Raw genomic sequence first — 57,671 nt, 5'->3', positions numbered from 1 at the left:
GCAACTCGCGGCCGAGAGCGTTCTTCTTCTCGACATCGGTCATGACCGACAGCTTGTCCTCGGCGAACAAGCCGGCCTCGATGCGCATGGCCAGTTCTACCTCTTCGGCAGCGTTCAGCAGGGCGACCTTACCGATTTGCTTGAGGTAGTCCTTGACCGGGTCGGCCGTCGCGCCGGTGATGGCACTCGAGTAGACCGGAACCTCATCGTCGTCGTCAACCAGCGACAGCACGAGAGCGCCGCTCGGCAGCGGCTCGTTCGAGGCTTGGCGCTTGGTGCCTTCGTCGTCTGAGTCGTCTTCCTCGCCGTCCGGCGCGGTGTCGACGTCGGCTTCATCGTCTTTCTTGACGACCTTGGACTTGGTGACGCGCTTCTTGGGAGCAGGCTTGTCGACGCCAGCTGCGGTGGCTGCGGACTTCTTCGTCGCGGCGGCCTTGGCTGCTGCAGCCTTGGTGACGGTCTTCTTGACCGCCGTCGTGGGCGTCTCGTCGGACGCCTCGGTCTTTACGGTGGTTGCCATTAGAGCACCTCTCATGCGGAGTCGTACCTGCTTCTGTGCGACCGGTGACGGTGCCAGATGCGTTTTTGGGCAGAACTTGGACCCATGTCAAGCCCAGGGATGCTCATATCAACACTGTAAGTTCCACACGGTGTAGACATACCCCGGACCAGAACGGGTCCTAGAAATAAGTATTGCACGGTTTATCTGGACGACAAGCCACACCACACACTATGATCGACCGTTACGTCGTTTCCAAGCCCGTGATAGTGCAACCCAGATAGGCGCCACTTCTATTCCCTCATCGCGGGAGAGCTGGCGACGGGTACGGCGGCGGGCGTGCAGCAGAAATCCGACGCCGACGCCGATCACGAGGTATTGCACCGAGAACGCCACCCGGAAGGCATCGAGGGCGTACAGGTCGCTGGCCGCTCCTCCGGCGACCTTCCATCCGTTCTGCAGGTCGAGCAGCAGCCCCACCAGGTACATCGTGACGAAACTCGCGGTGAACCCGCCGACGTTGACCACACCGTTGGCCGAACCGAGACTGCGTTGCGGGTTAAAGGTGCGGGCAAAATCAAAGCCGATAAGCGAACCGGGACCGCCAATGCCGAGGACCACGAGCAAAAGCACAATGGTCCAGAGTGGCGGAACACCGGGCCAGAGCAGAACGAGCGCCCAGGCGGCAGCGATACCCGCGACTATTCCCAGCACGATATTGCTGCGACGCAGGGGGTGGCGTGCCGTCAGCAGGCCGAGAATTGGTCCGAACACGAGCCCGGCCCCGACCAGCACGGTCAGCATGGCGGCAGCGAAAGCTGGCTCGTAGCCGAGGCCGAAGACCATGAACGGATAGCCCCAGAGCAGGCTGAACACGGTGCCGGCGGACTGCGTCACATAGTGCGACCAGAACCCGAGCTGGGTGCCTGGACGTTTGAAACTGTGTCGAAGCTGGGTCAACGCGATGGCCAGGCTGTTCGCCCTGACCTGCTCGGTCATGTCGCTGGGGCGGTCCCTCACGAAGATGATGACCACTATCAGGGCGACGACGGCGACGGAGGCGGCCGAGAGAAAGGCCGGCACCCATCCACTCGTGTGCAGCAGCCAGGCCAAGGGGACCGCGGACAGAACCTGCCCGAGCTGGCCGATGTTGCCCATCCACTGGGACAGCAGCGGAACGATGTGGCCGCTGAACCACGAGCTGATCAGGCGGATCATGGAGATGAAGATGGTCGCATCGCCAGCACCCACGAGAATACGGCCCACGACGGCAAGAGTAATGTCCGGTGCGAGCGCGAGGGTGACCTGCCCGATCACCATGAGTGCGGTGCCGGTGATCATGAGCACGCGCGGCCCAAAACGATCGATCAGAACGCCGACCGGAATCTGCGCCGCGGCATAGACCAGGAGCTGCACAACCGCGAGGCTCGAGAGCACGGCAGCCGAGCCGCCGAAACGCTCGGTAGCTGCCACCCCCGCAATTCCCATCGAGGTGCGCTGGAGCACGGCAGACAGGTACGCGAACGATCCTATGACAAAGATCAGGGTGGATCGACGGGAGTTCACTCGTCCCAACTTACCGCGCTCAAGCCTGCCCCAGTTTGGGAATGCCCCCGTCGGTACCCGTCGTTAGGCCGACGGGCCGTCGTCGCGGCTGCGACGCAGAGCCAGGAAATTCTCCAGTTCAGCAGCGATTTCGTCGGCCGAGGGCAGTTCGCCGTCTTCGTCTGTCAGCGGTGACCGTAATGGGCTGCCTTCCATGTACGCGTCATAGCGCTGCTCAAGGGTGCCAACGAGCTTGGACAGTTCGGGGTTGTCCCGCACTTGGTCGTTGATCCGTGCGACGAACTCACGGTTGGCTTCGCGCAGGCGATCGGTGGGAAAGATCAACCCGGTCGACGCGCTTGTGCTTTCCAGCGCGCTCAACGCCGCCGCGGGAAATTCGGTATCGCCCAGGTAGTGCGGGACCAGCAAAACGTAGCCGACCGTTGAAGCGCCACGCTCCTGCAGACGAAATTCGAGCAGGTGAAGCACGTTGGCCGCAACCTGGGTGTGTGGGCGCCACACCGAACGGTTCTCGATCAGGTCGGAGCGATTGCCGCTGACGGTCACACCGATCGGGCGGGTGTGTGGAACGGGCATCGGAATGGCATGCACCCAGGTGGTCGAAGCAACGGTGAACCGATCCACCAGTTGCATCACAGCGGCCGTGAATTGCTCCCAGCGAAAGTCGGGCTCGAACCCGGCCAGGAACAAGAACGGCTGTCCGATCTCGTCACGAGCCAGATAAAGGCGCAGTGACGGCGGCTGATAGTCGGTCAAGTGGTCCTGATCAAAGTAAATGATCGGGCGCCTCGCTCGGTAGTCAAGCAGAGCGTCCGTATCGAAGGACGCGACGACGGTGTGCTCGAGATTGGTGAGGAGATAGTCAGTGAATTGCGCGACCGCTCCACCGGCATCCGCAAAGCCGGTCAGGCCCGCGACCAGGTGTAATCCCTCCGAAACGCCATCGGCGTCCGAGGTCAGTTCGTACAGCTCAGCAGGGTCTAACATGCTTTAACTCTAATCCGCACTGCCGGTTTTAGGTGGCTTCTGACGGAGTGCCGAGAGCGAACACCTCGCCCACTCGCACTGCCGGCCACCGGCGATCCTTCTCCCGGTGGCTACCATCGAAGTATGACCGTTCCTACCCTGTCCCTGTCCACCGAGTCCGCCATCGACTCTCCCGCCGCGATTGTCATTGTCGCTGCCCAACAAACGGATGACGGTGCGCGCCTCATCGCGACCGGAAGCGACACACTGATCGCCGCCATCACATCCCAGCTTCCGCTCCTCGGCGTGACCGGCGCCCGCGATGAGGTCGTACGGCTGGTCACCAACGACGATTCACCGCGCGCGATCGCGATCGTAGGACTTGGACGGACCGTCGACACCGACGCTTTGCGGCACGCTGCCGGTTCCGCTGTACGCCAGCTGACCGGCGTCGCCGCGTTAGCCTTCGCCATTTCGCTGACCGATGCCGATCAGGTCGAGGCCGTGCTCGAGGGCGCAGCTCTCGGCGGCTACTCCTACACCGCGTACCGACACAGCTCGCTCGCCGCGGCCAAGCTGCCGGCGTCGAGTGTCATCGTGCACACCTCGATCATGGCGCCCAACGCTATTGCGCGGTCCAGCGCAAACGCCGAGGCGATCCGCCTGGTCAAGGACCTCGTGAACATGCCCCCGCTTGATCTGTACCCCGAGTCGCTCGCCGCGGCCGCGGTCGAAGCAGCCACCGGCCTCCCGATCGCCGTCACAGTCTGGGACGAGCAGCCGCTGGTCGCCGATGGTTTCGGCGGCATCGCTGGAGTCGGTGCAGGCTCGACCCGCCCGCCACGCCTGGTCAAGCTCAGCTACACGCCGAGTGGAGCCGACAAGCACCTGGCGCTCGTCGGCAAGGGCATCACCTTTGACACCGGCGGACTCTCGCTCAAGCCGCCGGCATCCATGGTGGGGATGAAATACGACATGACCGGCGCAGCCACGGTGCTCGCAGTCGTGCTCGCCGCGGCGCGGCTGGAACTGCCCGTGCGAATCACTGCCTGGATGTGCATTGCCGAAAACATGCCCTCCGGTTCGGCCATCCGTCCCAACGATGTGCTGCGCATGCGCGGCGGACGCACCGTCGAGGTGCTCAACACGGATGCCGAGGGCCGCCTCGTACTCGCCGACGGTCTCGTCGCAGCAGCAGAGGAACAGCCCGACGCCATCATCGACGTCGCCACCCTGACCGGAGCCGCCGTGGTCGCCCTCGGCACCCGGTATTTCGGCATCATGGGCGACGATACCCTGGTGCAACGGGTCCTCGCAGCCAGCGCTGCCGTTGGCGAGGCAGCCTGGCCGATGCCGTTCCCCGATGAGCTGCGCGCCACCCTCAACTCCGATGTGGCCGACATCGCCAACGCCAAGATCGGCAGCACTGCCGGCGGCATGCTGCTCGCGGGGGTGTTTCTGAGGGAATTCATCGGAACGGATGCCGTCGGAACGACGATCCCGTGGGCTCACCTCGACATTGCCGGGCCGGCCCAGAACTCGGGAACGGGGTGGGGATTCACCGCCGCCGGACCGACCGGGGTAGCTGTCCGGGCCCTGCTTCGACTGGCCGAGGACTTTTCACGCCCGTAGTACAGTCGTAGGGGCAAGAAAAAGCTTGTCAAACCACGTGGCCGTTCAGCACAATTTCATCGGCCGTCGTGACAAAGCGTTAAGCGCGAGGGAGTAGCTGAGTGTCGGAACAGAACTTTGACATTGTCGTTCTCGGTGGCGGAAGCGGTGGATACGCAGCAGCGCTGCGGGCCGTGCAGCTGGGATTCACCGTTGGTCTGATCGAGAAGGGCAAACTTGGCGGCACCTGCCTGCACGTCGGCTGCATTCCGACCAAGGCTCTCCTGCACTCGGCCGAGGTCGCCGATGTTAGCCGCGAGTCGGCCAAATACGGTGTCAAGACCTCGTTTGAGGGCATTGACATCGCTGCGGTCACCGCGTTTCGCGAGGGCATCGTCGCGAGCAAGTACAAGGGGCTGCAGGGCCTGGTCAAGGCTCGCGGCATCACCGTGATCGAGGGCGAAGGCCATCTCGTCTCCCCCACGACCGTTCAGGTCGGCGAGGATACGATCGTCGGCAAGAACGTCATCCTCGCGACCGGCTCCTACTCCCGTTCGCTGCCGGGCCTCGAGATCGGCGGCCGCGTCATCACGAGCGAGACCGCTCTGGCCCTGGACTACGTGCCCAAGAAGGTTGCCGTGCTCGGCGGCGGCGTGATTGGTGTCGAGTTCGCGAGTGTCTGGAAGTCCTTTGGCGCCGACGTAACGATCATCGAAGCCCTCCCGCACCTCGTTCCCAACGAAGAAGAGTCGATCTCGAAGCAGCTGGAACGCGCGTTCCGCAAGCGCGGGATCGAATATTCCCTCGGCATCCGTTTTCAGAGTGTCACGCAGTCGGACGCTGGCGTCGTCGTTACCTTAGAAAACGGTGCGACCGTCGAGGCCGACCTGCTGCTCGTCGCCGTCGGCCGCGGCCCGGTCACGGCCGGACTCGGCTTCGATGAAGTCGGCGTCACCATGGATCGCGGCTTCGTCATTACTGACAAGCGTCTCGCCACGAACATCCCCGGCGTCTACGCCGTCGGCGACATCGTTCCCGGCCTGCAGCTGGCCCACCGTGGTTTTCAGCAGGGAATCTTCGTCGCAGAAGAAATCGCCGGCCTGAACCCGATCCTCGTCGAGGACATCAACATTCCCAAGGTCACCTACTGCGACCCTGAAGTTGCCTCCGTCGGCTACAGCGAAGCGAAGGCTGCGGACAAGTTCGGTGCCGAGCAGATCTCGACCTATGAGTACAACCTCGGTGGCAACGGCAAGAGTTCGATTCTCGGTACCGCCGGGTCGGTCAAGCTCGTTCGGGTGAAGGACGGTCCCATCGTGGGCATCCACATGATCGGTGCCCGTGTCGGCGAACTCATCGGCGAAGGCCAGCTCGTTGTGAACTGGGAAGCGTACCCGGAGGACATTGCCCCGTTCCTGCACGCCCACCCGACGCAGAATGAAGCGATGGGTGAGGCCTTCCTGGCTCTCGCCGGCAAACCGCTTCACGCGATGTAGTCGGATACCTGTTCTTATCCCATTTTCAGACATACAAACGGTTTTGAAGGAGACATGCGCATGAGCGAATCCGTCAGCCTCCCGGCACTCGGAGAGAGTGTCACAGAGGGCACGGTCACCCGCTGGCTCAAGAACGTGGGCGACCGCGTGGAGGTCGACGAGCCGCTGCTCGAGGTATCGACCGACAAGGTGGACACGGAAATTCCGTCCCCGGTCGCCGGCATCATTGAAGCCATCCTGGTGCAGGAAGACGAGACCGTCGAGGTCGGAACGCCGCTCGTGACAATCGGCGACGGGTCCGGCGCAGCTGCTCCAGCANGCTCGTGACAATCGGCGACGGGTCCGGCGCAGCTGCTCCAGCAGTCGAGGTACCCGTCGAGGCACCCGTCGAGGCTCCCGCAGCCCCCGTGGCAGAGGTGGTTGCCGCACCGGTCGGCGCACCCGCACCCGCACCGGTCGCCGCACCCGCACCCGCACCGGTCGCAGCACCCGCACCGGTCGCAGCACCGGTCGCCGCACCGGTAGTCGCATCCGCTCCGACCCCCATTGCCGCAGCGCCCGCTGCGGTTGTGGAGGCTCCGGTCGCCCGCGGTTCGCACGCCGGGACCAGCGGGTACGTCACCCCGATCGTGCGCAAGCTCGCCAACGAGGCCGGTGTCGACCTGTCGACCATCAGCGGCACCGGAGTGGGCGGACGCATCCGCAAGGAAGACATCGTGCAGGCTTCGTCAGCGCGGCCAGCCACGGCCGCGCCGGTCGTTGAGGTCTCGCCGCTGCGCGGAACCACCCAGCCGATGTCGCGCCTGCGCAAGGTCGTCGCCGAGCGTGCTGTCATCTCGATGCAATCATCCGCTCAGCTCACGACTGTGGTCGAGGTCGATGTCACCCGTGTCGCCATGCTGCGTGACCAGGTCAAGGATGCGTTCGCCGAGAAGACCGGCAACAAGCTCTCGTTCCTGCCGTTCTTCGCCCTGGCCGCGGCCGAGGCACTTCGTGCCATCCCGATCGTGAACGCCACGATCGAGGGCGACACGATCGTCTATCCGGCCCAGGAAAACATTAGCATCGCGGTCGATACCGAACGTGGTCTGCTGACTCCGGTTGTGCGTAACGCCGGCGAACTCGATCTGGCCGGTTTTGCCGCCCAGATCGCGGATCTCGCTGCCCGCACCCGGGACAATAAACTTAAGCCCGACGAGCTCAGCGGCGGAACATTCACCCTGACCAACACCGGTTCGCGTGGCGCCCTGTTTGACACTCCCGTGGTGTTCCTGCCGCAGAGCGCCATCCTGGGCACCGGCATCGTGTATAAGAAGCCGCTCGTCGTCACTACCGACGGCCTCGACGCGATCGCGATTCGTTCGAGCGTGTACCTCGCGCTGTCCTACGATCACCGCATTGTCGACGGAGCGGATGCTGCCCGCTTCCTCACCACGATGAAGGCACGTCTGGAAGCTGGAGCGTTCGAGGGCAACCTCGGTATCTAAACTCCAGGATCTGTCGACGCTGAACAATTCAGTAGTCGAAAATCTCACGAAGACGCCAGCCGCCCTCGCCCTTGACTGCAAGGACCGAGGCCGGCTGGCCTTTTTTGTTCCCGGCGACAGGGGCCAGTGCGACAACGGCCAGGTTGCCGGTTCGTTCCGCGAGGGTCGGCAGAAAGCCCACGTAGTCTGGCAGTTGCAGCCCTGACCCGCCCTGTTGCTGCTGACGCGTGTCGTAGCTGTCCAGAGCCAGCACGGCCGAGCCGGTCTGGTCGACGTCCACCAGGCAGACGAGGGACGCCGCAGCGAGGCAAGCGGCGCGGCCGGCCAACAGCGCCATCACGGCCGCGACCGGATCATCCCCCGCAATCGCAGCTGCATCCGGCGTTTGAAGGCCCGACGGGGCACCACTGGGCTGGCTCTGGTCTGAAGAATGGTCGCTATTCTCCGGTGTCGCGGCCGTTGCGGGCGGGCCGGCAGCCACCGCGTCGGCGACCGGACCGGGTCGCCCGGAGTGCCCGGTTAGCGGAAACAACGTCAGTGCCAGCACGAGCACACTGACTCCGCCCAGACCCGCCACCAGGATAGGTCGCCGACGACCATGCAGTCGTTTACGCAGGCCATGCTTCAGGGCCTCGACCGGGCGCGCGTCAACCAAGCTGTTGAGCAGCCGGCTGAGGCGCTGCCGAGACCCGGCGGCCCGCGCCACAAAGTTGCTGAGGGCCCAGGAAGGCGATCTCACGCACGCATTCAAAGCGGAAGGATACGGGTCGGGCTCGTGCAAAACGGTTTCGTCGTCTTCTGGGGCGTACCGGCCCGGCGCAGTCCGTTCGGTGGCATGGCCGCGTTCGCTGAACGCGGCTCGGACCTGCACTTTTCCGATCCGCCGGGCTGGCTCCGCAATCTCCCGGCCACCGATCGACGGGCCAGCCGACCAGGCGTTGCCGGGATTCGGTTCGGTGGCGGGTCGAAAACCCCGCAGCGGTTCCGCCTCGGCCCAGTCGAACAGGGCACGTTCCAGATCCACCAGGACCGCTTCCGTCGGTTCCGATGCGAGGAACGCTCCCGCTTCTGCTCCGGACCGACCAGCACTATCGCTTGGATTCACGGCATCGTGGAGCCGACGGATCAGTTCTGCCGCGCCGCGGCTGCGCGCGTCAGTCTCGGCGAGCCCATCACAGACGCACTGCCCGATGGTCGCCAGTCGGGTGTAATCGGCGCGGAGGAGCGGCATCCGTTCTCGTAGGGCGTCGCTGAACTGTCGGATCGCGCCGAACCCGGTTAGCACGGGCCGGCCGGTCGCGTCGAGCAGTATGGTGGCCTGGCTGAGACTGCCGTGCGCGAACTCAGCAGAATGCAGCGCATTCAAGGCCACCACGACGGGGGCGAGGAGGGTGACCACTTCGCCCGGCGACAGCACTGGGTGTTCGATCAAATAACGGGCCAACGACCCCCCGGCGAGCCGTTCCAGGACCAGGCAAATGCGACCATCACCGAGCTGCGCAACATCGAGCAGCCGGACGAGCCCCGGCGCTGCGGCCGAGGTAAGAACGGCGATGTCGCTCTCGATGCTCGCCGACTCGGTGTCGGCACGGAATACCTTGAGGGCAACCATGGTGCCGCTGCCGGAATGTCCTAGATAGATTGAGGCACGGTCCCCCGTGCCGAGCAGCCGAATTAGTCGGTAGCCAGCAACAACGCAGTCGCTGTCCAGCACTGCCGAACCCGGCTCACGATTTCTGTCGACTGTCAACTGCGACCGCGGACCGAGTCGGTTCGGGTCATCGAATCTGATCGGGCCATCGACCGGAGTCGGAGGCACTGCGCTTCGTCGTTTCACGAGACCATGTTCTCGCAAGGAACGGGTCAGAAGACCTGGCAGGCACGCACCGGTGCACAACCGGCGAAGCGGGAAAGCGGGGAGGAGGCCAGGAACTTGTCGGCAGCCAGGCCGGCATAAGTCTGCCGCTTGCCCTGACTCCCTCGCTGACCCCCTAGACTGGGCCAATGCTCGACTTTGTCGTCGCGGGGCTAAGCGCCAACTCCGTGCCGTATGTTGAGGGCCTAGAGCTCCAACGCGCAGTCCACCGTTCCGTCGTCGCCCGTGAGCGACCGGACACAGTCCTCCTCTTGGAGCATCCCGCAGTGTACACAGCGGGTAAACGCACCCTGCCGGAAGAACGCCCTGTCGACGACACCCCGGTGATCGACGTCGACCGCGGCGGCAAAATAACCTGGCACGGCCCGGGGCAGCTAGTCGGCTACCCTATCCTGCACCTGGCAGAACCGGTCGACGTCGTCGGTTACGTTCGTTCCCTCGAGGGCATGTTGATTGAGGTGCTGATCGGATTTGGGATCGACGCCGTCCGGGTAGCCGGACGTTCGGGTGTTTGGGTCGGACCGGCCGGACACGAAGACAAGATCGCCGCCATCGGCATCCGCGTCGCCCAGGGTGTCACCATGCACGGGTTCGCGCTTAACTGCAGCAACTCCCTCGAGCCGTACGACCGCATCATCGCCTGCGGAATTCGCGATGCCGGAGTGACCACAATGTCCCGCGTCCTCGGCCGCACCGTTGAGCCGAGTGAACTCATCGACTCCATCACCGCTGGCTTTCGTCGCGCGCTTGGAGCCGACACCGACAGTCTGAACCCCGTCAGCCTCGACACCGTCAGGACGAACGCATGAATGCAGCACCCGAAGGTCGCAAGCTCCTGCGCCTGGAAATTCGCAACGCCGAAACTCCGATCGAACGGAAGCCAGCCTGGATCAAGACCGTCGCCAGAATGGGCCCCGAATATCAGAAGCTGCAGAGCCTCGTGAAAAGCGAAAACCTGCACACGGTATGCCAGGAAGCCGGCTGCCCCAACATCTTTGAGTGCTGGGAAGACCGCGAAGCCACCTTCTTGATCGGTGGCTCGCAGTGCACGCGGCGCTGTGACTTCTGCCAGATCGACACGGGCAAGCCGGCCGATTACGACACCGACGAGCCGCGCCGCGTCGGCGAATCGGTTGTCGCCATGAACCTGCGCTATGCCACCGTAACCGGTGTGGCCAGGGACGACCTGCCCGACGAGGGGGCCTGGCTCTATGCCGAGACCATTCGCCAGATCCACCAGCAGAGTCCCGGAACCGGCGTCGAGATTCTGGTGCCGGACTTCTCCGGCAACCCGGAGCATCTCGCACAGGTGTTCTCAGCCCAACCGGAGGTTTTCGCGCACAACGTTGAGACCGTACCGCGCATCTTCAAGCGCATCCGTCCAGCCTTTCGCTACGACCGTTCGCTCGACGTCCTCACCCAGGGCCGCAACGCCGGCCTGATCACCAAGTCGAACCTCATCCTGGGAATGGGTGAAGAACGCGCGGAGATCACTCAGGCCCTGCACGACTTGTACGAGGCAGGCACCGACATCATCACCATCACGCAGTACCTGCGGCCGAGTGCCCGACACCTGCCGGTCGCCCGCTGGGTGCGCCCGGAGGAATTCGTCGAACTCAACGAGGAAGCCAGAGAGATCGGTTTTCTCGGCGTGCTCTCCGGTCCGCTGGTGCGCTCGTCCTATCGGGCCGGTCGCCTGTGGGCCCAGTCCATGGTCGCCACCGGGCGCGAAATTCCCGTCGAACTGCGTCAGCTGGCGGATGCCCAGCTCGGTTTTGCCCAAGCAGTCTCCTGATGCGAGAACACCGCCGAATTCGGTCACTCGGCATTCGAGCGACTGGGTAGTCTTGTACCCATGGCACGCAGCAAGGAAAAGACCTCCAAAAAACCGAAGAAGCCCGGCCGCTTGAAGCAAATGTGGCAGGTTTTCCAGATGACGAGACGATATGACTCGAATATCGTCTGGATTCTGGTTCTGGCCTTCCTCATCCCCGTTCTGATCAGCCTGGCGCTGGCCCTGCTGATTCCCGGCAGCAACGTCTTCACGATGGTGCTGTGGATTGTCGCTGGCGTGCTCGCTGGCATTCTGGCGATGCTCATCATTCTGGGGCGGCGCGCTGAGAAAGCCGCCTATTCGCAGATCGAGGGCCAGCCTGGTGCCGTCGGGGCCGTGCTGCGCAGTTCGCTCAAGCGGGGATGGGTTGGCAGTGAAATGCCGGTCGCTGTCAACGGCAAGACACAGGATGCTGTCTATCGCGCTGTCGGTCGCGGTGGGGTCGTACTGATCAGCGAGGGTCCGAAAACGCGTACTACACGCATGCTCGACGAAGAAAAGCGTAAAATCGTGCGCATCGGCGGCAACGTTGGCGTAACGGTCATCTCGGTCGGGCCCGACGACGACGCCGTGCCGCTGCACAAGCTGGCCCGCCGCCTCACCCGGATCAAGCCCACCCTGACCAAGGCCGAAGTTCTTGCGGTCAACAACCGCCTGAACTCCATGGGCACCAAACTTCCCATTCCCAAGGGCGTCGACCCGATGAAGGCACGCCCGCAGCGCGGCTGACTCCAGATAGATTCACCCGATCCCGGGGAACGAGAAGAAGGGCCCACGCTTCGCGTGCGGCCCTTCTTCCAATTTGTTCGGGCTGTGCAGTACCGACCGGCCCCCTACTGACGTATGAGCGCCGTTCCGGCGATCTTGTCGTGGAAGCCGCGCTGATCGGAATCCCACACCAAGGCGGGGAGGGCAATCCCGAGCAGCAGCGAACGCACTACCGGCCGCCACAGCCCGATCCAGCCGCCGTGAATGGAGATGAGCCGCAGGCCAACGAACCGGTGGCCGATACTCGACCCGATTGTCGGAATGAACACGATCTGCATGATGACGAAGATGATCAGGTTCGCGGCCGGATCGTAGTTGAAGAAGATCGCCGACACCGCGATCGCAATGGCCCAGTCGATGGCGAAACCCAGAATTCGTCTCCCCGGCCGCCCGATCGAATTCGGTCCGACCTGGGGTAACCCGAGCCGCTCGCCCGGCCATTTACTGGGTGGCACTGGGCCAAAAGTGTTCGGGCGGGAGTTGGAGTCTGGCACTTGATGAGTCTACCGAGCAGGCTCCCCTGTAACATGTGTGAAACATAAGCGTCACGGACAAGTAACGCAGCGCTACTAATCTCAGTGAAGCCGATGTATCCGATTCGGCTGTTTCCACGCCCACGTCGTCTGGAGTTTATCCGCATGTTCCGCGATTCGTCAGAAGTGCTCAAATTCATCAAAGACACGGACGTCAAGTTCCTTGACATCCGTTTCACCGATCTTCCCGGTGTGCAGCAGCACTTCAACATCCCGGCATCCACCGTTGATGAAGAATTCTTCACCGTTGGTCAGATGTTCGATGGCTCGTCGATCCGCGGTTTCGCGTCGATCCACGAATCCGACATGCAGCTCATCCCCGACGTGTCGACCGCGTACATCGACGCATTCCGTACCGAGCGCACGCTCATTATGTTGTTCGACATCTACAACCCGCGCAACGGCGAGATCTACTCCAAGGACCCGCGCCAGGTAGCCAAGAAGGCTGAAAAGTACCTCGCCTCGACCGGCATCGGCGACACCGCATTCTTCGGCTCGGAAGCCGAGTTCTACATCTTCGACGATGTGCGCTACGAAGTGAATCAGCACACCAGCTTTTACTCCGTCGACTCCGGTGAAGGGGCCTGGAACTCCGGCAAGAAGGAAGAAGGCGGAAACCTCGCCAACAAGACGCCGTTCAAGGGCGGCTACTTTCCGGTCAGCCCGGTTGACCAGCACGCTGACATGCGCGATGACATCTGCCTCAAGCTGATCGAAGCCGGCCTCATCCTTGAGCGCAGCCACCACGAGGTCGGCACCGGCGGCCAGGGCGAGATCAACTACAAGTTCGACACCATGGTGCACGCCGCGGACGACCTGCTCAAGTTCAAGTACATCGTCAAGAACACCGCCCACGACTGGGGCAAGACGGCGACTTTCATGCCCAAGCCGCTCTTCGGCGACAACGGCTCCGGCATGCACACCCACCAGTCCCTCTGGGCCGACGGCAAGCCGTTGTTCTACGATGAGGCCGGCTATGGCGGACTCTCCGATGTGGCTCGCTGGTACATCGGAGGCCTGCTCAAGCACGCCCCGGCCGTTCTCGCGTTCACGAACCCGACGGTGAATTCGTACCACCGTCTCGTCCCCGGCTTCGAAGCACCGGTCAACCTGGTCTACTCAGCCGGCAACCGGTCGGCATCGATCCGTATCCCGATCACCGGCACCAACCCGAAGGCGAAGCGCCTCGAGTTCCGTGCACCCGATGCCTCCGGCAACCCGTACCTTGCCTTCGCTGCACAGCTCATGGCCGGTCTCGACGGCATCAAGAACCGCACCGAACCGCACGAGCCCGTCGACAAGGACCTCTACGAGCTGCCGCCCGAAGAAGCAAAGAACATCCCCCAGGTTCCGGCTTCGCTCGAGGAAGCCTTGCAAGCCCTCGAAGCCGACCACGACTTTCTGCTGGCCGGAAACGTGTTCACCCCTGAGCTGATCGAGACCTGGATCGAGTACAAGCGCGAAAACGAGATCAAGCCGCTCGCCCAGCGCCCGCACCCGTTCGAGTTCGAGCTCTACTACGGGGTCTGAGCCGCCTCACTGAGAAGCCTCAGAGTTAGAAAGGACCGCATCTTTCGGATGCGGTCCTTTTACGTTGCGGATGGGCTCGCGCAGGCTCAGCCGGCTGTGGGACCCGGCCGCTCCACCGGGCCGTAGAACAGCCGTTCAAAGACAGCGCGGGCTCGTCGCGTGACGGCGAGATAGTCGTCCTCCAGCTGGTTGCCCGACCCCGGTGGGTATTCCATCACACGGGCGATACCCTCGAGGGCTGCGCGATCCGTCGGAAGTACGTTCGAGGTGTGATTGGTCCACAGTGTGATGGCCGAGCGCGCGCGGGACGCGAAAATCCAGGCGGTGCGCAACACTGCGGCATCCGCTGCTGGAATCAAACCCGCGGTCACCGCCTCGGTCAGCGCGTGCAGTGTCGACGTCGTGCGGAGCGCCGGAGTGGCTGCGGCGTGTTGTAATTGAAGCAATTGCACGAGCCACTCGACGTCGCTGAGCGACCCGCGGCCCAGCTTGAGGTGCCGGTTCGGGTCGGCTCCCTGCGGCAGGCGCTCGTTCTCGACCCGCGCCTTGATGCGGCGGACCTCACGCACGGCCTGCTCGCTGATATTGCTCGGATACCGCACCTCATCAGCCACGGCCTCGAAGTCGCGCAGCAGCGCGACATCCCCGGCGACTCCGCGACCGCGCAGCAGCGCCTGGGCTTCCCAGGTGAGTGACCAGCGCCGGTAGTAGGCCTGGTATGACTCCAGTGACCGCACCACGGGCCCATTGCTGCCCTCGGGGCGCAGGCCGATGTCCAGATCAAGCGGCAGGCGGGCGTCATCGTTCAGCCGGTTGAGTTCACGCACGATGAATCTGGCGCGCTCGTTGGCAGCTTCACCCTCGAGGGCACCGGCGCGAAAGACATACATGACATCGGCGTCGGAGCCGAAACCGAGCTCAGCGCCACCAAAGCGGCCCATACCGATGACCGCGAATTCGATTCCATCGGGTGAAGCGGATGCCGTGCTTTGCGCCGGATCACTGAGTTCGCCTCCGCGAATGGCCGCGATCACACCTTGGATATAGGTTGCATTCACATCGGTGAGGCCCTGACCCAGCTGGTCGAGGTTGATTTGGCCGAGGAGTGAGGCGAACGCCAGGCGGAGCATTTCGCGTCGGCGTGCCGCCCGCAGGATGGTTGCGGCGGCATCCGCACTCTCATGTCGGCCGAGCACCGCACTTGTTTCGTCCCGCAGGGCCTTGAGCGGACGCGGTTGCCGGTCGTCCTCGTCCTCCAACCAGGCGACCGCTTCAGGAATCTTCTCGAGCAGCTCCCCGATGTAGCGGCTGCCGGACAGTACCCGGGTGAGCCGCTCCGCAGCGCCGGACGAGTCGCGCAGCATGCGCAGGAACCAGTAGGTCGAGCCGAGGTTGTCGCTGAGTCGCCGAAACGCGAGAAATCCATAGTCGGGATCAGCCCCCTGGGACAGCCACTGCAGCAGGACGGGCAGCAGATGACGTTGAATTGCCGCGCGTCTCGATACGCCACCCGAGAGCGCCGCGATGTGAGCGAGGGCGCCCTTGGTGTTGAGGAAACCAATCGCGGCCAGCCGAGCCTCCGCCTGCTCGCTGGTCAAATTCAGGCCCTCAGCTGAGAGGGACGCTACCGCGGAAAGCAGTGGACGGTAAAACAGCCGTTCGTGCAAGCCGCGCACGCGTTGCTTGGTCTCCGCCCAGCGGATGGTCAGCCCGGCGGCGCTCGTCGCCAGACCGGTCGACCGCGCCAGCACCCGCAGGTTCGCCTCGTCCCGGGGAACCAAATGTGTACGGCGCAGCTTCTGCAGCTGCAGCCGGTGCTCCATCAGACGCAGCATGCGGTAGTCCTGGGCGAATTCGGTCGCTTCGGCCCGCCCGACGTAGCCGGCCGTGGCCAGTGCGGTCAGGGCGGGGAGGGTGCCGGCCTGGCGCACCTCTGGATCGGTCTGGCCATGCACAAGCTGTAGCAACTGCACCGTAAACTCGATATCGCGCAGACCGCCCGGCCCGAGCTTGAGCTGCACATCGACCTCATCGTCGGGGATATTGTCGGTGACGCGCTCCCGCATCCGCTGCACGGACTCGACGAAATTCTCCCGGCTGGCGCTGCTCCAGACCTTGGGCGTGACGGCGTCGATGTAGCGCCGTCCGAGCTCGGGGTCGCCAGCGAGCGTGCGCGCCTTGAGCAGGGCCTGGAACTCCCAACTCTTGGCCCAGCGATCGTAGTAGGCGAGGTGGGATTTGATCGAACGCACGAGCGCACCGCTCTTACCCTCAGGGCGCAGGTTGGGGTCGACCTCCCAGAGTTCCGGTTCGAGGGCGGATTCTCCCAGGCCACGCATAATGAGTACGGCCAGCCGGGTGGCGATCTCGACGGCGCGGGAGTTTTCCAACCCGACTGTTTCATCACCATCTGCGACAAAGATGACGTCGACATCGCTGACATAGTTGAGTTCACTTGCGCCGGCTTTGCCCATGCCGATAATCGCCAGCCGGGTCGCGCGCACCTGTTCGGCGGGGAACACGCCCCGGCCGGCCGACTCGCCGCTGCACATGGTACGCGCCACGGCGAGGGCGGCCTCGAGGGCCGCCGTCGCGAGGTCGGACAGCGTGCGGGTCACGCCGTCGAGCCCAGCCACAGGGTCGTCCTGTTCGAGGTCGAAGGCCGCTAGTTGCGCCAGCCGCCGGCGATACCGCACCCGAAGGGCGATCCAGGCCTCCTCGTCCACCAGGCGGGAGAATCCGTTGCTCGCGCCCACCGACTCCAATAGGTCGCGCACCAGTTCGTCGACGCTGGGCAGCACAACCAGCGGTGCTTTGAGGACGGACAATTCGTTCGGGTGTCGGAGAAAGAATTCGGCCAGGCCGCTCGAAGCCCCGAGCACTTTGAGCAGACGCCCAGCCGAAGCGGGTGACTGCAGCAGACGGAACAGCTCAGCTGATCCCTGCCGGAGCAGAGCAACCAAGGCGACCAGCGCCGCATCCGGACTGGCCGTTTTTGTCAGGAGCGGCAGCAACTGGCGTGTCTCGGTTAACCGGTCGGTCACCTCGGACGAGCTGTATGCGCTGCTCGCACCGAGGTGCACGACCTCGTCGAGCCGACCGCGCACCTCGGTGAGGTCCACGAAGCCGACCCGAACAAGCTCGGTCAGGGATAAGTGCAAACGCTCCATCGCGGGTGATTCCTTCGATCATCGACACCGGGTGCGAGTTAGAGCATCTCCAGATTTTTCTGCAGCTCAAACGGAGTGACCTGCGACCGGTAGTCGCGCCATTCCTGGCGCTTGTTCAGCAGTACGTAGTTGAAGACCTGTTCCCCGAGTGTCTCTGCGACGAGTTCGGACTCTTCCATGAACTGAATGGCATGGTCGAGGCTCGCCGGCAGCTGCGTGTAGCCGAGGGCACGGCGCTCCGTGTCGCTGAGGCTCCAGACGTTGTCTTCGGCTTCGGGCGGCAGCTCGTAGCCCTCCTCGATGCCCTTGAGGCCGGCAGCCAACATGAGCGAGTAGGCGAGGTAAGGGTTGGCCGCTGAATCGATCGCCCGGTACTCGACTCGAGCGCTCTGGCCCTTGTTCGGCTTGTACAGTGGTACCCGCACGAGGGCCGAGCGGTTGTTGTGGCCCCAGCAGACGAAGCTCGGGGCCTCGTCACCGCCCCACAGCCGCTTGTAGGAATTGACGAACTGGTTGGTCACCGCGGTGATTTCCGGCGCGTGCTTGAGCAGCCCGGCGATGAACTGGCGGCCGATCTTGGATAGCTGATACTTGGCGCCGGCCTCGTAGAACGCGTTCGCGTCGCCCTCAAACAGCGACATGTGGGTGTGCATGCCGGATCCGGGGTGCTCAGACATGGGCTTGGGCATGAACGTCGCGTAGACGCCCTGCTCGATGGCGACTTCCTTGACCACTGTGCGGAAGGTCATGATGTTATCGGCTGTGGTCAGCGCATCGGCGTACCGCAGGTCGATCTCGTTCTGGCCGGGTCCCGCTTCGTGGTGGCTGAACTCCACCGAAATTCCCAGGTCTTCGAGCATGCGCACGGAGCGGCGACGGAAGTCGTGCGCCGTGCCGCCGGGAACGTTGTCGAAGTAGCCGGCCGAGTCGACCGGAATAGGGCCGTTCTTGCCGTACTTCGAGGACTTGAGCAGGTAGAACTCCACCTCGGGGTGAGTGTAAAACGTGAAGCCGCGGTCGGCTGCCTTGGCCAGGGTGCGCTTGAGCACGTTGCGCGGGTCTGCCACGGCGGGCTGCCCGTCGGGCGTGGTGATGTCGCAGAACATGCGGGCTGTCGGGTCGACCTCGCCGCGCCACGGCAGAATCTGGAACGTGGTGGGATCCGGGTGAGCGAGGACATCCGCTTCGAAGGAACGGGTGAGACCCTCGATGGCCGAGCCATCGAAACCGAGGCCTTCATTGAATGCACCTTCAACCTCGGCGGGAGCGATGGCGACCGATTTCAGAGTGCCGACGACATCGGTGAACCAGAGTCGAACGAACTTGATTCCTCGTTCCTCGATGGTCCGAAGAACGAAGTCGCGCTGCTTGTCCATTCACGCTCTTTCTGATTGCTCCAACTTTAATAACTACTGCTTAGGCTACTGGCTCCAGGGACGATTGCTTGCCTGACTAAACTTGTCGCATGCCAAAGTTGACAGTGCCAGAGCCCACGGTCCCTCCCGCCGATGTCGCGGTTCAGCAGCCGTACGGACACGCGCCCGAGGGCCCCAAACGGGTACGCACCAGACATTTCCAGACCGCCAAGCTGCAGGGCATTCCGATTACCGGCCTGACCAGCTACGACATGCTCACCGCACAGATTTTCGATGAGGCCGGTATCGACTTTCTCCTAGTCGGTGATTCCGCCGGCAATAACGTCTTCGGATACGAAACCACCCTGCCGGTCACGGTTGACGAGCTCATTCCGCTGACCCGCGCCGTAGCACGCGCGGTCACCCGCGCGCTCGTCGTCGCGGACATGCCGTTTGGGTCCTACGAGAGCGGGCCAGATCAGGCCCTGGCCACGGCCGTGCGGTTCATGAAGGAAGCCCAGGCGCACGCGGTCAAGCTGGAGGGTGGGGAGCGCAGCCACAAACAGATTCGGCGCATCGTGTCGGCTGGTATCCCGGTGATGGGTCATATCGGCTTCACCCCGCAGAGCGAGCACGGGCTCGGCGGCCACATCATCCAGGGGCGCGGCGAAGCGGCCGAGGCCCTCATTATCGACGCCCTCGCCGTGCAGGAGGCCGGGGCCTTTGCCGTGGTCCTCGAAATGGTTCCGGCCTCGGTCGCCGCTCAGGTGACCGAACGCCTGTCGATCCCGACTATCGGGGTCGGTGCCGGACCATCCGTTGACGGTCAATTGCTGGTCTGGACCGATTTCGCCGGTATGACCAGCGGCCGGGTACCTCGGTTTGTGCGCCAGTATGCTGACGTGCGAGCTGTGCTGACGGATGCCGTACAACGGTTCACCGCCGATGTCGCCTCTGGTGCCTACCCGGCTCCAGAGCACAGCTACGAGTAGCACGCCTGCGGGCTGCTAGCGAGCGTCTCGCGCGTCGTCCTCAGACCACTTGGCGCTGTTCGCCCGCAGCTTTTCCAGGGCATGGGCGGCATCATCGCGGGTCACGAATGGTCCAACCCGATCCAGTGATGCCGACTGCAGACCGAGCTCGACCTCGCCGGTGCGCATGTTGTACCAGAATGCGTGTTCCTTGTTCTCGGCCATAAGCTTGATCCTATGCCTAAGGATTCAATCGGTCACCTCATCCCGGGAACGGTGTCATCGCCCCGTTCCGTTCCGTCCCACATCGTTCGCCCGGAGTACATCGGCAAGACCGGCCCGAGCCCCTTCACCGGCTCCGATGTCTATTCGCTCGAGAAAATCGAACTCATTCGCGAGTCGGGCAGCATCGCTGCCCGCGCCATCGCCGCCGTCGGCGCTGCAATCGTTCCCGGCGTCACAACCGAGGAACTTGACCGGATCGGCCACGACTACATGGTCGCGCACGACGCCTACCCCTCGACGCTCGGTTACCGCGGCTACCCCAAATCGTTGTGCAGCTCGGTCAACGAGGTCATCTGCCACGGTATCCCCGACAACACGGTGCTTGAAAACGGCGACATCGTGAACATCGACATCACCGCGTTCAAGAACGGGGTTCACGGCGACACCAACGTGACCTTTGTCGTCGGGGAAGCGAGCGAAGAGGTCACCCTGCTGGTCGAACGCACCCGCGAGGCGCTCGCCCGCGGCATCAAGGCCGTAGCCCCCGGACGACAGGTCAATGTGATCGGTCGCACGATCGAGTCCTACGCCAAACGCTTCAACTACGGTGTCATACGCGACTATACCGGGCACGGGGTCGGCGAAGCCTTCCACTCCGGCCTGATTATTCCGCACTATGACGCGCCGCAGTACGACACCGTGATGGAGGTCGGCATGGTCTTCACCATCGAGCCAATGCTCACGCTCGGCACGAGCGACTGGGACATCTGGGACGACGACTGGACGGTCCTCACCCGCGACCGCAGCATCACGGCGCAGTTTGAACACACTCTTGTGGTGACCGAACGTGGCGCCGAAATTCTAACCCTGCCCTGACCGCGCGCTCGACCAGATAGGTTCAATATATGACTGCAACGACGGCAATCGGCATCGACATCGGTGGCACCGGCATCAAGGGAGCCGTCGTCGATCTGTCGACCGGTGAGCTGCTCTCAGATCGGGTGAAGCTGCCGACGCCCAAGGGTGGCAGACCGCAGGACATCATTGAGACCACGCGCACCCTGCTCGGGACGGTGTCTCAGGGAGTCGGCGACCTGCCGGTCGGTGTCTGTTTTCCCGCGGTTGTGAAGAACGGGAGCACCATGTCGGCGGCGAACGTATCATCGAAGTGGATCGGCCTGGCCGCCGAGGCTTTGTTTGAAAAGGGCCTTGGGCTCCCAATTCACTTCGTCAACGACGCGGATGCCGCGGGGTACGCCGAAGCGCAGTTCGGGGCGGCGAAGGACGTTGCCGGCGTCGTACTGCTGACCACTCTCGGCACTGGAATCGGTTCGGCGCTGCTCAATGACGGTGTGCTGGTTCCGAACACGGAACTCGGCCACCTGCAGATCGACGGTCAGGACTACGAGACTCGGGCGGCGTACTCTGCCAAGGAACGCGAGAACCTGAGCTGGGACAAGTGGGCGATGCGCCTGCAGAAGTATTACTCGACCCTTGAACTGTTATTCACCCCCGACCTGTTCATTGTCGGCGGCGGCGTCTCCAAACACTATGAGGACTTCCTGCCGCTGCTGCGCCTGAAAACCAGGATCATTCCGGCCGTGCACCGCAACAATGCAGGCATCCTCGGTGCAGCCGCCCTCGCCGCCCGCCTTGTTTCCAGCTAGATCTGGCCGGTTAGGTCTTGCCGGCTGGCTCCCGCCCCGATTTTGGTCAGGGGAACGACAGAGGACCGACACCATGGCGATGGTGTCGGTCCTCTGTCGCTTCGGCCAGACGAAAGCTACCGGGCCATCCGTTCATCGACGGCGTCGTCCTCGGAAACTCGCTCAGACTCCATAACACGTTGGCGACGCTTCATCCAGTACGACAGGGCGAAGATCACGATCAGTGAAACATAGACGGTGGCCGCGATCGGTGATGCGATGAGCGCCGTCGGATCCCCCTGCGAGATCGCGAGCGACCGGCGCAGCTGGTTCTCAAAGATCGGGCCGAGAATAAGCCCGACCACCATCGGCGCGATCGGGTAGCCGTAGCGCCGCATGAAGAAGCCCAGCACGCCAACGACGAGCAGAATCCCCACGTCAACCGGCGTGAAATTGAGCGAGAACGCACCAAGCCCAGCGAACACCAGAATTCCCGCATACAGGTACGGACGTGGGATCTGCAGTATCTTTACCCAGATACCCACCAGCGGCAGGTTGAGAATCAGCAGCATCAGGTTGCCGACGTACAGGCTGGCGATGAGTGTCCAGACCAGTGCACCCTGGGTTTCAAAGAGCAGCGGCCCCGGCTGAATCTGATAGCGCTGGAATGCGACGAGCATCATCGCGGCCGTGGCCGTCGTCGGAATCCCGAGGGTCAGTAGCGGCACCAGAACTCCGGCCGCCGCCGCGTTGTTGGCCGATTCCGGGCCGGCAACGCCCTCGATGGCACCCTTGCCGAACTGTTTCTTGTTCGCACCGTTGGCCAGGCGGCGTTCGGCCGCATAGGAGAGGAAGGTAGCAACATCCGCTCCCCCGGCGGGAATCGTACCGATCGGGAAACCGATGAAGGTTCCGCGCAACCACGGCTTCCAGGACCGCTTCCAGTCGTCCTTCTTCATCCAAGTGGTCCAGCCGCCGGTGACCGGAATCACCTTGACCGGCCCGTGCCGCAGCCGGGACGCCACATACATGGCCTCGCCGACGGCGAACAAGCCGACGGCGACGAGTACAACGTCGATACCGTCGGCCAGGAATGGATTGCCGAAGGTGTAACGCTGCTGGCCGGTGAGGGCGTCGACGCCGATCAGCGCGATGAACAAGCCGAGGGCCAGCGACGCTAGCCCACGCAGAACGGATGCCCCAAGCAAGGCCCCCACGGTCAGGAATGCAACGAGCATGAGGGCCACATATTCGACCGGGCCGATTTGAATGGCGAACTCGGCCACGAATGGGGCGAGAAAGCTCAGCAACACCGTCGCGAGGGTGCCGGCGACAAACGACCCGAGGGCCGCCGTCGCGAGGGCTGCAGCGCCCCGTCCGGCCTTGGCCATCTTGTTGCCCTCGAGGGCTGTCACGATCGATGCCGACTCCCCCGGTGTATTGAGCAGGATCGATGTCGTCGATCCGCCGTACATGCCACCGTAGTAGATGCCGGCGAAGACGATGATGGCCGCGGTCGGTTCGAGGCTGTAGGTGATCGGCATCAGCAGGGCGATGGTCATGGCGGGTCCGATGCCCGGCAGCACGCCGATGGCGGTGCCGATGAAGACACCACCGAGCGCGTAAAGCAGATACATCGGCTGCATCGCCACGCTGAAGCCATTCATCAGGTTGATGAAGTTATCCATTGAAGATGGCCACCCCTTCCAGGAGAAAACCGGCCGGCAGGGACACGCCGAGGAGCCCCGCGAACACGAATTGCAGAATCAGGGCGAGCGCGATGCCGGTCAGGGCGTTGCGCCACCAGGGCTTCGCACCGAGCGACCAGGCCGCGCCGAAGAACAACACGGCGGCCGCGACGGGCCAGCCGAGCGGCACGATCAGCACAATATGAACGATGACGAAGCCGACGAGCTTCACGACGGTGAGCCAGTCGGTTTTGATGCTCGGGTCGACGTCTTCGCCCTCTTCGGCCACGCCGACGTGGCCGCGCAGGAGCTGAAAAATCAGGCCGATGCCAATCACGACAAGCAGTCCCGAGACCAGGAAGGGGAACGCGCGGGGACCGATGTCACTCGCTGAGGGCGGTGTGCGGATGTCGGCGCCGGCCACGAAGCCGACGATTCCCAAGCTGAGGATGACACACGCGAAAACTATTTCTCCGACGGGCCGGGCGGCGGTGGCACGGTTGGTGCCACCGCCGCCCAGCGACTCGGGTGTGGGAACGGTCATCGGGTTACAGCAGACCGATGTCTTTCAGCGTGACCTTCACTGTCGCGATGTCTTCGGTGAGGAAATCGGCGAACTCGTTACCGATCATGAAGGCATCCGCCCAGTTGTTATCAGTGAGTGTGGTCTGCCAAGTGTCGGTCGCGTGCAGGTCTTCCATCAGTGTGGTGAGAATTTCGGCCTGAGCGGCATCGATGGATCCGGGAGCGACCACTCCGCGCCAGTTCGTGAGCACGACGTCGATCCCTTGATCGGTCAGTGTTTCGGTGTCGGGAAGCTGCGGGGCAGCGTCCGATCCGGACACCGCCAGGGCCCGCAGTTTGCCGGCTTTGACCTGCTCGGCGTACTCTCCAACGCCGGAGATGCCGGCATTGACCTTGTTGCCGAGCAGCGCGGCCAGGGACTCTCCACCGCCCGAGTAGGGAATGTAGTTGAGCTTGTCAGCGCTGATGCCCTGTTCCTTGAGCATCATTCCGGCCAGGATGTGGTCGGCGCCGCCGGCCGATCCTCCAGTGATCGAGACAGCCTGGCCGGTCTCGCCAATGTCATCGAGCAGATCGCCAATGGTGTCGTACGGGGAATCGGTCGGAACGACCACGACGAGCGGCTCGTCGGTGAGGCGGGCGATCGGGGTGGTGTCTTCGATGCGGTTGGCGGAGTTGTTCGTTTCGACGGCACCGACCATGACATAGCCCATGACCATGAGGGTGTTGATATCCTTCTCGGTCTTCATCGCGGCGAGCCCGTTCGTGCCGCCGGCGCCGCCCACGTTGACGACGGAGGCGCTCGTCACGAGATCGTTGGCCTGCAGGTCCTTTTCGATGGCCCTACCGGTCTGGTCCCAGCCGCCGCCCGGGTCGGCTGGAACGATGATGTTGAGCTTGTCGATGCCGGCTGCAGCCTCATTGCTGTTGCCGCTGGTCGCTGCCGGGGTGCTGCACCCGGCGAGAAGTAGAACGGATGCTGCCGCCGTAACGATCAAACCGGTTCGACGCGTCATTGAGCCTTGTTTCATGCTGTTTTCCTCTATTCACTCCACTGTGATGCGTATGGCTACGCTGTATCTCAGCGTATGGAGCCCCGCCGATCAGCGGAAGAATTCGGTCATAGTGCGCATATTGGTCATTACGGACACTGCCCGGGCGGACCGGACGCAACGTCGGAGGGTAGATGGGAGAATGGAAGAATGATTCAGTCGATGTCGCTGAGAACACAGTTGTTCTTTCTGCAACTCCTTATTGTTCTCATCGTCGTCCTCGTTGCCGGGTCCGTCGCTATCCGCTTGCAGGAACAGCAGATTCGTGACGCCTATCAAGCCCGCATGGTGGGAGTCGCGCAGTCGGTGGCCGAGCTGCCCGCGATCGTCGATGCCTTTGACGACAGCGACCCAAGCGACACGATTCAACCGATCGCCGAACTGATCTCCGAGGCCGCCAACGTCACCTACGTCGTCGTCACCGACGACACCGGCGTGCGCTATTCGCATCCGAACCCGGCCATGATCAGCCACGTGACCTCGACGGATCCATCGATTGCGCTGTCTGGTGAGACCTATGTCGGCACCCAGACTGGCACGCTCGGAGAGACCTGGCGGGTCAAACTGCCGATCCTTGACGAGTCCGGAGTCATCATCGGCATGGCTTCGGTAGGAATTTTGGAGCAGACGCTGCGCGCCGACCTTTATAAGGTGCTGCCAGAGCTCGTGACCTGGCTCGTCGGGGCTGCCCTGGTAGGAACAGCCGGGGCGACGATGATCTCGCGGATGGTGTGGCGCAGGATTCACCGGCTGGAACCCGAAGAGATCGCCTCCCTGTTGGAGACCCGCGAGGCGATGCTGCACGGTATCGGCGAGGGCCTTGTTGCGGTGGATGCCGCCGGTTCCATCGCTCTGGTCAACGACGAGGCGCGCAGACTCCTCGGCGCGGACGATGACTCGGTGGGGCGTCCGGCGCCGGACGTGGTCGGTGCGGAACTGGCCAGAATGCTGGCCGATAGCGGTGAAAGCGATGAGACCGTGCTCGTCGGTGAACGCGTTCTGCTGGCGCGGTCCAACGATGCCATCGTCGACGGTGGATTGGTCGGCCGGGTATTGATTCTGCGGGACCGGACCGAGCTGCACCAGCTTCTGCAAGACCTGGATGGCGCACGGGATGTGACGCAGGCTTTGCGTGCCCAGGCCCACGAATTCGCCAACAAGATGCACGTTATTTCGGGGTTGATCGAACTGGGGCGCACGGAGCAGGTCGTGGATTTCATCACTCGCGCCGGGCACGGTGGTTCCGTGGTCTCCCGAGCCCTGTCCCCCGGCATCACCGACCCCGACGCGGCGAGCCTGCTCATGGCCAAGAGCACCATCGCAGCGGAGAAAGGCATCAATCTGGTCATCGACGAAGATTCGACTCTCGCACCCGATGGAACGACGGATCCGGTCACGGTACTCGGTAATCTCATTGACAATGCGATGGAAGCGATCGGTGCCGATGGCACCATCCACGTTCGCCTCAGCGAAGACAGCACGGGTGCCACCATCGTCGTCTCCGATGACGGCCCGGGAATCAAAGAGAAGGACCGCGTGCGAATATTTGAGGTCGGCCAGTCCACCCGAGACGTTAGCCGCCCCGGAGCACGCGGTTTCGGGTTGGCCCTCGTGCAGCGCGTAGCCGTGCGCCGCACCGGGTTCGTCACCTCCAAGCCGTCGCAGCACGGCGGAGCAACCTTCACCGTGCTCCTCGCCGCAGTACCTTCCTCGCCCAACCGCATTGGAACCGCCTCATGACGCTCATTCATACGGCTCTCATTCGCACGGCTCTTATCCGCACGGTGGTCATCGACGATGACCGTGAAGTCGCGGGAATTCACACCGGTTTTCTGCTCGCCCACGGTGGGTTCGAGATCGTCGGCGTCGCCTACACCGGTACAGACGGCCTCGATCTAATCACGAGGCTGAAACCAGACCTGGTGCTGTTGGACATCCATCTGCCCGGTATGTCCGGCATCGACGTGCTGCGGGCCGCGCGCAATCTTCCCGGCGACCCGGTCGATATCATTGCCATCACCGCTGCCAGGGAGCTCGACACTGTGCGGGCAGCGATGGCCGGTGGGGTCATGCACTACCTGGTCAAACCGTTCACCTCGACCGTGCTGCTCGAGCGACTCGACCAGTACGTTCAACACCGTCAGGATTTGCGCGAGCACGCCGCTGTGACAGCATCAATGCTCGATCAGGAACGAATAGACCGGATGCTGCAACCCGGCACGGTCGCGCCGCCCACCGCAGCCGCTGGATCGGTCGCATTGTCGCTGTCCAAGGGACTGTCCGAGGTGACGCTCGACGCCGTCGTGACCACGCTCAAGCGAGCCGCCGTCGGTATCTCGGCCAGCGACGTGGCTGGTTATCTGGGACTGGCTCGGGTGAGCGCTCGGCGCTACCTTGAATTTCTGGTCATCACCGAACGAGCCGGTATCACCCAAAAATATGGCCGCGCCGGGCGGCCGGAAAAGCTCTATCACTGGACCGCGGCCGGCTGACCAAACCGCCGGGTGGATGAAGGTGGAATGGGCCGGCTAGTACGCCGGGTTCTGTCCAGGTGTTTGCACACCGTCGACGGCCATCTATCTCGTGACTACGTTGCCGCAGCCCTCTAGCGGTCTACCCGAAAGCTCGGCGAGCCGCCTCAACGCTTTCTGTCTGACCTTGCTCCGGACGAGGTTTACCGAGCCGACCAGGTCACCCTGGCCTCTGGTGGTCTCTTACACCACCGTTTCACCCTTACCACCTGCCGAATCCGAAGATGCGACGCCGGTGGCGGTCTACTTTCTGTGGCACTGTCTCGCGGGTTACCCCGGGTGGGTGTTACCCACCATCCTGCTCTATGGAGCCCGGACGTTCCTCGGCATCCGCTTGACCCGAAGATCTCCCGAATGACGCGACCGTCTTGCCGACCCATTCCGAAACCCAAGCTTACCGGGCGGGCAGGCTGGCGCCGAACCGGCGCTAGATTCCGGACTCTTCGGTGCGTACCAGCACGGCGCCACAGTCGGGGCAGAAGATGACCTCGTCCGTCGGCGCCTGACGGGCATCGGCGAGGTCGCTCCCGGTCAGGGTCATCGTGCATCCACTGCAGGTACGGGCACGTAGCAGAGCCGCGGCGTTGCCGTGGCCGCTGATGCGCAGGCGCTCGTACAGGGCAGCGACGTCATTGGGAATGGCGGCCGCAATCGTTGCGCGATCACGGGTCAACTCACCGAGCTGACGGGTGAGGTCAACCAACGACTCATCCCGAACGGCTTCAGTGGCGGCGACCCGCTCGGCAATGGCGTCGCGTTCCTGCTCCACCACGGCCACGGCCGCCTCGTGCTCCTCCTGGCGCTCAAGCACGGCAATCTCAATCTCCTCGAGATCGAACAGGCGCTTCCTGAGTGAGGCAACCTCGGAGTCGAGAGCCTGAATGTCCTTGACGGATGAGGTGTGTTGGAGCCGGTCGGTATCGCGGGCGATGCGCTTTTCGACGACCTCAACGTCGCTCTCGATGCGTCCCAATTCGGTACGCACGTCGTCGAGCTCGCCGGATCGGCCGAGCAGCTTCATGCGGCTGGCCTCAGCCTCCCTGTTGAGCGCGGCAAGCTCGGCGTGCGCCGCGAGTGACTTTGACTGGTGGCTAAGCTGAAGAACCTTGATGTCGAGGGCCTGAAGCCGCAGAAGTTCCTTCTGCTGGAGTGGTGATGCCTTCACGATGTCCTGACCTAACGCTAAATTTGACTTGTACTGACGAAAGAAAATGAATTTAGTGCACGATGGCGAAATTCCAAGGGTCGGTGTTCAGGTCACTTACCGTAACCGACACTCCCGGCAGGGCCTCCCGCAACTGCATGGCAGCTGGCTCCAGCCACAACCATTCGCTGGCCCAGTGTGCGACGTCGATGAGGGCGGGTCCGCCGACGCAAAGCGCCTGCTCGCGCGCCTCCTGCGCCGGGTGGTGGCGCAGATCGGAGGTGATGTAGACATCCGCTGCCAGCACCTGCGGGTGCCGCAGCAAGGAATCACCGGCGCCGCCACAAAGTGCAATCGTCGTGATCGGGGCTGCATAGTCGCCGGCGGCGCGAACTCCGGAAGCCGTGGCCGGCAGCAGGGCCAGCATGGTGTGTGCCAGGTGTCCGAGCGTGGTCGGTTTCGGCAGGCGACCGACCCGTCCGATGCCAGTGCCCGGCACAACGCCATTCATGATGGGCAGCGCGGCGATCAATCCCAGCCGCATGGCGATCACGTCGGACACGCCGTCAGCGACCACGTCTGCGTTGGTGTGGGCGGCAAGCAAAGCACAGTCGGCACGAATGAGTCGGCTGAGCAATGCCCCTTTGTAGCTGTCCTCGGCGATGCTCGTGACACCGCGCAGCAGCAGCGGATGATGCGTCAACAGCAGATCGGCGCCGGCTGCAATGGCCTCGTCGGCCGTGTCGGCGACGGCATCGACGGCCAAATGGATGCTGCGAATCGGCCGGGCCGGATCGCCGCTGACCAGCCCCGGTGCATCCCACGCTTCGGCACCGTCGAGAGGCCAGAGGGTATGGGCGATGCGGGTAACGTCGGCAAGCGAGAATGACACCCGTTCAGCCTACCGGGCGACCGGTGCCAAGGTTTCGCGAACAGGACACAACCCAATGCGTCGTGTCCGCGAAAAGGCAGGTCAGTAGTCGAACTCGTCGAACTGCACGACAGCCGACTCCTCACGGGTCCACGCCGCTGGGATCATGGCTCCGGTTTGGGCCTTGCGGTGCAGAAAATCCGTCGTTTCCGGTTCGACCAGTTCTGGCGACAGACTATCCGCGGTGACGCTGACCAGCTGACTCGAGGAACCGATCAAAAACTGAGCGCGCAGAAGCATGCCGTCATCGCCCATGACCGGTATATCGACGACGTCGACTTGTCGACGGTTACACAGTGCCTCGGCGTACAGCAGGACCGCATCAGCGAGATCACTGCCGGTGATCACTGACCCACCGGGGTGAAATATACGTTTCATGATTTCCCTCGCAAGCTCACGTTTAGTGCGTGTGCTGCCAGGGTCCGGGGCGGCCAGGAATAGTATATGCCCGCTCAGTTCAAACGGGGGATAAGTCTCAGTTAGTTCGCAACTACTGCTAGAAGCGATGCAATTTTGTTTTTAGTGTTTGCGCGGTGTGGGATCGACGTAAGACCTGGACGGCGGCAATCTGAGCGAGCACTTGTGCGTCCAGAATCTGCGCGGGTGAGAGACCGCCGGAGCCCGTCGAAAACAGCGAGAGGGCGCCGATATCGACCGACCCATGATGAGCGGAAAGACGTGAACGGCCTGCACTTCCGTGTTCTGCGCGGCTTTCATCAACGCTGGGCAGGTCGTTCCCGTCGACGTCGCAAAGTTGTCTACGAGTACGGGCCGCCTGATGGCCAGCGGCCCCCAGGCAGACCCCTCACCCAGGTCGAATTACAGCGCATCGAAGTGGGCCTCCACGGTATTGTTTGCGCTCACGGTCTCGAACCCAAACGGGGAACAGAGCGTGCACACGGCTGCGGTAATGACCTGCAACACTTGCACCTGCCCAACCCAGTACACCGGAATCGTGCGTGTCATTCGACCTCACGATCACAAGCCGTGGGAGAAATCTTTGTGGGCCCTACCGGGCTCGAACCGATGACATCCACGGTGTAAACGTGGCGCTCTACCAACTGAGCTAAAGGCCCCGACGACGACTCAAGGTCACCGGGTCTCATCAGTATAGGTCAGAGGGCGGGTACAAGCTGTCCAAGAGCGGCGCGGTAGGAGTCGATGGACCGCGCTTCGCCGGGTGCTGTGATGAAACTGGCCCGAATGATGCCGCTTGGATCGATCAGGAATGTGGCGCGGTTAGCGAAACCCTTGTCCTCCAGAAAGACGCCGTATTCTTTCGCAACAGCTCCGTGCGGCCAGAAATCGGCCACGAGATCGAAGGTGTATTTTTCCTGCTCGCCGAAGGCCCGCAATGCATGACGGGAGTCAACGGAAATTCCGATGAGCTCGACTCCACCGTCTTCGAACAGGGCCAGGTTGTCACGCAGTTCACACAGTTCGCCGCTGCAGATGCCGGAGAACGCCAGCGGAAAGAACACCAAAGCGACGGACTTTATCCCCCGAAATTGGCTGAGCTGTACAGTTTCACCAAACTGATTGATGAGTTTGAAATCGGGTGCCTGGGTGTCATTTTCGAGAGCGATGAGAGCTTCTTTCCTCGGTGTCGGGCGCATGGATTGGCCGGAGACACACTCTAGCTCTGTAATATGTCCGGTGTCACAGCGGTCGCGTATTTTGGATCAGCCATGCCCGTGCACGGATAAGTTGTGAAATCTGTAGGCTTACGTGGTGCCGCCGGTTGCAATCCAACCTGCTCTGTTACGGCACGTGCCACCGTTGTGTTCAAACTGCTGAGCACCATCGCTGCGTAAACCACAGGCTGCATTAACCACAGAGAGAGGTCGACTGTGACGGTCAACGACCAGGACCCGTATTCGACGAACAACGCCGACTCAGATCCGGAGGAGACTGCTGAGTGGTCGCAATCCCTCGATTCGCTCGTCGCCGAACACGGCCACGAACGCGGGCGCGAGATCATGCTGAGCCTGTTGAAGCGCTCGAAGGAGCTGCACCTCGGCGTGCCGATGGTACCGACGACGGACTACATCAACACCATCGCTACGGAGAACGAACCCGACTTTCCCGGCGACGAAGACATTGAGCGCCGCTACCGCGCCTGGATTCGCTGGAACGCTGCCGTTCTGGTGCACCGGGCCCAGCGCCCCGGCATCGCCGTCGGCGGGCACATCGCGACGTATGCATCATCCGCTGCTCTCTATGAAGTTGGATTCAACCACTTCTTCCGCGGTCAGGACCACCGAGGCGGCGGCGATCAGATCTTCATCCAAGGCCACGCCTCCCCCGGCACTTATGCGCGTGCCTTCCTGGAGGGCCGGCTGACAGAGAACCAGCTTGACGGATTCCGCCAGGAAAAGTCGCACGCCCCCGACGGCATCTCTTCGTACCCGCACCCGCGACTCATGCCGGAATTTTGGCAGTTTCCCACAGTGTCGATGGGTCTCGGCCCGATCAACGCCATCTACCAAGCGCAGTTGAACCGCTACCTGACTAACCGTGGCATCAAGGATGCGAGCGATCAGCAGGTCTGGGCGTTCCTCGGCGATGGCGAAATGGACGAGGTGGAAAGTCGCGGCCAGCTTCAGGTGGCCGCCAACGAGGGCCTCGACAACCTCAACTTCGTAATCAACTGCAACCTGCAGCGCCTCGATGGCCCGGTGCGCGGTAACGGCAAGATCATCCAGGAGCTGGAAAGCTTCTTCCGCGGTGCTGGATGGAACGTCATCAAGGTCGTTTGGGGTCGCGAGTGGGACAACCTGCTCAAGAACGACGTCGATGGCGCCCTGATCAACCTGATGAACGTCACGACCGACGGCGACTACCAGACCTACAAGGCCGAGAGCGGCGCCTACGTGCGTGAGAACTTCTTTGGTCGTGATCCGCGTGCGCTCAAGCTCGTCGAACACCTCAGCGACGATGAGGTCTGGAATCTCAAGCGTGGAGGCCACGATTACCGCAAGGTATATGCCGCGTTCAAGGCAGCATCCGAGCACCAGGGCCAGCCCACAGTCATTCTGGCGAAGACGATCAAGGGCTACGGCCTCGGTCCGAGCTTCGAAGGCCGAAACGCGACCCACCAGATGAAAAAGATGACCCTCGACAACCTCAAGTCCTTCCGAGACAGCATGCACGTGCCGATCACGGATGCTCAGCTCGAGGACAACCCGTACCTGCCGCCGTACTACACTCCCGGCGACAAGGATGAGGCAATCGCGTACATGCACGAGCGTCGCCGTGCGCTCGGCGGCTACCTGCCCGAGCGTCGCACCAAGCACGCCAAGGTCAACCTCCCCGGCGACGAGACCTACAAGGTGGCCCAAAAGGGGTCCGGTACCCAGGAGATCGCTACGACGATGTCATTCGTGCGGCTCCTCAAAGAGCTCGTGCGAGCCAAAGACTTTGGCAACCGCATCGTTCCGATCATCCCTGACGAGGCTCGCACCTTCGGTATTGACGCGTTCTTCCCCACCGCCAAGATCTACAACCCCAACGGCCAGCACTACACGTCCGTTGACCATGCCCAGCTGCTCTCGTATAAGGAGAGCCCACAGGGCCAGATCCTGCACGTTGGCATCAATGAGGCCGGCGCTGCTGCAGCATTCACCAACGTCGGCACCTCGTATGCCACCCAGGGTGAACCGCTCATTCCGGTGTACGTGTTCTACTCCATGTTCGGATTCCAGCGCACCGGAGACGCTCTCTGGGCCGCCGGTGACATGATGGCCCGCGGGTTTATCATTGGCGCGACCGCGGGTCGCACTACGTTGACCGGAGAGGGCCTGCAGCATGCCGACGGCCACTCTCCCCTTCTGTCGTCGACCAACCCGGCCGTGGTCTCCTACGACCCGGCCTACGGCTACGAGATCGGCCACATCGTGCGCGCCGGCCTGGAGCGCATGTACGGTGGCGCCCACGCCGACCCGAACGTCATGTACTACATCACGGTTTATAACGAGCCGGCCGTGCAGCCCGTCGAGCCCGAAGATGTTGATATTGCGGGAATTCTGCGCGGTATCCACCGGGTGAGCGCATCGACGGTCAATGGACCGAAGGCCCAGCTGCTGGGCTCGGGTGTTGCCGTGCCGTGGGCGCTGGAAGCTGCGAAGCTTCTCGCCGACGACTGGGGCGTTTCGGCCGATGTCTGGTCCGTCACGTCGTGGACGGAGCTGCGTCGCGATGGCCTGGCCGCCGAGGAGTACAACTTTCTCAACCCCGACAACGAGCCGCGCATTCCGTACGTCACCTCGAAGCTTGAGGGGGCTGCCGGCCCGTTCGTGGCCGTGTCGGACTTCATGCACGCCGTTCCCGACCAGATTCGGCAGTTCGTGCCGAGCGACTTCGCTACCCTCGGCGCTGACAGCTTCGGCTTCTCGGACACCCGCCCGGCAGCACGTCGATTCTTCAAGATCGACGGCCCGTCGATGGTGGTGCGCACTCTCGAGCTGCTCGCCCGCCGCGGCGAGGTCGACCGGAGCCTGGCCGGCCAGGCCATCGCCAAATATCGCCTGCACGACGTGAGCGCGGGCACCACCGGCTCTGCCGGGGGCGAGAGCTAAAAGCAGTGGCACCGGCGCCCAAGACGAAAGAGCAGACTCTCAACTGGCTGCGCACCATCTCTGGTGAGTTGTCCACGCAGACGCTGAAACGACTCGAAGACACGCTGTCTTGGTACGGCGATATGCCACCAGGGCGGCGGTCCGCCGTCGGCCTGGTGGCCCAGGCCGGAATCACGAGCTTCATTTCGTGGTTCGACGACCCGCGGTCAACCCCGTGGATCGCCGCGGACGTCTTCGGCGCCGCTCCTCGCGAGCTGCTGCGCTCGGTAAGCCTGCAGCAGACGTTGCAGCTCATTCGAGTGACCGTCGAGGTCGTCGAGGAACGCGTCAAGGACGGTGGAGAGTCTCTCCGGGAAGCGATCCTGCTCTACTCTCGCGAGATTGCCTTCGGGGCAGCGGATGTCTACGCGCGCGCCGCCGAGGCGCGCGGCCTCTGGGACGCGCGGCTTGAAGCTCTCGTCGTTGATTCCATCCTCAGCGGTGAGTATGACGACGAGCTGCCTAGTCGTATCGCCGCCCTCGGCTGGCACGGTCATGGGGAGGTCTGTGTGCTCGTCGGTACCACACCGCAGATGCTCGACGTCGACCAGTTGCGCCGCGCCGCGCGCCACATGGCGGCCGACGTGCTCATCGGTGTGCAGGGGAACCGGCTCGTGCTCGTGATCGGGCGCGCACGCCCGGCACCGGTCGACAGCGAGGACGTCGGCACAGCGTCCGCGCTGACCTTCATGGAGATCGCCATGGCCCTCGAGCCCATCTTCGGGCCGGGACATTTGGTGCTCGGGCACGAGGTGCCCAACCTCGTGGACGCGTCGAAGAGTGCAAAAGCAGCGCTGGCTGGTTTTGCCGTCGCTCGTTCGTGGCGCAACGCCCCACGGCCGGTGCAGGCCGATGATCTGCTCCCTGAGCGTGCCCTGGCCGGTGATCCGCTGGCACGCGCCACGCTCATACATCGTATCTATCGGCCCCTGCAAGCGCACTCGACCGAGCTACTCACCACCCTGTGGTGCTACCTCGACAATGGCCGCTCCCTGGAGGCAACCGCGCGTGAACTCTTCGTACATCCCAACACCGTGCGGTACCGCCTGAAACGAGTGTCCGAAGTGATCGGCTACGACGCCACGGGGGCCCGCGAAGCGCTCATTTTGCAGTCTGCGCTGATCATCGGTTCGATCAGCGACCACGATGGTTCCAGCCGCCGCCGCTAAGCACATCCCACGATTACCTGACACGCGGGGGTATAGGGTGTTATCCGGTCGTCACGTCGTCGTGTCGCCCCCTCAACCTGAGAAACGACTTGGTGAGCCTCGTCGTTACACCGGCATCCGTTGCCATGGTTGTCACTCGTCGCGGGTGAGATCAGAGTTGACCGTATTCAGACTTGGAGCGTGTCATGCCGCCATCCCAGAAAACCGCGACCGAAGGTGCTGAGAAACCGACAGGAGCCGCCAGCGTCGCGACGCAGGCTCGCGAACTGACCCGTAGCCTCAAACCCCGTCACCTCTCGATGATCGCGATAGCGGGAGTCATCGGAGCCGGTCTGTTCGTGGGTTCCGGAGCGGCGATCCAGCAAGCGGGCCCTGGAATTCTTGTCGCCTACGCCGCCGCGGGCCTAGTAGTAATCCTGGTGATGCGCATGCTCGGCGAGATGGCGGCGGCAAGCCCGGAAACCGGCTCGTTCTCCGCCTACGCCGATCGAGCTCTCGGCCGCTGGGCCGGGTTCAGCATCGGCTGGCTATACGCCTGGTTTTGGATCATCGTCCTCGGGATCGAGGCAACCGCGGGTGCAGCAATCGTGCATCGGTGGGTGCCCGAGGTCGATCAATGGGTATGGGCTCTCCTGCTCATGGTGCTTCTCACTCTCACGAATGTGGCCTCGGTGAAATCGTTTGGGGAGTTCGAATTTTGGTTCGCCTCGATCAAGGTCGCGGCCATTGCTGTCTTCCTGGTGCTTGGCATCGTGGCGATCCTCGGGTTCATGCCCGGTGTGGCTGCGCCTGGTTTCGACAACCTCACTAATCGCGGCGGATTCTTCCCCAACGGTGCCGGAGCGGTACTCGGTGGAGTGCTCGTGGTCGTCTTTTCCTTCTTCGGCGCCGAGATCGCGACGATCGCAGCCGGTGAATCGCAAAACCCCGTGGCCGCTGTTCGGCAAGCCGTCCGGTCGACCGTGTGGCGAATCCTGATCTTCTATATCGGCTCGATCGCTGTTGTCGTCACCCTGCTGCCTTGGGACAGCGCCTCCGTCGCGAAGAGTCCGTATGTGGCGGCCATCGAGCTCTACGGGATTCCCGGTGCGGGCACGATCATGGACGTGATCGTGCTCACCTCCGTGTTGTCGTGTCTCAACTCTGGCCTCTACACCGCCAGCCGGATGTTGTTCTCGCTCTCGACGCGCGGAGATGCTCCCCGCTCCTGGGAAAAGATCTCTGCCCGGGGGGTGCCGCGCAGCGCGGTGCTCGCCTCGACCATCGTTGGGTTTGTGACCGTCGGTCTCAACTACGTGGCCCCCGACACCGTATTCCTGTTCCTGGTGAATACCTCCGGTGCCATCGCCCTGTTCGTCTGGCTCGTGATTGCGGCCTCGCAGTTGATCCTGCGCCGTCGCATGGGACCAGATGCCGCCAAGGCGCTCTCGCTCAAGATGTGGTTATTCCCCTATCTCACGTGGTTCGCAATCCTCAGCATCCTCGCCCTACTCGTGGGCATGTTGATCATCCCGGCAACGCGGGAATCTCTCGGGCTGTCCCTCATGCTGGCCGGGATGCTCGTGGGTATTGGCTTGTGGCGTTACCGGGGCGAGCGTGGAATGAGCGTCGTAGCCGACACCCGACCGGAGGTCGACGCGGCGTCTTCTGAATCGAGCCAGGGCCGGGAATGATCGCAGCATCGATCACGAGCTGAGGAATCGGAATCACTCCCCGTGGAATCTGCCTGCAAGAATCTAATTGCAGGAATCTACAAAGGTTCCCAGAATACTCAGTACCGTCTGTACATACATTTGCGTCATCAGATTGGAATACTAGCTAAGTGATCGTTGTCGTCTGCCCGGGTCAGGGCTCCCAAACTGCCGGATTTCTCGAACCCTGGTTGGCGCTGCCTGCCTTCAGTGAAGGCCTCCGGCAGATCTCCGACGACCTCGACCTGGACCTCCTCACCCACGGCACGGTCAGCGACGCCGACACCATCCGCGACACGGCGATTGCCCAGCCCCTCATCGTGGCCGCGGGTATCCTCACGCTTGAAGCGCTACTCGCGGATGGCCGCCAAGACCGTATCGCCGGGATCGCCGGGCACTCGGTCGGAGAACTCACGGCCGCCGCGGGTGCCGGCATCCTGAAAACCGCCGATGCGGTGCGATTTGTTCGCGAACGTGGCATGGCGATGCAGGCAGCCTCCGCCCTCGTTCCCACCGGGATGAGCGCCGTGATCGGTGCAGACGAAACCGAATTGCTCACCCGAACAGCCGAGCTCGGCCTCGAACCCGCCAACTTTAACGGCAGCGGTCAGATCGTCGTCGCCGGGGCGCTCGACGCTCTTGCCGAACTTGCCGCGGCTCCCCCGCACCGGGCCCGAGTCATTCCGCTTCAGGTCGCCGGCGCATTCCATACGCGCTATATGCAGCCAGCCGTAGCACGGATGACCGTGGTCGCCGAGTCGCTCACGCCCACCGACCCCACCCTCCCCATCTGGACCAATCGTGACGGGGGCCAGGTAACCGAAGGCAACCACTTTATGGACCTGCTCGTGGGTCAGGTGTCTTCGCCGGTACGGTGGGACAAGTGCATGGGGGCTTTCGCTGCGGCGGGAGTCACCGGAATCATCGAGGTTGCACCCGCCGGCGCCCTCGTCGGTCTCGCGAAACGAGGCCTGAAGGGCGTCCCGAGCGTCGCCATCAAGACCCCGGACGACCTGCCCGCCGCCTGGGCCATGATCGACCAGCAGTAGTGAATGTGATGAAAGAGACAATGACCAAGCCAACACTTAAGCAGTCCCACGGACCGCAGTACACCCGGATCCTGTCGGTCGGTGCCGCCCGTGGTGACCTCGTTGTACCCAACGACGAACTTGTCGAGGCAATTGATTCCTCTGACGAGTGGATTCAGCAGCGCACCGGTATTATCACCCGCACCCGGGCCAGTCGGGACATCAATGCCATCGACTTGGCAACGGATGCCGCCCGCGAAGCCATCGAGCGCAGCGGCATCGACCCAGCGCTCATCGATGCCGTGATCGTCGCGACCATCAGCAACATCCGGCAGACGCCGTCGGTCGCCGCCATTGTTGCCGATCGTGTGGGTACCAATCCGGCCGCAGCCTATGACATTAACGCGGCGTGCGCGGGCTACGCGTACGCCGTGGCCCAGGCCGACGCGCTGATTCGCACCGGTGCCGCACACTACGCGCTCGTCATCGGCGCGGAGAAACTTTCCGACCTCGTCGACCCCACCGATCGAAGCATCTCCTTTCTGCTCGGCGACGGTGCGGGCGCGGTCGTGATCGGCCCGAGCGACTACCCCGGCATCTCCACCACGGTGTGGGGCTCCGACGGGTCCAAAGCCGAGACGATCCAAATGGACCACACGCTGCAGGAATACCGCCGCGGTGAAGTCGCCTGGCCCACCCTGCGCCAGGAAGGTCCCGCGGTTTTCCGTTGGGCCGTCTGGGACATGGCGAAGGTGGCCAAGAAGGCCCTCGAAGTCGCTGGTATCGAAAGCGCCGACCTCGCTGCATTCATTCCCCACCAGGCCAACATGCGAATCATCGACGAGTTCGCCAAGCAGCTCAAACTGTCGGAGTCCGTCGTCATCGCCCGCGATGTCGCCACGACCGGCAACACGTCCTCCGCATCCATTCCCCTGGCCACCCACCGCCTGCTTGAGGAACACCCAGAGCTCAGCGGCGGCCTCGCACTGCAGATCGGCTTTGGTGCCGGACTCGTGTTCGGCGCGCAAGTCATTGTGCTGCCCTAACCAACCCACCCCCTAAACTAGATCTCGGTCAACTGAGACACCCCTCAAGGAGAAAAAACATGGCACTGTCCACCGAAGAAGTTCTGACCGGCCTGGCCGATCTCATCAACGATGAGACCGGCATTGCAACCGACACTGTTGAGCTCGGCAAGTCGTTCACCGATGATCTGGACATCGACTCCATCTCGATGATGACCATTGTCGTCAACGCAGAAGAGAAGTTCGACGTGAAGATCCCCGACGAAGAGGTCAAAAACCTCAAGACCGTCGGCGACGCCGTCGAGTTCATCGTAAAGGCACAGGACTAAGCCCGATCCTGAACAGGTCGGCCGGAAAACGGCCGACCTGTTCATTGGGCTGGTGGCAGATCGCGCCAGCCCACTCGTTTGTCGTTCCCTGGAGAGTGGACTTATGACCAAGAAAATCGTTATCACCGGTATCGGTGCCACCACGCCGCTGGGCGGCACGGCAGTCGACACCTGGACGGCCCTGCTGGCCGGCGAATCGGGAACCACCACCCTTGAACAGGCTTGGGTCGCCGAAACGGCGATCCCCGTAACTTTTGCCGCACAAGCCCGCGTGAAGACCGCAGACGTGTTGCAGCGCTTTGAAGTCAAACGCCTAGACCCGTCCAGCCAGTTCGCGCTCATCGCCGGGCGTGAGGCTTGGGCGGATGCCGGCGCCCCCGAGGTCGAACCTGAGCGCCTCGCCGTAGACTGGGCCACCGGAATCGGTGGAGTCTGGACCTTGCTCGACGCCTGGGATACCCTGCGCGAACGCGGCCCGCGCCGCGTACTGCCGATGACAGTGCCGATGCTCATGCCGAATGGCCCCGGATCGACTATCGGCATGGACCTGCACGCCCGCGCCGGCATCACCACCGTGGTCTCCGCCTGCGCTTCGAGCACGGAGGCCCTGGTCAACGCCTACAACCGTTTGCAGGCCGGGCTTGCCGACATCGTCATCGCCGGTGGCTCCGAGGCCGCGATCCACCCGCTGCCCATCGCCTCCTTCGCCGCCATGCACGCGCTCTCCACGCGTAATGAGGACCCGGCAACAGCGAGCCGGCCTTATGACGTCACCCGCGACGGTTTCGTACTCGGCGAAGGGGCTGCCGCACTCGTCATTGAAACCGAAGAGCACGCCAAGGCGCGTGGCGCCCACATTTATGCCGAGCTCGTCGGCGGAGTCGTCAACAGCGACGCCTACCACGTGACCGCGCCGGACCCAGAGGGCGCAGCAGCCGCCCGTGCCATGGTATCGACCGTTCAAAACGCCGGCGCCACGCTTGCTGATGTATCCCATATCAACGTCCACGCCACCAGTACTCCGGTCGGTGACATTGCCGAATATAACGCCCTCAAGCGGGTCTTCGGAGATCTTCTCGACGGTATCCCGGTGTCGGCCACCAAGGCGTCGACCGGTCACCTACTCGGTGGTGCGGGCGCCCTTGAGGCGTTCTTCACGGTCAAGGCACTCGCCGAGCGCACCGCGCCGCCGACGATCAACCTCACGACACAAGACCCGGAAATTCCGCTCGATGTCGTGACGACGCCGCGCACGCTGCCCGCCGGAGACTTGCTCGCCCTGAGCAACTCCTTCGGCTTCGGCGGTCACAACGCCGTCGTCGCGTTCCGTTCGGTCTAGTTTCGACGAATAGAGAATGACCCCGTCCGGTTCGGACGGGGTCATTTTTATAGTGCGATTCAGGAGACTTCGTGGTCGTACGGCCAGGTGAAGTCACCGGTTAACGCGCCGCGCCAGCACCGGCGAACCGTACATTGCGCGTCAACCCACCTGGTGCAGCCAGACCACCGCGTTGAGATCACTCGCCTGCCGGAATGGCTCCAGTTCGTCATCCCAGGATTGCCCGAGGGCGAGCCGTAATTCTCGGTGCAGGTCGATCGCGTTGGCGCCGGCACTGTCCATGGCGGCGCGGATGCGGTCCTCCGGCACAACGACGTTGCCCACGCTATCCGTCTGGGCATGAAAAATGCCCAAACCCGGTGTGTGCAACCATCGACCGCCATCGGTTCCCCGCCCGGCATCTTCGGTCACCTCGAACCGCAGATGATCCCAGCCTCTCAAGGCAGACGCGAGAACCGCGCCAGAACCAGGGGGACCCTCCCAGTAATATTCAGCACGCTGGGATCCGGGGAGCGCTGGTTGTTCAGACCACTCGAAGTTGACCGGCACACCGAGCGCCCGACCAGCAGCCCATTCGAGATGCGGGCGCAGGGCTCGCGGAGATGAGTGCACAAAAAGCACCCCCCGCGCTATCGGCGCCCGACGGTTGCGTACTACGTCCATCGCGTTCTCCGTTCTGTAGGTGCGTCTTCCCCAACGACCTCGGAACGACCGGGCTCCCAACCTGAGGTTGTGAGCACGATGGTGAATGTGAACTTGTTCGGCACCCGCGCTTACTCCAAAGGAGAGCGCGTGCTGCCAATAGCGCCATTATGCCCCAGTGGGCTGTGAATTGACAAGCAGCTGACCTGCAGGATCTGACCGGTGGAGCGTTGGCGCTGTGACCTGAACCTGCTTCTACCTCATCCTCTGATCTCGTCGATTCTGACTCCGGTTCCCGTTCGACTCGTCGACTCGCCCTCATTACCGCCGCCGCGTTCGTGGTCGCCTTAACCGCTCTCGCCATCGTTCCAGCCAACACCGCGCCCGTTATGCTCGGTGCCAGCAGCACCGGCGTTCCGGCCGGAACATCGCTCAAGGTACACATCGGCAACATCAACGTCACTACCTTCGGCACCGGCTCAACAGTTTCGACATTCGCGGTCTGGTGAAGATCAACGCGGCCAACGTCACGATCAAGAACTCCATCATTCGCGGTCGTGCCAACAAGCCCGGCGTGCTCATTCACAACATGGGTGGCTTCAGTAATCTGGTCCCGACCGACACCGAAATCTTTCCCACCGTCATGTCGAATAATAAGCACGGGATCTACGGTTATAACTTCACCGCGATACCGACAACTTCAACTGCGGCATCGTCGCGGCGACGGCGACCACCATCAATCACGCGCGCAACTTGTTCACCGACGGCACCGCCGTCACCATCCACAAGGGCTAAAGCTTAGAACCAGATTCTACCAAGAGTTCCCTTACAGGAATCAGGCGGGCCCCACGTGCACACAGCACGCGAGGCCAGTTTTTTGCGTCTAACCTCGATGACTGGCCATCGGACATCGCCACTATCGGTCCGATGTCGTCTCGCTACTTGGCCTGAGCGTAGTTGTCCACGGTTGCAATCGTGAGCATAAAATCGACTGGAAAGTCGCCGAAAAGCAGCCGACCGGAGGTCTCGGCGGCCGTGATAATGATCTGCGCCACGACATCGGCCAGGGCTTCCGGCGTGTGCACGATGACTTCGTCGTGCAGAAAGAAGACCAGGTGCGGGGAGCGATCAAAGGGCACGCGCGCTTTCCCTGGTTCAGCGAGACCGGCGACCGGACCAGCCGGGCCGGGGAGAGCATCCGTTTGCCTGGCTGCGGGGAGAGGACCGACGCCTGGTAAAGCGGAGAGTTCTCGGCGAATCTCGGCCATCCAGCAGAGTGCCCATTCCGCGGCGCTGCCCTGAACGATGAAGTTTCGGGTGAACCGGCCCCAATCCCTCGACTGGCTGCGGGCCCGGCGTTCATCGGTCGCTGTGGCCGCCGGATCGTAGGCTTGCGCCTGCACTTCGTGCCAACCAGCGCCCGGCACCGGCGATGACCGCCCCAGCCGGGTAGTGACGACTTCGCCGCGCTCTCCGGCCCTGGCCGCCGACTCCGTCAGGGCGATCGCGCGAGGGTAGGCACGCGCCAGGCGCGGCATCAGCCGACCGCTCTCCCCCGTAGTGGCGCCATACATTGCCCCGAGCATGGCGACCTTGGCGTGATCGCGAGTTTCGACGACGCCGCTCGCGACGATTCCCGCATAGAGGTCGGTACCACGTCCGGCCGTAGCCATTCGCTCGTCCTGGGACAACGCAGCGAGGATACGCGGCTCCAACTGGGCGGCATCGGCGATGACGAGTTTCCAGCCGTCATCGGCGACCACCGCACCACGAATCTGCCTGGGCAGCTGCAATGCTCCCCCGCCGCGCGTCGCCCAGCGGCCGGTCACCACGCCTCCAGGAACGTAGTCGGGGTGGAATCGACCGTTGACGACCCAGGACTCCATCCAGGTCCAGCCGTTAGCGCTGAGTAACCGGGACAGCTTCTTGTACTGCAGCAGGGGCTCAATCACCGGATGCTCGAGCTTCTTCAACTCCCAGCCCCTGGTCGAAGTCACGGCGAGTCCGGCACGTTGCAGGGCCCTAAACAGTTCCTGCGGCGAGTCGGGGTTGAGGGCGACATCATCCAGTTCCAGTCGGATCCGCTGGGCGAGCAGCTCAAGACGGTACGGTCGCACACCCGGCGCAACGCGTGGTCCCAGCTCCTGCGTCAGCAGATGGTCGTGCACGTCGGTGCGCCACGGAAGCCCGGCAAAGCGCATTTCGGCGGCTACGAGAGCGCCCGCCGATTCTGCAGCCAGCAGCAGGCGCAACCGACCCGGTTCCGCAGCGGATGCCACGGCGTCGAGTTGATGACGAAACTCGCGCCCGGACGTCGATTCGGGGGTGCGAGATTCGGAGCCAGGTTTGCTGCTGTCATTGGTGTGGTCGGCGAGATCGTCACCGTCACCGTCACCGTTACCGTCATCGTCGACATCAAAATCGAACAGGGTCGTCCGGAGTCCAACCTCGTCGGCGGTCACCGCGCTCGCTGCGTCCCAGGGATCCGGCACGGCCAGGGCCAGTTCGCTCGACTGAGTCAGGGCTGAGTTCCGGAGGATCACGTGGCACAGGCGTAGGTCGTGGCAGCGTTCCACCCGGATTCCAGCGCTGAGCAGCAGCGGATAGGTGTGGCCGGTGTCGTCCCAGACCCAGCGCGGACGGGTTTCAAACGCCGACGCTTCCCTGGCGGCCACGAACGTTCTAAATTCGTCCAAACTCAGCCGACGCGGCGACTCCAGCCGAGCTCTGGTCTCATCGATGGGTTCGACGATGAGATCGCCACCACTACCCTGTCGCACCAGTACATACACCCGTCTATTCTGCCCGATTCTGCGTGGCTGGTCTCTTCGCAGTGCCGGGCAGAACGGCACCGCACCCATCGGCTTCTCGGTGCCGATGGGTGCGGTGTCTGTACCTGCTGACTAGCCGGCGATCTTGTCACCGTTGGGCGCCACCACCCACCAGACGTCGCCGACAGCCTGCCCGGTAGTGTCACCGGCCGCCGCATCGCCAGCCCAGTAGTAGAGCGGGAGACCGTTCAGGGTGACCTGCTTGGTGCCATCCGTCCGCGTGATCACGCCGACGGTGCCGGTGACTCCGTCAACCGTCGGGGTGTCCGATTCCGCGACGACGGGCGGCCACTTGACAAGACAGTCACCCTCGCAGGTGCTCTCACCGGAGTCGGCGATATCTTTGTCGAACACGTACAGGGTCATACCGGCGCTGTCGACGACGATAGTGCCGAGGTCACTGTCGGCCGTTGCGAGCGTCGTGTCGGCGGCCGGTTCGGCTACTTCGCTTGACGAACTCGACTCGTTTGCCGCCGGCGTCGTCGTTCCTTGCGAGCATCCGCTCAGCGCGAGGACGCTGAGCGCTATCGCCCCGACGACGGGCCCGACCTTGAGCCAAATCTTGCTGTTCATGATTGCTTCCTTCTCTCGGTGCACTGCTGACGAAATGGTGCGTGATCACGTGGTGCGTAACGAGGGGCTACTTGAATTAGCACGAGATGCCATCCCAATTGGTTCAGCCCGGCAGAGCATATCCGCTGAATCGAGATCACGCTGCAATCTTGCAGTCTGCGCCGACATAGGAATGCGGGTCCACCGACAGCCGGATAACCGTTGCGGAATTTGACGCTCTCATAATTATCAATCCGCAATAGCGGGGATCTCATCGCCACCGGTTGTTCCTGATCGGCAGCGGTTAGTTGGGTGACGCGATACGGGGTTGGCCAGAAGTCGCTCACGTCGAGGTTGGCGCCCGGCTGGAAGCCGATGGGGGCATACGTTACCTTAAACTTGACGCCGTTCTGAATGAACACTGGGCCTCGGCATTCTCGTCGCTAGTGCGCCGACCCCAACAGATCGCCCATGCGCTCAAGCGAAATTCTGATCGCAGAGTGCACGAGCTCTCTCCCCGGTTTGCACACGCTGAGAGAAGGTGGCTCATAGAGCCAGCTAAAACTCAATCCACAGCGGAAAGTGGTCCGTGATCGGCCAGAACACCTCAGTGCGTGTCAGGCTGCCAGCAGGTGCGGCGGAAAGTCGAACGAGCCGGTACGCGGAGTGTAGGTGAGAGAGGCCAACAGGAATTTTCCGTCTGGTCAGAAAACCATGGGATCTGGTCATAAAAATGCCGTGACGGGTCAAGGTCGAACGCCGTGATCTCCGGCAGCACAATCTCACCCACCAGTCTAGAAGGCTGCACCCGACTCGAGTCATACAGAAACGTCCACCGTTTTCCATTTCCTGGACGGCCCTCGGTGACGTCGGAGACGACCACTCTCCAGGCGTCTCCGAGCACCTCGGGAGCAGAAACTGCAGGGCGGTTGTGTTGCAACGCATTTCTTGTATGGCGATCACCTCAAAGCAGGCCGCGACCGTAGCGATGCAGGCGAGGGATTACCAGTCCCGCTTGGGAGTATCCCTCGGTTCGGCCCGCCACTTGGTCGTCAGATCGCTCAATGCCAGAAGACTCTAGGTCGCGATCAGAAGATCGGAGGGGTATTTCAGCGGGAGGCGTCGACGCCAAATCGAGATCCAGGCTGTCGCTCACCCCGAGTGGTGCCACGTTCGTCCACACCCGAAAGCACACCACGGACGCCAGTGTCGCGACCATGAGGTTGACCCTCTTGCCGGCGCGGGTGTGTTCCCGCGCAGTTTGAGCCATCGCTGCTTCTTGTCGCGCGTTCGGTCTTCCTTGCCGATCGGCGCTAAACCCGGCGGATCGGTCGCACTGCGCGGGGCACCGTGTCGCGGGTGCGATAGACGATATAAGGCCGAAACAGGTAGTGCAGCGGTGCGGTGAAGGCGCGCACGAGCCGCGTGAACGGCCGAATGGTAAACAACAGCATTCGACGAGGATATAGCTCTGAATCCAGAACGGGGCCGCCGCCAACGAGCAGCGCGTTGAGGTGGCAGAAGTCCTGGCTCATGCGCGCCGCGAGGGTCTTGATCATCGGAATCACCAGACCGAAGAAGTGGTAGGCGATCACCGCAAACTCGAGCACGAGCACGAGCACGAGCACGAGCGGGAGCCGAGGTCGGTCCCGCGAGGTACCGAAGAAGCCCTCGAATTTCGCCGCCTTGCGGCCCTGCCGCGGCGAGCGCGGCGCATATCAGCGGCAGCCCAATTTCGTACACGGGGATGGCAGATGGTGCACTTCTCAGCCTTGCCGGTCCCGTAGCTGAAGTAGATCTTCTTGCATGGGCAACCAGTGATGCACTGACGCCAGCCGCGACACTTGTCCTGGTTGACCGGCACGATGCCGTCTTCGGCCCGCGTGTAGATTGCACCGAAGGGGCACGACGTCATGCAGGAGGGGTTCATGCGGTGTTGGCTCATGCGCGGCAGGCAGAACATGAAGGTCTGCTCGAATGCGAATTTGATCTTGTCTTCGGATTCGCGACGTACCTTTTCGATGATCTGAACGAGATGGCCCTTCTCTGGCGCGCCGGCAAGATCGTCGTTCCAGTTCGCCGACCAGGTGATCTTCGTGTCCTTGCCGGTGAACAGCGATTTCGGCCGGGCGACGAGAAAGTCATCCCTGAGCGGTGTATCGATGAGGGTTTTGTAGTCGTACGGCCAGGGTTCTTAGTGGTCTTTAATCTCGGACTGCGCCCGGCTCGCGAACAGTCCGAGCAGCTTGGCGACCCGACCGCCGCTGGTCAGCGCCGGCCTATCCTTTGGCTAAGCTTCCAGACACCGCGCGACTTCGCAGGGCGCAGTCCGGTCTCTCAGTGCGCCGAGGTTGTTTTTGACATTCAGTACGAGCGCGGGAGACCCAGCGTGTGCTGGGCGACGTAGTTCAACACCATTTCGCGGCTGACCGGAGCGATCCGAAGCAGCCGTACGATGCCCCAGAGCGGGATGAGTCCGTATTCGGTGCTCAGCCCGTTACCGCCGTGGGTCTGGATCGCTGCGTCCACGGCGGCGGCAGCGGCGTCAGCGGCCGCGAACTTCGCCATGTTCGATGCCTCGCCGGCCGGCTGGCCGTTGTCATGCTGCCAGGCGGCCTTGTTGGTCATCAACGCGGCCAGTTCGACCTCAATCTTCGCCTTGGCCAGGACGTGGGAGACACCTTGGTGGCTGCCGATCGGCACATCCCACACCCGTCGAGTGCACGCATACTCCGCCGCCTTGGACAACGCATACCGGCCGACTCCAACGCAGATCGCGGCCCCCACGATTCGTTCGGGGTTTAGTCCGTGGAACACTTGCGCGAATCCCTCGTTTTCATTACCGACCAGCTTGTCGCCGGTCAGGCGCAGGTTGTCGAAGAAGAGGGTGAACTGGCGTTCAGGGAGCGACGCAGAAACGGGCAGATTCTGCGCGGTGAAGCCAGCGGCATCCGTCGGCACAATGAACAGAGACAAAAGGGCCTTGCCGGTCGATTCGTCAGTGCCGGTGCGAGCCACTACGAGCACGGCATCGGCTTCATCAACTCCGGAAATGTAGTATTTGGTGCCGTTCAAAATCCAGTCGTCACCGTCTCGCACCGCAGTGGTGGACATCTTGAGGGTGTTCGACCCGGCATCGGGCTCGGTAATGGCGAACACGACCTTGCTTTCACCGCTTGCCATGCGGGGCAGCCACACCTGCTTCTGGGCTTCGCTCCCGTACCGGGAGATGACCTCGCCGGAGATAGCGCTGGAGACGAGCATGAGGAGCAGCGGACTCCCCTGGGCTGCCGTCTCTTCGCAGACCACCGCTAGTTCGGCGAGTCCTGCCCCGCCGCCGCCGTACTGTTCCGGTAGGTTGATGCCGATGAAACCCTGTCGGCCGAGCTCACGCCACAGTTCCTCGGTCGGTTCCTGACGAAGTGCATGGTCTGAGTAATAGGAGTTTCCGAACGATCGCGTGATCGTCGCGACGGCTTCTCGAAGATCCGCGTGGTCTTCTTCATCCTCGAAGTTCATGACGGTGGTATCCCTTTCCTCGCAAGATTCTAGTAAATTACCATTAACTGTAACTTCGTCCAACTGCGGCTCGGCAACGACATCAGGGTTTCATCAGGGTCTTAGTATCGAAGTGGAGAACACAAATCCACGGGTAGTTCCGAGCCGCTACAGGCGTTGAACTCTCGAAGAAGGAGCGCGTCAATGAAGATAATCGTGCTGGTCAAACAGGTACCCGACACCTACGGCGAACGAAAACTGAACGCAACCACTGGCATCCTCGATCGGGCGGCGAGCGAGCCAATCATCGACGAAATTAGCGAACGTGCGCTCGAGGTGGCGCTGCGCTATCGGGACTCCCACAAGGGCACCGAGGTCGTACTTCTCGGCATGGGTCCGGCCTCCGTGACGGCCGCCCTCCGCAAAGCACTCGCGCTCGGAGCGGATTCCGCGGTGCATGTGCTGGATGATGCGCTCGCCGGAGCCGACATGGGCTACACCGCTGCGGTGTTGGCCGCGGCCACTATCCACACGGGTTATGACCTCGTGATTGCCGGCAACGAGTCCACCGACGGCCGCGGCGGGGTCATTCCATCGATGATCGCCGAACACCTCCAGCGCCCCTCCCTCACCTTTCTCGATTCCTTGGACATCCTCGACGAGCGGGTCAGTGGGGTGCGCAGAACTGAAACCGGAACCGTGGACGCACATGCGGCCCTGCCAGCCATCGTCTCCATCACCGAGCTGGCACCCGATGTTCGCTTTCCGAACTTCAAGGGGATCCTCTCGGCGAAGAAGAAGCCACTGACCGTGCTTGCGCTGGCTGATCTCGGGCTGGACACCGCAGCGCTGTCGAGCCGCGGGCATTCCATCATCGCGAAGACCGAGCAGCGCCCGTCGCGCACGGCAGGCACGAAGGTCGCCGACGACGGCAACGCTGGTGTCGACCTCGCCGATTTTCTCGCCGCACGCCACCTGATCTAGGCCCCCGGCCACGTACCGCCTGACCCCCCACAAAGGAACAGAAATGCCCAACATTCTTGCCCTCATCGAGCTCTCCAGCGCCGGAGAGATCAGGAGTACCGCCGCAGCCCTGATTGCGGCGGCTGCTGCGCTCGGCACTCCTGTTGCCGTCGTGGCGACAGCACCCGGCTCCGAAACAGCCCTGACCGAGGAACTCGCTATTCTCGGCGCAGCGCAGGTCTTCATTGCCGAAAGCGATCGGGTCGGCGTGCTTCTGACGGCTCCGCAGCTGGAGGCGGTGGTGCAGGCGAACTCCGCGTTCGCGCCCGGTGCCATCTTGATCTCGAATACGGTCGAGGGTCGGGATGTCGCCGCACGGTTGGCAGTACGCCTCCGCGGCGGTCTGGCGATTGATGCAGTTGCAGTGCGCTGGGACGCTGGCCGGGTCATCGCCACCCACTGGGTCTTCGGTGGCGCCTATACCGTCGAGTCGACCATCGAGGGTGGCCCGACGATCGTCACGCTGCGCCCCGGCGCTATTCAGGAGCGCGCCGAAGCGACCAGGCCCGTCGTCACGATTGTGCAGCTGAGCGCCGAGGGGTCGTTGGCCGTCGAGACCAGCCAGTCAGCGGTCATCGATGCCGCCACGGATGCTGCGGTGAGTGCGACGCGACCGGAGCTGCGCGAAGCGAAAACCGTGGTGTCGGGTGGTCGCGGGCTCGGCTCGATGGCGAAGTTCGAGCTGGTCGAGCAACTCGCCGATGTGCTGGGAGCCGCCGTCGGTGCCTCCCGCGCAGCCGTGGACGCTGGCTTCGTACCGCACAGCTCACAGGTCGGCCAGACCGGAACCACCGTGTCGCCACAGCTCTACATCGCGCTCGGGATCTCCGGCGCCATCCAGCACCGCGCAGGCATGCAGACGGCCAAGACGATCGTCGCCATCAACAAGGACGCCGATGCGCCCATCTTTGAGATCGCCGACTACGGCATAGTCGGCGACGTCTTCGTCGTGGTGCCCCAGCTGATCGAAGCCATCCAGGCGCGAGCTTCGTCGTGAGCGGCGGCGCGAAGTCGCTGACCTCCGCCCGGTGGTTCAAGCCGGCAGCGCTCGCGCTCGCGGCCGTCGCGGTGCTCCTGATCCTTGTCCTGGTCGCCAAAGCGCTCCGGCAACAGCCAGCCGTGCAATCATTCCTAATCGATTTTCCGGGCAGATCAGAGCTGCCCGACTCCGCGCCCGTCGGGTTTCCGGCCTGGCTGTCGGTACAGCATTTCGTGAACGTCTTCTTCATCGTCCTGATCATCCGCGCGGGCTGGCAGGTGCGATCCACGTCCCGTCCTGCCGCGTACTGGACGCGCCGGAACAACGGGCTGATCCGCACCAAGGGTTCGCCCGCCAGAATCAGTCTGCACCTGTGGTTCCACCTGAGCTTGGGCGCACTGTGGCTGGTCAACGGGATCATCTTCGTCGTGCTGCTGTTCCCAACCGGGCAGTGGATGCGCATCGTGCCGCTGAACTGGGACGTCTTCCCCAACGCGATCTCGGTCGCACTCCAGTACGCCTCGCTGAACTGGCCAACCGACAACGGCTGGGTGAACTACAACAGCCTGCAACTGCTCGCGTACTTCACCACCGTTTTCGTCGCCGCTCCGCTGGCTTTCATCACGGGCGTGCGGATGTCTGGGGCCTGGCCCAGAGCCGCGGTGACACTCAACCGCTTTTACCCGATACTGTTGGCTCGCGCCATCCATTTTCCGGTGATGCTCTATTTCGTGCTGTTCACCATCACGCATGTGACACTGGTGCTCGCAACCGGAGCACTGCGCAACCTGAACCATATGTACGGCGGCAGCGATTCGGAGAATTGGATCGGGTTCTGGATCTTCGCCGCATCACTCCTGGTCATGGTCGCCGCATGGGTCGCCGCGAGGCCGTTGTTGTTGCGCCCGATCGCCTCCCTCACGGGAACGGTGAGCCGATAGCTGGAATTCGTCGCGTGTTGTAGGACCACCACTGCCAGAGTGGTCAGGCGTGCTGCGAAGCTGTAGGAATCCACCACAAGAATCGTCCGAACTCGCACGATGCAGCACGCTGGCGATTGTGAGCCACTTCAGTCCTCCTCTTTCCGACATCACCTTCGTCCTCGAGCATGTGGTGGGATACCCCGACATCGCCCGACTGCCCGGCTACGAGCACGCCGATCTCGAAACCGTCGTCGAACTCCTCGATCAGTGCGGCGAGTTCATGGCAGAGGTGGTCGCACCGACCAATCGAACCGGCGACCTGGTGGGCGCCCGGTGGCAGTCGGACGGTTCTGTGCTCACCCCTCCGGGGTTTGCGGATGCCTATCACCAGTACGTCGATGCCGGCTGGGGTGCGCTTCCACTGCCGGAGGAATTCGGCGGCGGTGGGTTCCCGCGAACGATCGGTCTGATCGTGCAGGAGCTCATGACCAGCGCGAACATGGCTTTCGCGCTGTGCCCACTGCTCACCCAGGGGGCAATCGAAGCGCTGGTGCATTACGGCAGCGCCAAGCAGCAGCAGCTTTTCCTGCCGAAGATGGTCACCGGCGAGTGGACCGGAACGATGAATCTCACGGAACCGCAGGCCGGGTCGGATGTCGGTGCTTTGACCACCCGCGCGGTGCAACGCGACGACGGCAGCTACGCGCTCTCCGGGCAGAAGATCTTCATCACGTTCGGTGAACACGACATGGCCGAACAGATCATACACCTCGTGCTCGCTCGCACGCCCGGTTCGCCGGCGGGCACCAAGGGTATCTCCTGCTTTATCGTGCCGAAGTTCCTGATGAATGATGACGGCACCCTTGGTGAGCAAAACGGCGTAAGCGCACTGTCTATCGAGCATAAGCTCGGCATCCACGGCGCACCAACGTGCGTGCTTTCCTACGATGACGCCACCGGTTATCTGATCGGTGACGAGAACATGGGAATGCAGATCATGTTCGTCATGATGAACAGCGCACGGCTTTCAGTCGGCATGCAGGGTCTGGCAGTGGCCGAACGCGCCTACCAGCAATCGCTCGCTTACGCCCAGGAACGTCGCCAGGGGCTCGCGATCGGCGCGGCCAGCCCCGACTCGGCCATCATCGAATTCCCCGACGTGCGCCGGATGTTGATGACGCAGAAGGCACACATCGCCGCACTGCGCCGGATGATGCTGCTGAACGCTGCACATTTCGACCACAGCACGCACGACCCCGACCCGGTTTCGCGTGCGCGGGCCGAGGAGATTGTGGGATTGCTCACTCCGATCTGCAAGTCGTTCGGCACCGACCTCGGAGACGAACTGACTTCCCTTGCCCTGCAGATCCACGGTGGCATGGGCTATATCGAGGAGACGGGCGTTGCGCAGCATTTGCGCGACGCCCGGATTGCGCCGATCTACGAGGGGACCAACGGCATTCAGGCTGCAGACCTGGTCGGCCGCAAGCTGAGCGTGCGCGGTGGAGCGTCGGCTACTGAGTTCCTGGCCGGTATGCGCGAAATCATCGCGGAGCTCGCGGCAGCCGGCGACGCGTTCACGTCCATCCGGGTACAGCTCGACCAGCACTTGGCGTCACTGGAGACGGCCACCGAGTGGATGCTCCGCACCGGTCGTGCGGACCCGAATGCGATGCTCGCCGGTTCCGGCCCATATCTGCGGATGTGGGGCCTGTGCCTTGGCGGATGGCTGATGGCGCGATCGGCGCTGGCCGGTCCGGCCACCGGCGACGCCGCTTTCGCCGAGACTCAGCTGGTACTCGCGCGGTTCTATGCCGAGCAACTCCTGCCGGAATGCACCGCTCTATTGGGTGCGGCAACTGCGGGAGCCGACGATTTGTTCGAGTTGGATGCTGACCAGCTGGCGGACGTGAGCAAACGCCTGGTCGGGTAGCGGCGCTGCCAGATACCCGGACCTGATCGGAGCGCTGATTCGGACCCCATCCCCGCGCAGGCACTTGGCCGCCACGAGCGCTTAATCCCACACGTCGAGGGTGACGTGGATGGCGAGAATCGGCTCGTATCTTGCGCGTTCGGCGTACTCGACCAGCCCCGATGCCGTTGAAACGGTTTGCGGGATTTCCGTCAGGCACGCGCAGAAGTCTCCGGACGAGGACAATCTCTGCGCGGTAGCCATGACCTACCATCACTTCGACGGCGTGTGTGGTCAATGGGCCCGGAAATAACAGGCGGTAGGGCGCATTATGGATGTAGTCTTCGCTGAGACACTGCGTCGTACCGTGCTCGCTGTTGACGCGGGCGTCGTTCAGTGTCTCCACCGCGGTCTCGACGAGCGACTGAACGCTATCCTCAACAGCATGACTCAAAACGGCCCATCCGAGTATGAAACTGACATCGTGCGAGTCTTCCCGGACTATGCTCAATCGGTCATATGGTTCAGCGACCCAATGCCCTATTCCGAAACTGAACTCTCAAGCGAACTCGTGGATCGCCTGACCTCGTGGGAGGCACAGTACTACGATGCGCTCACCGACAACTTCGAATGGCGGTCGGTGAACAAGCTGCATGCGTTCAATGCCCAAGGCTTGGAACTCGCGCGGGAGGTATCCAACGAAATTGGACCCGAGTTTTCAGTCGAGTATCGCTCGTTCGAGAATAACGCTGCCATCGCGCAGCTGCACAGCGATGAACCGGCATCCAATTTTTCTGCTGGAGCAGCTTTCAGGGCGCGAGCCGCACACGCACGCGAAGAGTGGGCCGCCACACAAGCGCGGAATGCGGCCACTCCGCCCACAGGAACGGTTGGCTGGTACGCCCGCAGCCCCTCAGGAACGTTCTTCCCGTTAGACGGGACCAAATGATAGGGACGGCCTGCGGCTCATAGCCGAAAACTGATAGTGCGTCAGCTCCAGCCCTGACCGCCTAAACGCCCCGCACACCGACGATTGGAGAGCCGATGTTCACCGATCTCAGCGCTTTCCCGCATACCCCGCTCCGCGATGACGCCTTCGACGAACCGGCCTACGCATGCCTGGTCGAACGCTTGACCCTCGCTGGAGTCGACTCGATCACCGCGCTCGGGTCAACGGGCTCATACATGTACCTCGATCGAGACGAGCGCCGTCGCGTCGCTCAGGTCACTGTGCAGCATGCCGGCACGGTGCCCGTCATCATAGGAATTGGCGCTCTGCGAACTTCTCAGGTGCGAATGTTCGCGGACGACGCGCAAGAGGTCGGCGCGCATGCGGTGCTGCTCGCCCCCGTCACCTATCAGTCGCTCGGCGACGATGAAGTATTTGGTCTGTTCGAAGACGTCACCGCCGACCTGTCCGTGCCACTCGTGGTCTACGACAATCCCGGCACCACTCATTTCACATTCACCAATGACCTCTACGCGCGGATCGCGACTCTGCCGCACGTGGCATCAATCAAAATCCCCGGCGTTCCTGCCGATCTCAGCAAGGCGGCAGCGCGTGTGCAGGCGATCCGTAACGACATCCCCGGCACCGTAAAGGTGGGCGTGTCAGGCGACAGCTCCGCAGCGACCGGTCTCAACGCCGGTTGTGACGTCTGGTACTCCGTTATCGGCGGCACCCTCCCCACCCCCGCTCTGACGATCACCCGTGCCGCACTCTCCGGCGACCACGCCGGAGCCGTAGCTGAATCGGCGAGGCTGCAACCGCTGTGGGAGCTGTTCGCCGCACACGGCAGCTACCGCGTCACCGCGGCGATCGCGGAATATCTGGGTCTCGTCGCGGCCGACTGCCTGCCCCGCCCAATCCGGGGCTTGGGAACCGCCGCGCGAACGCGTATCACGCAGCTTGTCGACGAGCTGCACCTCGCCGACTAACAGGTGAGTCCACCTGTCAACGGTTCCCCACCGGAGCGCGATGGGTCACTGAAGTAAGCGTCGGCTTCGCGCTCGTTCGCGCGGCGCTCGGCCGAGGCCGTCGCGTACAGAAGCTTCGGCGGGAAGCCGGCCCGACTCAGGCCTCGCTTGAGGTGTCGCGCTGCAGCGTTGGCTTACAGCTCGGACTGATACGTCTTTGGGTCACTCCGCCGGTTGCGCTGCAACTCGTCCCGGCATTTCTTGTTACGCTCGGCCCACTGCCGGGAGATCTGCTTCGTGCGGCGGGGTAAACTTCCCGCCAGCGCTTCGCACGTTCCTTCCCCTCCCCTGGCACGCACCCCAATCTGGTGGTGCCGGCGAGCCTCGCCCGACGCATCGAGTCGCGGTTGAGCTGCCAGATGTGGTCGAGGCGTTCGCACTAGAGTCGACTCAGCTCACGGATCCGGTCGCGGTTCGCCGCCCCATACTGGCGTAGTTTCTCGGCCTCGCGATCAGAGGGCTCACCGACCAAATTGGCGGGTGAGTCGTCTATGGTCGCTCTACTCGGAAGACGGTAAGGCCAGCGTGGTGCGCCTGAGCAGGTCGTCGAACTTCTCTTGCGGGATGGTCATCGTGAGGAATGCGTGCAGGAATGCCGGCCGATCTGCCGTCAGGCCTTCGTGGAACCACTGGGCCAGCCCCGAGTCGAAACCGTCTCAGGTTTATTGCCTGACTTTTACAAGTACAACACCAATCCAATCCGTCTGGCAGAGGGCTACGAACTAAGCCTGTCGCATCTAACCGTTGGGATCGTCCCGACGGGCGAGGACACAATGGAGTGAATCGTGAAGAAGAACATGAGACTGATACTCGGAGCGAGTGCAGTCGCGCTGGTCGCCGTATCGCTGGGCGCTGTGCCGGCATCAGCGCATGTCCCAAAACCCGTGCGCGGTAACGTCGTGCTCACCGCCCACCTTACGGAGCTTAACGACTCAGGCGCGTCGGGTAGGGCGTTCGCTGTCGTTCGCGGAGAGACGATCCGGGCGATCGGGATCCGCGCAAGGGGTCTGACGCCCGATGCTCCGCACGCCCAACACATCCACTACGGGGAACAAGCACAGAACGAATGCCCCACCCTGGCGTTGGACAGCAACGGTGACGGACGACTGAATACAGTTGAGGGTGTTCCGGCCTACGGCCCTGTTGTGGTTTCCCTGAACACCAGTGGAGACACCACACCGGCCAGTTTTCTGGACGTTTCCCGGTTCCCAGTCTCGAAGAATGGCTCCTATAACTACCTTCGGACTGACATTAGATTCACGGACGTGGCCGGAACCGGCTACTCGGGAGCCGACGGGCTCGGCACCGCTGCGCAGATCGCCGAAGCCATCCGCGACGGTGAAGGAGTAGTTGTGATCCACGGAAACGACTACGACGGCAACGGCACATACAACCTCAGCGATCCCGAAGGTGCAAGCGAACTAGACCCCACCCTCCCCGCCGAGGCAACCGACCCCGTCGCCTGCGGAGTCCTGCACTAGCAGCGAGTCGTCCGGCCAAGGATGAGGTCCAGGTGCCGTGCGCCCGCGCAGCGTCGTACGGTCCTGGACCTCATGCTCTGATCGAACGATGGATCAGCCCAACGACAAGTCAAGGTCCGTCCCGATGATAATGTGCTGCCGCATCTTCGCGGCATACGTCAAACATTCGAGAGAGGGCTCCACCCCACGAACTTTCCACACTTGCGCCCCCTGCACCGGGCGACCTCGACGACCTCGACGACCTCGACGACCGACAATGACCGAAACAACCACGTGCCGCAAAAACCAGTGGTGTTCCGATAGCCAGTCTTCAGCCAGCATGATCGACGACAGAGAACCGATTGCCTTCTGAATCTGCCAGGAACACGTAGTCGGCCTCTGCTGCCGCTCGTCCATTCGAGGTGCCGCCGGGTGCCCGGCGATCATGCCAAAAAGCGCTCTACCAAACGTCACGAAGAGCCGATCAGGATGCTCCGAATCGCCTGCGTCAACACGCGGACAATCCAGCCGCCAACCTTGTCATGATGGGCGCGCAGCTGGCGAAAACTCAGCACCGTGTGCTGCATGGCGCCACTGGTTTCTGGCACCTGCACTCCGCGTTCGGCTGGGTCCTTCGTTACTTCGTACCGTACCGAGACCCGGTCGATTCAGGCCATGCAACCGGAGACCAGGGTCCGCTCCGAAAGGTCGGCGAGGTTCCGTCCGGCGTCAGCATCGGTGTCGAGCTGCAACGGGATCGTTCGTCGGCCGGCATAATCGCTGCTCTCTGCGTGGTCAGGCTAGCGTGGATAACCGGCACATACGGCGTACTTGACTACAAATGCCTCGTAGAAAGACCACTCCGCGGGCACAGGACCTCAAAGCACATATTAATGCCGGGCTGGCCGTTCGAGGAAAGGCTCTTCGGGTCGAAAGGGTGTTGGGTGGTCGTTTAGTCGCGCATATCGCCAAGGAACTCGGCTTCCCTCGGCAGTGCGCCTACCGGTGGGTGCGCCGCTATCGTGCCGAAGGTAAAGCCGGCCTCAGCGGCCGGTCGTCGCGGAGGCACTCGATGCAATCCCTGACCAGTCCGGAACGTGACGCGGCCGTTCTGGAGGTCGCACACGCTAACGCACTGGCAAGGCCCGGATGGCCGCCGACACCGGCGTTCCCGCACGGATCGTGTCGAGGGTGTTAACGCCGACTGAAAACAGGGCCACTTCTGCCAACTGAAAACAGGGCCACTCTCGTGTGGTTCTAGTGTGCCGTAGTC

General features: G+C 62.9%; 51 protein-coding genes, 1 tRNA gene, 1 other RNA gene and 2 pseudogenes (1 of these 55 running past the window's edge). 29 read left to right on the top strand and 26 right to left on the bottom strand.

Annotated elements, in window-relative coordinates; translation table 11 throughout:
• From CXY73_RS15195 to CXY73_RS15185, 3 genes are all read right to left on the bottom strand, one after another.
• Positions 1-535: the beginning of an RNA polymerase sigma factor gene (locus CXY73_RS15195; RefSeq protein ID WP_104134322.1), read on the bottom strand. Its footprint begins 743 nt before the window's first position; 535 of the gene's 1,278 nt are visible here — the first part of the coding sequence; it begins with the start codon at positions 533-535; its stop codon lies off the left edge, out of view.
• 195 nt (positions 536-730) lie between these two features.
• On the bottom strand, positions 731-2,065 hold the full coding sequence (locus CXY73_RS15190) for a nitrate/nitrite transporter (RefSeq protein WP_104178174.1): 1,335 nt from the start codon (positions 2,063-2,065) through the stop codon (positions 731-733).
• A 63-nt stretch (positions 2,066-2,128) separates the two neighbouring features.
• Positions 2,129-3,052 carry a proteasome assembly chaperone family protein gene (locus tag CXY73_RS15185; protein ID WP_104134324.1) on the bottom strand — a complete coding sequence of 308 codons (924 nt, stop codon included), beginning with the start codon at positions 3,050-3,052 and terminating at the stop codon, positions 2,129-2,131.
• A gap of 123 nt (positions 3,053-3,175) precedes the next feature.
• On the opposite strand from CXY73_RS15185, the gene CXY73_RS15180 reads away from it, so the two are divergent.
• The 3 genes and pseudogenes from CXY73_RS15180 to CXY73_RS15165 all read left to right on the top strand — a co-directional run bounded on the left by CXY73_RS15180 (position 3,176) and on the right by CXY73_RS15165 (position 7,625).
• A complete protein-coding gene (locus CXY73_RS15180; RefSeq protein ID WP_104178173.1) occupies positions 3,176-4,663 on the top strand; it encodes a leucyl aminopeptidase in 1,488 nt (495 codons plus the stop codon).
• Positions 4,664-4,764: 101 nt separating this feature from the next.
• Positions 4,765-6,138 (top strand): dihydrolipoyl dehydrogenase, encoded by a 1,374-nt coding sequence (gene lpdA / locus CXY73_RS15175; protein WP_104178172.1) that lies wholly within the window; start codon positions 4,765-4,767, stop codon positions 6,136-6,138.
• 60 nt (positions 6,139-6,198) lie between these two features.
• Positions 6,199-7,625 (top strand): annotated as a pseudogene (locus CXY73_RS15165) (2-oxo acid dehydrogenase subunit E2).
• A gap of 28 nt (positions 7,626-7,653) precedes the next feature.
• Here CXY73_RS15165 and CXY73_RS15160 read toward each other — a convergent pair.
• Complete coding sequence (locus CXY73_RS15160; RefSeq protein ID WP_158254138.1) at positions 7,654-9,339, bottom strand: protein kinase; 1,686 nt, start codon at positions 9,337-9,339, stop codon at positions 7,654-7,656.
• A gap of 290 nt (positions 9,340-9,629) precedes the next feature.
• Between CXY73_RS15160 and lipB the strand changes: the two genes are divergently transcribed.
• The 3 genes from lipB to CXY73_RS15145 are packed head-to-tail and all read left to right on the top strand — an operon-like array spanning position 9,630 to position 12,064.
• On the top strand, positions 9,630-10,310 hold the full coding sequence (lipB, locus tag CXY73_RS15155; RefSeq protein ID WP_104134719.1) for a lipoyl(octanoyl) transferase LipB: 681 nt from the start codon (positions 9,630-9,632) through the stop codon (positions 10,308-10,310).
• Complete coding sequence (gene lipA / locus CXY73_RS15150) at positions 10,307-11,296, top strand: lipoyl synthase (RefSeq protein WP_104178168.1); 990 nt, start codon at positions 10,307-10,309, stop codon at positions 11,294-11,296. Before lipB ends, lipA begins: the two co-directional genes overlap by 4 nt.
• Positions 11,297-11,356: 60 nt before the next feature.
• A complete protein-coding gene (locus CXY73_RS15145) occupies positions 11,357-12,064 on the top strand; it encodes a DUF4191 domain-containing protein (RefSeq protein ID WP_104178167.1) in 708 nt (235 codons plus the stop codon).
• Positions 12,065-12,168: 104 nt separating this feature from the next.
• On the opposite strand, the gene CXY73_RS15140 is transcribed toward CXY73_RS15145, so the two are convergent.
• On the bottom strand, positions 12,169-12,597 hold the full coding sequence (locus tag CXY73_RS15140; RefSeq protein ID WP_104134721.1) for an RDD family protein: 429 nt from the start codon (positions 12,595-12,597) through the stop codon (positions 12,169-12,171).
• Between the two features lie 144 nt (positions 12,598-12,741).
• On the opposite strand from CXY73_RS15140, the gene glnA reads away from it, so the two are divergent.
• A complete protein-coding gene (gene glnA / locus CXY73_RS15135; protein ID WP_104134755.1) occupies positions 12,742-14,166 on the top strand; it encodes a type I glutamate--ammonia ligase in 1,425 nt (474 codons plus the stop codon).
• 86 nt (positions 14,167-14,252) lie between these two features.
• Here the strand turns inward: glnA and CXY73_RS15130 are convergent, their stop codons facing one another.
• Both CXY73_RS15130 and CXY73_RS15125 read right to left on the bottom strand, forming a co-directional pair.
• Positions 14,253-17,336 carry a bifunctional [glutamine synthetase] adenylyltransferase/[glutamine synthetase]-adenylyl-L-tyrosine phosphorylase gene (locus CXY73_RS15130; protein ID WP_104178166.1) on the bottom strand — a complete coding sequence of 1,028 codons (3,084 nt, stop codon included), beginning with the start codon at positions 17,334-17,336 and terminating at the stop codon, positions 14,253-14,255.
• Positions 17,337-17,374: 38 nt separating this feature from the next.
• Entirely contained in the window at positions 17,375-18,712 is a 1,338-nt protein-coding gene (locus CXY73_RS15125; RefSeq protein WP_092108031.1) for a glutamine synthetase family protein, read from the bottom strand.
• A gap of 89 nt (positions 18,713-18,801) precedes the next feature.
• Here CXY73_RS15125 and panB point away from each other — a divergent pair, with 89 nt between their 5' ends.
• Positions 18,802-19,683 (top strand): 3-methyl-2-oxobutanoate hydroxymethyltransferase, encoded by an 882-nt coding sequence (gene panB / locus CXY73_RS15120; protein WP_104134722.1) that lies wholly within the window; start codon positions 18,802-18,804, stop codon positions 19,681-19,683.
• Positions 19,684-19,698: 15 nt separating this feature from the next.
• On the opposite strand, the gene CXY73_RS15115 is transcribed toward panB, so the two are convergent.
• Positions 19,699-19,887, bottom strand: a complete 189-nt coding sequence (locus CXY73_RS15115; RefSeq protein WP_104178165.1) for a hypothetical protein — start codon at positions 19,885-19,887, stop codon at positions 19,699-19,701.
• 12 nt (positions 19,888-19,899) lie between these two features.
• On the opposite strand from CXY73_RS15115, the gene map reads away from it, so the two are divergent.
• Together map and ppgK are read left to right on the top strand one after the other, a co-directional pair.
• Positions 19,900-20,763, top strand: a complete 864-nt coding sequence (map, locus tag CXY73_RS15110) for a type I methionyl aminopeptidase (protein ID WP_104178164.1) — start codon at positions 19,900-19,902, stop codon at positions 20,761-20,763.
• 29 nt (positions 20,764-20,792) lie between these two features.
• Positions 20,793-21,554: a polyphosphate--glucose phosphotransferase gene (gene ppgK, locus CXY73_RS15105; protein ID WP_104178163.1), complete on the top strand. Its 762-nt coding sequence runs from the start codon at positions 20,793-20,795 to the stop codon at positions 21,552-21,554.
• Between the two features lie 116 nt (positions 21,555-21,670).
• On the opposite strand, the gene CXY73_RS15100 is transcribed toward ppgK, so the two are convergent.
• From CXY73_RS15100 to CXY73_RS15090, 3 genes are read right to left on the bottom strand one after another with little or no spacing between them, the layout of a single operon-like run.
• Positions 21,671-23,221 (bottom strand): tripartite tricarboxylate transporter permease, encoded by a 1,551-nt coding sequence (locus CXY73_RS15100; RefSeq protein WP_104134726.1) that lies wholly within the window; start codon positions 23,219-23,221, stop codon positions 21,671-21,673.
• On the bottom strand, positions 23,214-23,765 hold the full coding sequence (locus CXY73_RS15095; RefSeq protein ID WP_104178162.1) for a tripartite tricarboxylate transporter TctB family protein: 552 nt from the start codon (positions 23,763-23,765) through the stop codon (positions 23,214-23,216). Before CXY73_RS15095 ends, CXY73_RS15100 begins: the two co-directional genes overlap by 8 nt.
• 4 nt (positions 23,766-23,769) lie before the next feature.
• Positions 23,770-24,777, bottom strand: a complete 1,008-nt coding sequence (locus CXY73_RS15090; RefSeq protein WP_104178161.1) for a tripartite tricarboxylate transporter substrate binding protein — start codon at positions 24,775-24,777, stop codon at positions 23,770-23,772.
• A gap of 183 nt (positions 24,778-24,960) precedes the next feature.
• On the opposite strand from CXY73_RS15090, the gene CXY73_RS15085 reads away from it, so the two are divergent.
• Entirely contained in the window at positions 24,961-26,538 is a 1,578-nt protein-coding gene (locus CXY73_RS15085) for a sensor histidine kinase (RefSeq protein WP_233198374.1), read from the top strand.
• A complete protein-coding gene (locus CXY73_RS15080) occupies positions 26,535-27,290 on the top strand; it encodes a response regulator (RefSeq protein ID WP_104134730.1) in 756 nt (251 codons plus the stop codon). The genes CXY73_RS15085 and CXY73_RS15080 overlap by 4 nt, the downstream gene beginning before the upstream one ends.
• Before the next feature lie 24 nt (positions 27,291-27,314).
• Here the strand turns inward: CXY73_RS15080 and rnpB are convergent.
• The 7 genes from rnpB to CXY73_RS15050 form a co-directional block, all read right to left on the bottom strand.
• An RNA gene (rnpB, locus tag CXY73_RS15075) (RNase P RNA component class A) lies at positions 27,315-27,708 on the bottom strand.
• A 48-nt stretch (positions 27,709-27,756) separates the two neighbouring features.
• Positions 27,757-28,494 carry a zinc ribbon domain-containing protein gene (locus CXY73_RS15070; RefSeq protein ID WP_104134731.1) on the bottom strand — a complete coding sequence of 246 codons (738 nt, stop codon included), beginning with the start codon at positions 28,492-28,494 and terminating at the stop codon, positions 27,757-27,759.
• Positions 28,495-28,546: 52 nt separating this feature from the next.
• On the bottom strand, positions 28,547-29,365 hold the full coding sequence (locus tag CXY73_RS15065; RefSeq protein ID WP_104134732.1) for a Nif3-like dinuclear metal center hexameric protein: 819 nt from the start codon (positions 29,363-29,365) through the stop codon (positions 28,547-28,549).
• A gap of 81 nt (positions 29,366-29,446) precedes the next feature.
• On the bottom strand, positions 29,447-29,782 hold the full coding sequence (locus CXY73_RS15060; RefSeq protein ID WP_146071772.1) for a hypothetical protein: 336 nt from the start codon (positions 29,780-29,782) through the stop codon (positions 29,447-29,449).
• A 441-nt stretch (positions 29,783-30,223) separates the two neighbouring features.
• Positions 30,224-30,370 (bottom strand): hypothetical protein, encoded by a 147-nt coding sequence (locus tag CXY73_RS22895; RefSeq protein ID WP_158252992.1) that lies wholly within the window; start codon positions 30,368-30,370, stop codon positions 30,224-30,226.
• 37 nt (positions 30,371-30,407) lie between these two features.
• Positions 30,408-30,480, bottom strand: a tRNA-Val gene (locus CXY73_RS15055).
• A 39-nt stretch (positions 30,481-30,519) separates the two neighbouring features.
• Complete coding sequence (locus tag CXY73_RS15050; protein WP_199184224.1) at positions 30,520-31,020, bottom strand: peroxiredoxin; 501 nt, start codon at positions 31,018-31,020, stop codon at positions 30,520-30,522.
• 234 nt (positions 31,021-31,254) lie between these two features.
• Between CXY73_RS15050 and aceE the strand changes: the two genes are divergently transcribed.
• The 7 genes from aceE (at position 31,255) to CXY73_RS15015 (ending at position 40,601) form a co-directional block, all read left to right on the top strand.
• The gene (gene aceE, locus CXY73_RS15045) at positions 31,255-33,981 is read left to right on the top strand and encodes a pyruvate dehydrogenase (acetyl-transferring), homodimeric type (protein ID WP_104178159.1); all 2,727 of its coding nucleotides are present in this window, start codon (positions 31,255-31,257) and stop codon (positions 33,979-33,981) included.
• A gap of 5 nt (positions 33,982-33,986) precedes the next feature.
• On the top strand, positions 33,987-35,189 hold the full coding sequence (locus CXY73_RS15040; RefSeq protein ID WP_104178158.1) for a CdaR family transcriptional regulator: 1,203 nt from the start codon (positions 33,987-33,989) through the stop codon (positions 35,187-35,189).
• Positions 35,190-35,488: 299 nt separating this feature from the next.
• Entirely contained in the window at positions 35,489-36,862 is a 1,374-nt protein-coding gene (locus CXY73_RS15035) for an amino acid permease (protein WP_233198383.1), read from the top strand.
• 149 nt (positions 36,863-37,011) lie between these two features.
• Positions 37,012-37,929: an ACP S-malonyltransferase gene (locus CXY73_RS15030; protein WP_104134737.1), complete on the top strand. Its 918-nt coding sequence runs from the start codon at positions 37,012-37,014 to the stop codon at positions 37,927-37,929.
• A gap of 20 nt (positions 37,930-37,949) precedes the next feature.
• Complete coding sequence (locus CXY73_RS15025; RefSeq protein ID WP_104134738.1) at positions 37,950-38,954, top strand: beta-ketoacyl-ACP synthase III; 1,005 nt, start codon at positions 37,950-37,952, stop codon at positions 38,952-38,954.
• A gap of 59 nt (positions 38,955-39,013) precedes the next feature.
• Complete coding sequence (locus CXY73_RS15020; RefSeq protein ID WP_104134739.1) at positions 39,014-39,262, top strand: acyl carrier protein; 249 nt, start codon at positions 39,014-39,016, stop codon at positions 39,260-39,262.
• 103 nt (positions 39,263-39,365) lie between these two features.
• On the top strand, positions 39,366-40,601 hold the full coding sequence (locus CXY73_RS15015; protein ID WP_104178156.1) for a beta-ketoacyl synthase: 1,236 nt from the start codon (positions 39,366-39,368) through the stop codon (positions 40,599-40,601).
• 141 nt (positions 40,602-40,742) lie between these two features.
• Here the strand turns inward: CXY73_RS15015 and CXY73_RS15010 are convergent, their stop codons facing one another.
• Complete coding sequence (locus tag CXY73_RS15010) at positions 40,743-41,264, bottom strand: DUF3145 domain-containing protein (RefSeq protein WP_104134741.1); 522 nt, start codon at positions 41,262-41,264, stop codon at positions 40,743-40,745.
• Positions 41,265-41,581: 317 nt separating this feature from the next.
• Here CXY73_RS15010 and CXY73_RS22050 point away from each other — a divergent pair, with 317 nt between their 5' ends.
• On the top strand, positions 41,582-41,752 hold the full coding sequence (locus CXY73_RS22050; protein ID WP_158254137.1) for a hypothetical protein: 171 nt from the start codon (positions 41,582-41,584) through the stop codon (positions 41,750-41,752).
• A complete protein-coding gene (locus tag CXY73_RS21605) occupies positions 41,749-42,045 on the top strand; it encodes a hypothetical protein (protein ID WP_146071771.1) in 297 nt (98 codons plus the stop codon). The genes CXY73_RS22050 and CXY73_RS21605 overlap by 4 nt, the downstream gene beginning before the upstream one ends.
• A 136-nt stretch (positions 42,046-42,181) precedes the next feature.
• Here CXY73_RS21605 and CXY73_RS15005 read toward each other — a convergent pair whose 3' ends face one another.
• The 5 genes and pseudogenes from CXY73_RS15005 to CXY73_RS14980 form a co-directional block, all read right to left on the bottom strand.
• The gene (locus CXY73_RS15005; protein ID WP_233198373.1) at positions 42,182-44,035 is read right to left on the bottom strand and encodes a bifunctional 3'-5' exonuclease/DNA polymerase; all 1,854 of its coding nucleotides are present in this window, start codon (positions 44,033-44,035) and stop codon (positions 42,182-42,184) included.
• A gap of 111 nt (positions 44,036-44,146) precedes the next feature.
• Positions 44,147-44,647 (bottom strand): hypothetical protein, encoded by a 501-nt coding sequence (locus CXY73_RS15000; protein ID WP_104134743.1) that lies wholly within the window; start codon positions 44,645-44,647, stop codon positions 44,147-44,149.
• A gap of 1,292 nt (positions 44,648-45,939) precedes the next feature.
• The gene (locus CXY73_RS14990; RefSeq protein WP_104134745.1) at positions 45,940-46,254 is read right to left on the bottom strand and encodes a respiratory nitrate reductase subunit gamma; all 315 of its coding nucleotides are present in this window, start codon (positions 46,252-46,254) and stop codon (positions 45,940-45,942) included.
• A gap of 82 nt (positions 46,255-46,336) precedes the next feature.
• Positions 46,337-46,942, bottom strand: a pseudogene (locus tag CXY73_RS14985) (4Fe-4S dicluster domain-containing protein); the annotation flags it as partial.
• A gap of 48 nt (positions 46,943-46,990) precedes the next feature.
• A complete protein-coding gene (locus tag CXY73_RS14980; RefSeq protein WP_104134746.1) occupies positions 46,991-48,145 on the bottom strand; it encodes an acyl-CoA dehydrogenase family protein in 1,155 nt (384 codons plus the stop codon).
• Between the two features lie 183 nt (positions 48,146-48,328).
• On the opposite strand from CXY73_RS14980, the gene CXY73_RS14975 reads away from it, so the two are divergent.
• From CXY73_RS14975 to CXY73_RS14960, 4 genes are all read left to right on the top strand, one after another.
• Positions 48,329-49,108 (top strand): electron transfer flavoprotein subunit beta/FixA family protein, encoded by a 780-nt coding sequence (locus tag CXY73_RS14975; RefSeq protein ID WP_104178153.1) that lies wholly within the window; start codon positions 48,329-48,331, stop codon positions 49,106-49,108.
• 43 nt (positions 49,109-49,151) lie between these two features.
• Positions 49,152-50,144 (top strand): electron transfer flavoprotein subunit alpha/FixB family protein, encoded by a 993-nt coding sequence (locus CXY73_RS14970; protein WP_104134748.1) that lies wholly within the window; start codon positions 49,152-49,154, stop codon positions 50,142-50,144.
• A 17-nt stretch (positions 50,145-50,161) separates the two neighbouring features.
• On the top strand, positions 50,162-51,067 hold the full coding sequence (locus CXY73_RS14965; protein ID WP_233198382.1) for a cytochrome b/b6 domain-containing protein: 906 nt from the start codon (positions 50,162-50,164) through the stop codon (positions 51,065-51,067).
• 118 nt (positions 51,068-51,185) lie between these two features.
• Complete coding sequence (locus CXY73_RS14960) at positions 51,186-52,982, top strand: acyl-CoA dehydrogenase (protein ID WP_104134750.1); 1,797 nt, start codon at positions 51,186-51,188, stop codon at positions 52,980-52,982.
• An 81-nt stretch (positions 52,983-53,063) separates the two neighbouring features.
• Here CXY73_RS14960 and CXY73_RS22045 read toward each other — a convergent pair whose 3' ends face one another.
• Complete coding sequence (locus CXY73_RS22045; protein ID WP_158254136.1) at positions 53,064-53,225, bottom strand: hypothetical protein; 162 nt, start codon at positions 53,223-53,225, stop codon at positions 53,064-53,066.
• A 103-nt stretch (positions 53,226-53,328) separates the two neighbouring features.
• Here CXY73_RS22045 and CXY73_RS14955 point away from each other — a divergent pair, with 103 nt between their 5' ends.
• The 3 genes from CXY73_RS14955 (at position 53,329) to CXY73_RS14940 (ending at position 56,419) form a co-directional block, all read left to right on the top strand.
• The gene (locus CXY73_RS14955; RefSeq protein WP_233198372.1) at positions 53,329-53,910 is read left to right on the top strand and encodes a hypothetical protein; all 582 of its coding nucleotides are present in this window, start codon (positions 53,329-53,331) and stop codon (positions 53,908-53,910) included.
• Positions 53,911-54,005: 95 nt separating this feature from the next.
• On the top strand, positions 54,006-54,899 hold the full coding sequence (locus CXY73_RS14950) for a dihydrodipicolinate synthase family protein (RefSeq protein ID WP_104178151.1): 894 nt from the start codon (positions 54,006-54,008) through the stop codon (positions 54,897-54,899).
• Positions 54,900-55,723: 824 nt separating this feature from the next.
• Positions 55,724-56,419 carry a hypothetical protein gene (locus tag CXY73_RS14940; protein ID WP_104178149.1) on the top strand — a complete coding sequence of 232 codons (696 nt, stop codon included), beginning with the start codon at positions 55,724-55,726 and terminating at the stop codon, positions 56,417-56,419.
• A 449-nt stretch (positions 56,420-56,868) separates the two neighbouring features.
• On the opposite strand, the gene CXY73_RS22040 is transcribed toward CXY73_RS14940, so the two are convergent.
• Positions 56,869-57,006, bottom strand: a complete 138-nt coding sequence (locus CXY73_RS22040) for a hypothetical protein (RefSeq protein ID WP_158254135.1) — start codon at positions 57,004-57,006, stop codon at positions 56,869-56,871.
• Positions 57,007-57,239: 233 nt separating this feature from the next.
• Here CXY73_RS22040 and CXY73_RS23595 point away from each other — a divergent pair, with 233 nt between their 5' ends.
• Positions 57,240-57,596: a leucine zipper domain-containing protein gene (locus CXY73_RS23595; RefSeq protein ID WP_104178148.1), complete on the top strand. Its 357-nt coding sequence runs from the start codon at positions 57,240-57,242 to the stop codon at positions 57,594-57,596.
• Positions 57,597-57,671 lie beyond the last annotated feature (75 nt).

The sequence above is a fragment of the Cryobacterium sp. Y50 genome (assembly GCF_002929805.1).
In the GTDB taxonomy this organism is placed as follows: Bacteria; Actinomycetota; Actinomycetes; order Actinomycetales; family Microbacteriaceae; genus Cryobacterium.
The sequence above is the reverse complement of the archived record's forward strand: the minus strand, read 5'-3'. Positions and strand labels throughout refer to the sequence as shown.

What these genes read in the sequence shown, in the direction of transcription:
- map (WP_104178164.1), top strand. Translation starts at nt 19,900, where the DNA reads ATGCCTAAGGATTCAATCGGTCACCTCATCCCGGGAACGGTGTCATCG.
- CXY73_RS22045 (WP_158254136.1), bottom strand. Translation starts at nt 53,225, where the DNA reads ATGGCTACCGCGCAGAGATTGTCCTCGTCCGGAGACTTCTGCGCGTGC.
- lipA (WP_104178168.1), top strand. Translation starts at nt 10,307, where the DNA reads ATGAATGCAGCACCCGAAGGTCGCAAGCTCCTGCGCCTGGAAATTCGC.
- CXY73_RS15010 (WP_104134741.1), bottom strand. Translation starts at nt 41,264, where the DNA reads ATGGACGTAGTACGCAACCGTCGGGCGCCGATAGCGCGGGGGGTGCTT.
- CXY73_RS15180 (WP_104178173.1), top strand. Translation starts at nt 3,176, where the DNA reads ATGACCGTTCCTACCCTGTCCCTGTCCACCGAGTCCGCCATCGACTCT.
- CXY73_RS14950 (WP_104178151.1), top strand. Translation starts at nt 54,006, where the DNA reads ATGTTCACCGATCTCAGCGCTTTCCCGCATACCCCGCTCCGCGATGAC.
- CXY73_RS15025 (WP_104134738.1), top strand. Translation starts at nt 37,950, where the DNA reads ATGACCAAGCCAACACTTAAGCAGTCCCACGGACCGCAGTACACCCGG.
- CXY73_RS15090 (WP_104178161.1), bottom strand. Translation starts at nt 24,777, where the DNA reads ATGAAACAAGGCTCAATGACGCGTCGAACCGGTTTGATCGTTACGGCG.
- CXY73_RS14975 (WP_104178153.1), top strand. Translation starts at nt 48,329, where the DNA reads ATGAAGATAATCGTGCTGGTCAAACAGGTACCCGACACCTACGGCGAA.
- CXY73_RS15185 (WP_104134324.1), bottom strand. Translation starts at nt 3,052, where the DNA reads ATGTTAGACCCTGCTGAGCTGTACGAACTGACCTCGGACGCCGATGGC.
- CXY73_RS15080 (WP_104134730.1), top strand. Translation starts at nt 26,535, where the DNA reads ATGACGCTCATTCATACGGCTCTCATTCGCACGGCTCTTATCCGCACG.
- panB (WP_104134722.1), top strand. Translation starts at nt 18,802, where the DNA reads ATGCCAAAGTTGACAGTGCCAGAGCCCACGGTCCCTCCCGCCGATGTC.
- CXY73_RS15095 (WP_104178162.1), bottom strand. Translation starts at nt 23,765, where the DNA reads ATGACCGTTCCCACACCCGAGTCGCTGGGCGGCGGTGGCACCAACCGT.
- CXY73_RS15130 (WP_104178166.1), bottom strand. Translation starts at nt 17,336, where the DNA reads ATGGAGCGTTTGCACTTATCCCTGACCGAGCTTGTTCGGGTCGGCTTC.
- CXY73_RS15145 (WP_104178167.1), top strand. Translation starts at nt 11,357, where the DNA reads ATGGCACGCAGCAAGGAAAAGACCTCCAAAAAACCGAAGAAGCCCGGC.
- CXY73_RS15100 (WP_104134726.1), bottom strand. Translation starts at nt 23,221, where the DNA reads ATGGATAACTTCATCAACCTGATGAATGGCTTCAGCGTGGCGATGCAG.
- CXY73_RS15000 (WP_104134743.1), bottom strand. Translation starts at nt 44,647, where the DNA reads ATGAACAGCAAGATTTGGCTCAAGGTCGGGCCCGTCGTCGGGGCGATA.
- CXY73_RS15015 (WP_104178156.1), top strand. Translation starts at nt 39,366, where the DNA reads ATGACCAAGAAAATCGTTATCACCGGTATCGGTGCCACCACGCCGCTG.
- lipB (WP_104134719.1), top strand. Translation starts at nt 9,630, where the DNA reads ATGCTCGACTTTGTCGTCGCGGGGCTAAGCGCCAACTCCGTGCCGTAT.
- ppgK (WP_104178163.1), top strand. Translation starts at nt 20,793, where the DNA reads ATGACTGCAACGACGGCAATCGGCATCGACATCGGTGGCACCGGCATC.
- CXY73_RS23595 (WP_104178148.1), top strand. Translation starts at nt 57,240, where the DNA reads ATGCCTCGTAGAAAGACCACTCCGCGGGCACAGGACCTCAAAGCACAT.
- CXY73_RS15020 (WP_104134739.1), top strand. Translation starts at nt 39,014, where the DNA reads ATGGCACTGTCCACCGAAGAAGTTCTGACCGGCCTGGCCGATCTCATC.
- glnA (WP_104134755.1), top strand. Translation starts at nt 12,742, where the DNA reads ATGTTCCGCGATTCGTCAGAAGTGCTCAAATTCATCAAAGACACGGAC.
- CXY73_RS15035 (WP_233198383.1), top strand. Translation starts at nt 35,489, where the DNA reads ATGATCGCGATAGCGGGAGTCATCGGAGCCGGTCTGTTCGTGGGTTCC.
- CXY73_RS15060 (WP_146071772.1), bottom strand. Translation starts at nt 29,782, where the DNA reads ATGAAACGTATATTTCACCCCGGTGGGTCAGTGATCACCGGCAGTGAT.
- CXY73_RS14970 (WP_104134748.1), top strand. Translation starts at nt 49,152, where the DNA reads ATGCCCAACATTCTTGCCCTCATCGAGCTCTCCAGCGCCGGAGAGATC.
- CXY73_RS22895 (WP_158252992.1), bottom strand. Translation starts at nt 30,370, where the DNA reads ATGACACGCACGATTCCGGTGTACTGGGTTGGGCAGGTGCAAGTGTTG.
- CXY73_RS15125 (WP_092108031.1), bottom strand. Translation starts at nt 18,712, where the DNA reads ATGGACAAGCAGCGCGACTTCGTTCTTCGGACCATCGAGGAACGAGGA.
- CXY73_RS14980 (WP_104134746.1), bottom strand. Translation starts at nt 48,145, where the DNA reads ATGAACTTCGAGGATGAAGAAGACCACGCGGATCTTCGAGAAGCCGTC.
- CXY73_RS15050 (WP_199184224.1), bottom strand. Translation starts at nt 31,020, where the DNA reads ATGCGCCCGACACCGAGGAAAGAAGCTCTCATCGCTCTCGAAAATGAC.
- CXY73_RS15115 (WP_104178165.1), bottom strand. Translation starts at nt 19,887, where the DNA reads ATGGCCGAGAACAAGGAACACGCATTCTGGTACAACATGCGCACCGGC.
- CXY73_RS15085 (WP_233198374.1), top strand. Translation starts at nt 24,961, where the DNA reads ATGTCGCTGAGAACACAGTTGTTCTTTCTGCAACTCCTTATTGTTCTC.